Genomic DNA, 57098 nt, shown 5'->3' with positions numbered 1-57098 from the left:
CTTCTTTTTCGTCCGAAGCATCCACACCCTGCGCAATATGGGCGGATTGTTCGTGCAGCAGGTTCGTCACTTCGACGGTTTCGTGGTGGAACTTGTCCTGCTCGTAACCGATATCCTTGATACAGGCGCGCGCGATCTCATCAATGCGGCCCATATAATCGTGCAGCTTTTCCTGATCAGACAGACCTACTTCTCCACCAATGACGACGCGGTCAGTGGTTGCAAAGGTTTCGCACGCCACGCGTGCTTCGGGTTCTTCTTTCAGAAATGCATCAAGTACAGCATCCGAGATTCGGTCACAAACCTTATCCGGGTGCCCTTCGGATACGGACTCCGAAGTGAATGTGTAGTTCTGTCTGGACATGAAAGTGCTCCATTAAGATTTCCCCCATCACGCCAGGAAGCCGTTGTGACGGGCTTTCGAGGGGATACGCGCACTAAACCAAAGGGTCAATCGGTAATTAAGAATGATCCCGCCGCACGTTGCGCGAAAGCAGCGCGAACATAGCCGCCAGAAGGACAAATACGGGAACATCCCCAATCCGCGAGTATACAGTTGGGTCATGCGGTGCAGGCAGTTTTGCATCAATGAACCCTGCCTGCCCCAAAGGCAGCGCGTCCGTGATGCGCCCCAACGGGTCGATCATCGCCGACACGCCTGTATTGGCCGACCGCATCATGGGCAATCCTTGCTCAATCGCCCGCATCTGCGCCTGCGCCAGATGCTGATATGGGCCCGACCATGTACCGAACCAGGCATCATTGGTGACTTGCAGCAAAAAGTCCGCGCGCCCCGGTGCGGACAAGATATCCTGTGTAAAAACAGCCTCGTAACAAATCAGCGGCAACGCCTTGCCCAGTTTACCAGCATCTATCAAAGCCGCCCCGGGACCAGAGCTGAACCCATGCCCCGCTGTGGTCGCCATACCGTGAACCCCGAACTCTGCCATCAGGTTTCCCAACGGCACGTATTCTCCGAAGGGGGCAAGGTGGTGCTTGTCATACAGCCCTGTCTGCTGGCCGGTCTCATCCAAGTAGATCATCGAGTTGTATATGCGTGGCCCATCCCCCCGCTGAATTCCCAAAAACACCGGTGTTCCCTGCGCCGCATCGACAACCGCGTCGAGATAAGGTTGAGCGCTGCCCAACCATGCCGGGATCGAGGTTTCAGGCCAGACGATCAGGTCAGGCCGGGGGGCCGCCGCAGTGAACTCGATCTGACGCGCGAAGAACACGGGCGCATAATCCGGGTCCCATTTCTGATGCTGGGGTGCGTTGGGTTGAACAAGCCGTACGACATGATCAGTCTCTGTCACCTCTGGGCGCGAACTGGCAAAAACCAGTGCAAAACCAGCAACGCCGACTGTAAAGCCCAGCGGCAGGACAAATCCGCTGCGCTGCGTCAAGGCCGCACCCAAAGGCAGCGTCGCAAGCAGTGTCACTGCGCCCAGACCGTACGGTCCAAACAACGACAAAACCTGCGCCATTGGCGAGCCAACCCATACCTGCGCCAGCCCTGCCCATGGGAAACCGGTCAACACATAGCCGCGGGCGCATTCTGTCAATGATACCGCCAAGGCCAGAAAAACCGCCTGACGCACCGTGCGCGCGCCCGGGCGCCGCGCGATCCAAAAGGCAAGCGCCCAGAACAAGGCCAGCCCGCCCGCCAAGAAGACCAACGCAAACGGTGCCATCCAGGCGTGCCGCTCGGCATCAACGAAGAAAGGCTCGGTGATCCAACTGAGCCCATGGGCGAAGTAGCCGGTGGCAAAAAGCCAACCGATCCAAGCCGCCTGACCCCGAGTTTCAGTCGACAGAAACAAAGGGGACAGCAGCACCAACGTAACCAGCGTCGCGGCCCATATCCCGAAAGGTGCAAGACCAAACGCCGCCGCCACGCCAAGCAGTGACGCCAGAATCAGTCTCAGCCAAAACGGCCAACCCTTGGATGGGTTCATGCGGCGCGGCCCGGCAACATGACCCTCAAACGTTTGATCCGGCGCGCATCGGCATCAATCACTTCGAATTCCGGACCTTCGGGGTGCAGAACAACTTCGCCCCGCGCGGGCACGCGACCCGACAGCATGAAGACCAGCCCACCCAACGTGTCGATCTCTTCTTCATCCACGTCTTCGTGACTGGTTAGCGAGCGTCCGATTTCCGCTTCGAACTCTTCCAATGGAACACGCGCCTGCACGATATAGCAGCCGGGCTTTTCCTGAACCCAAAGCTGATCTTCATCCGCGTCATGCTCGTCAGCGATTTCACCTACGACCTGTTCAATCAGGTCTTCGATAGTCAGCAACCCGTCAACACCGCCATATTCATCGATCACCAGTGCCATGTGGCGACGCTCGGTCTGCATCTTGGTAAGCAGAACGCCAATCGGCATCGAGGGTGGAACAAACAGCAATGTCCGAAGCATTGACACCAGATCGAACTCGGTCGACCCGCCATTGAACCCGTGGGTCAGTGCAAAGTCCTTTAGGTGCACGAACCCCAACGGTGTATCCAGCGTACCCTCATAGACCGGTATCCGGGATAGGCCGCTGTCACGGAACACCTGCGCCAGTTCGTCTTTCGTGATGGTCGAGGGGACAGAGATGATCTCAGCCGTGGGGATAGCCACGTCCTCGACCCGCATCCGCCGCAGATTGATCATGCCACGCGGCTGGACCTTGTCGACATCTTGTCCGTTCGTCACTTGGACCTCATCCTCGCTCTGCGGCGAGAACGCATCCACTATTCTTGAAAAGATACCGGCTTTCTCTTTGCCGGCATCACCGCCGTTCGTAGGTTGCGCGCTCTGCGCCGCCATAGAACTGCCGTCTGTATCGCCCATAATCCTGTTCCAAAAAATCGGCCTTGGTGGCCCGTCTACATCCTATATGGGTCATTGACACCCATTTTGCCAAGTATAGCGACCTCAACCCTTTCCATCAAAGTGGCGTCGGGGTCACGAATGTGATCGTAGCCCAATAAATGTAACGTGCCGTGAACAATCAGATGCCTGACGTGATCATCCATCGGTTTTACGGCCTCTTCCGCTTCTCTTGCGCATGTCTCATAAGCAATCGCGATATCCCCCAGCGCGATTTCCCCTGTGAAATCCGCTACCGGAGGGGTCGGAGCCTGCCCCGGCTCCTCTGCCGCCAGATCCTCGGACGGCCAGCTGAGCACATTTGTCGGCACAGGCTTTTCCCGGAACTCCGCGTTCAGCTCAGCGATCCGTGCATCGTCACAGGCCAGCAGACTGATTTCGCACAGATCGCTGTCCAGGCCGCAATACTCCAGCACGGCCTGGATGGACTGCGTGGCCAAGGGTTCCAGCCCTTGCCAGCGCGGATCTTCAATGGTCAGTTCAAGGTTCATGTTGCAACGCCCAAAGCCTGCAGCCCCGGACGTTTAACCCGCCTCGCGGCCTGAGTCGGCCTCATACGCTTCGATGATGGCGGCCACAAGCGGATGACGCACCACGTCCTTCGAGGTGAAATAGTTGAAGCTGATATTGGGGATCGTTCTTAGCAGACGCTCGGCATCCGTCAGCCCAGACTGGACCCCGCGCGGCAAATCCACCTGCGACCTGTCACCGGTGATCACCATCCGGCTGCCTTCACCAAGACGCGTTAGAAACATCTTCATTTGCATGGTTGTGGCGTTCTGCGCCTCATCCAAAACCACAAACGCGTTGGCCAATGTCCGCCCTCGCATAAAGGCCAGCGGCGCGATTTCGATACGCTTTTCCTCGATCAATTTGGCCAGTTGCTTGCCGGGAAGAAAGTCGTTCAATGCATCATAGAGCGGCTGCATATACGGATCGACCTTGTCCTTCATGTCACCCGGTAGATAGCCTAGCTTTTCACCAGCTTCGACCGCGGGACGGCTGAGGATGATCCGATCTACATGCCCGCCAATAAACATCGAAACACCTACTGCGACGGCCAGATAAGTCTTGCCCGTACCGGCCGGGCCAATGCCAAACGCCAGTTCATTGGCGAACAGCGACTGAACATACGCCTTTTGCGCATCCGTGCGTGGTTCAACCAGTTTTTTCCTTGTCTTGATCTCGACTGTGCCGCCCCTGAACATCTCAAGCTGGTCACCGTCACGGCTGCCGGTTCCTTGTTCCGACACACCCATCCTCAGCTCACGGTCCACATCGGCGGCCTCTACGTCGCGACCGCCTTCCAGACGGGTATAGAGCGCCTGCAAAACCTCGATCGCCTGTTTCTGAGCGTCTTCATCGCCCATGACGGCCAACTGATTGCCGCGACGCACGATCTGGACAGACAGCTTTTGTTCGATGTCGGTTAGATTGCGGTCATACTCACCGCACAAATCAATCAACAACCGGTTGTCAGGGAATTCCACAAACGCCTCGCGCGGGGGCATGTCATCTTGCGGTGGGGTAAGGGCACCGATGGCCAATCCGTTCTCCTGTCTTGGCGTTAATACTCCAAGCGTAGACAACAATTCTCGGTGGGCGCAAGCCACAGTTTCAATTTTTCCGAAACGGATGGCAAAACCGCCGAAGTCAAGTCCACCCACAACAGTTGGCAGTCTCAGAACGTATAGTTCAATCCAAAGCGCAAACCGCGGTATTTAGGAGTTGATTTGGTCGAGAAGCCATTTCCGAATTCAACCTCACGCGAGTCGAACTGCACGTATTCAAACTCACCCGTGATGGACCAATTGTCATTCAGCCTGTGTTCTGCACCAACGCTGGCTGAGAGGCCATCGCGCGTGCCGCTGTCTGAAAAGGTTTGAATCGTCGGCCCCAATTCCAGACCGCTTGTGGTTGTCACGTCGCCCTGCACATAACCGACAGTAAAGAAATACAGAATCTTGCCGCTTTTGTTCGTTAAACCGTTGCGAAAGCGCAACGAGAGGATGTCCGAAACTTCGGACCCTCCAGAAACCGTAACAGAGCCAATATCTGTCGATGCGTTGTCTTCTATCTTGCCAAAATCGTATCCGATTTCAAATCCATAGACATAATCGCGCCCGCCGGTCACAGGTACACTGCCACGCCATCCCCCGCGGAGACCACCATAGCCGCCTTTCAAATCCAGCTCGCCTATCGCAAATAGATCTGCAGGGGTACGAAGACCAAACTGATCCGTTCCAGTGGACGCGTAGCCCGCGCTCAGCCCAAGATAGAACGCGCTTACATCAGCATCCAGGCGTTTCGGACTGGCAACCGGCGGATCAGTCAGCCCAGTATTCAGGTTGCCTGCAAACGTCGCACCGGAAAGAAATGAAAGCACCAGCATGATCGGGGCTAAGAATCGCATGTTGGGTGCAAAGCAACGCGTCAGGGTTTCCACTCGTCTCCTCCATCGACCCAACAAACAGGTCAGCACAGTACGTAGCTTTGGGAACCAATGACCCGGTTCAAAAAACTAATCTTTCTGGGAACATAGTTGCCAGCCATAAATCAAGGGTTAATGACTGGAATAAATCCTGACTATGGCTTTCAAACAGCACTTGTTTTCAGCTTCAGATCAGTTTTCCAGCCAGCGAATTCGCACCTGAGTTTGTGATCCGTACGTCCCTCAGTTCGCCCACTGCAACATCGGCATCGGATACGTGAACCGAATGTAAATACTCGGATTTTCCGACCATTTGCCCTGCTAGACGGCCGGGTTTTTCAAAAAGGACGCTGACCTTGCGCCCCACCATTGCATCCTGAATTTCGCGCTGATGCTGCGTAATCAAAGCCTGCAAACGCTGTAGGCGATCATCCGCTGCATCGGGGTCTACCTGGGGCCGCTCGGCTGCAGGTGTGCCCGGGCGGGTGGAGTATTTGAACGAGTAGGCATAGCCGTATTTGACCTCTTGCACGAGGTCCAAAGTCGCCTGAAAATCTTCTTCTGTTTCTTCAGGGAAGCCGACGATGAAATCGCCAGACATCACGATATCAGAACGTGCGGCGCGAATGCGTTCGATCAACCTAAGATAACTTTCTGCCGTATGGCTACGGTTCATGCGCTTTAGAATACGATCTGATCCCGACTGAACAGGCAGGTGCAAATACGGCATCAGCTTATCGCAGGTTCCATGCGCTTCGATCAGGTCATCTGCCATGTCGTTGGGGTGCGAAGTGGTAAAGCGGATTCGCTCCAAGCCATCAACTTTATTCAATTCCCAGATCAATCCCGCCAGGGTCATATCCCCGCTGGGTCCGGCCCCGTGATAGGCATTCACGTTCTGACCCAACAGAGTGATCTCGCGCACACCACGTTCAACCAGATCTTGCGCCTCACGAATGATGCGATCCGCTGGTCGGCTCACCTCGGCCCCGCGCGTATAGGGCACCACGCAGAACGCGCAGAATTTGTCGCAGCCTTCCTGAACGGTCAGAAACGCCGTCGGGCCGCGTTTTGCCTTTGGGCGGTTCTTGAGCTTTTCGAACTTGTCTTCCTCGGGGAAATCCGTGTCCAACGCCTTGGCGCCAGTCCGCGTCTTCGCCTCCATCTCGGGCAGTCGATGATAGCTTTGCGGCCCCACAACCAAGTCAACCAAAGGCTGTCGGCGCATGATCTCTTCGCCTTCGGCCTGCGCAACACATCCTGCCACGCCGATCTTGAGGTCGGGCTTTTCCGCCTTCAACCCTTTGAACCGGCCAAGCTCGGAATAGACCTTTTCAGCAGCCTTTTCCCGGATATGGCAGGTGTTCAGCAGGATCATATCCGCGTCTTCCGGGCTTTTGGTTTCAACATAGCCCTGCCCGCCCAGCGTCTCGGACATACGTTCGCTGTCGTAGACGTTCATCTGGCAACCATAGGTTTTGATGTACAGCTTTTTGGGTTCTGACATGGGTATGGCCTTTGCGTTCGCGGGATCGGCGTCGTCTATACCCGACGAACGCTGCTTGCAATGCCAAGGCGGATACCCGATTTTGAACGCAGATTCCAGCCAAGTGGAACCGGACAGGCAATGCAATACGACTCATTCGACGTTTTCCTGAACTCAGGCAGATCAGCCCTTGCAGAAGGTCCTGTTGCGCTCATTTTTGCCGAGGACAACATCGAGGTCGACAGCACCCTCCGGCATCATTTGCATCTTGGCTTCAAGTCCGTGATTGCCTTCATGCCGCAGGACTTTACGCTGGACCCCGCGCTTGTGGACCGTATCCACCGCGTCAACCTCACCTCTGTTCCCGGCGCGATCGTCTTCGACACCATCAACCGGATCATTCAGGCCGCTCCGAACATCTGGATGTACTACTGCTACAACGCCGAATACCTGTTCTTTCCGTTTTGTGAGACCCGCACGGTTGGCGAATTGCTGACCTTCCACGCCGAGGAACGCCGGGACGCGATGCTGAGCCACGTGATCGACCTGTATGCCGATGACCTAAACAGTTTTCCAAATGGCGTGTCCCCGGAACGCGCGATGTTGGACAGAACAGGATATTATGCCCACACGCGCCACGACGCAGAGGGGCACCCGGTTGAGCGGCAATTGGATATGTCGGGCGGTCTGCGCTGGCGATTCGAGGATCATATCCCGTATGAGCGCCGGCGGATTGACCGCATCGCTTTGTTCAAATCGCAAAATGGTCTGGAGCTCCGCCCCGATCACACGTTCAACGAGCCGGAATACAACACCTACTCGTGCCCCTGGCACCACAACCTGACCGCAGCCATATGTTCATTCCGCGCGGCGAAAGCGTTGAAAAGCAACGCAGGCTCAACCTTTGATATCCCAAGCTTTTGCTGGCAAAACTCGGTGCCCTTTCAGTGGACGTCAGGCCAATTGCTTGATCTTGGACTCATTGAGCCGGGGCAATGGTTCTGAGGTCAACGCCTGAGCAGCACTGGGAACCAATCTTCACGCAGGCGCTGGCCGGGGGTCATATCGTGTCCGGGAAACGGCGGCGAAGTCCGGCCCGGACGTTCGACATAGCGCGCGTCATCCCCGACCAAGCGCAGTGAAAACGCCCGGCGACGACTATCGGACCGGTTCCCGCGCGCGCCATGAAGCGTGCGGTAATTGAAAGCCACCGCGTCACCCGGCTCCATTTCGTACTCGACGACCGTCATCCCCTCGGCATCCGGGTCCGGAACGGGAATGTACTGACCCTCATCCGGAAAGAATCCCTCCTCCGACACCCAGCGGGTGGGTAAGACCTCTTTCTCCCACAGATGCGACCCAGCCACGCAACGCAGCGTGGCTTCTCGCACCGGGTCAAGTGGAGACCAAAAGCTGATCGTTTGCTGACCTTCCACAAAATAGTACGGCCCATCCTGATGCCATGGGGTGGCCATCGACGTGCCGGGCTCTTTCACCAGTACATGATCGTGGAATACCTGCACGGTTCGCGATTGCATCAAGTCCGCCGCGACTTCGGCGGCCGGAGAGTTCTCGATGACGTCTCGGAACTGGTCAATCCGCGACCAGTTGCAATAGTCATCAAAGAATAATCCCGTCTCGCCCTGTTTTCTGTTGTCTGACGCGTACGGGCCCGGATTCGCCATATTCTCGGCCACGCCGTCTCTGAGATCTTCAACATGATCAGAGAAAAGACCCTTGATCAGGACAACACCATCGCGCTGATAGGTATCGATCATCTCTTGCGTGACCAAAGGGTGCGTCATGCCTGTCTCCGTTCCGTGGGCCTGCGTGATCTGGGCATGAGACTGCCCTGCGTTCAACCCATATCTTCAAGGAAACGCGTGGTACTTGCTATCTGACTAAAGCCCCACAACTCCGCACCAAACGGCTAAGTGTTTTCAACGCTGGAGCTCCGGCGGCGCTAAAACAAAGTCACCTTTCTTCTGCGCACACATACTAAAACGCCGCAATTCAGAGTTTTCCAGATTACGCTCTGCCCACAAAGGAAACGTTACGTTATTTTTTCCGCAGACGGATCACGACGTCGACCGAGGCGATTTCAACCCCGTCTGGCGCTTCGGGCAGGCGTTGAATCACAAGCTGATCTGACGGCGCATCGCTCAGGCGGCCCTCATCCTCCCAAAAGAAATGGGGATGATCATGCGTGTTGGTATCAAAATAACTTTTCGACCCGTCCACGGTGATTTCCTGCAACACACCAGCGTCGCAAAACGCACGCAGAGTATTATAAACTGTCGCCAAGGACACGGCATCGCCGTTTTTTTTCGCCGCTTCAAAAAGGCTTTCTGCCGTGACGTGGCGGTGACGCCCGTCCCCAACCAGCAGCTCCGCCAGTGCAACGCGCTGACGCGTCGGACGCAACCCTGCGTCGACCAACCAGGTGGTGGCTATGTTCTGGCTCTGAGGTGTCATATATCCGATACCTATTCTTTGCTTGACTATATATAAGTGCTGTGGACGGGCAATTTCAAATGAAATTCAGTCGCAAAGAACCCTCGGAACATCTCATGGTACTGGCGACCGCTCTTGCAGGACCTTGCATACGGGTGCTAGACGAGGCCAGATAACACAAACAGACCCCTGGCAGGAGAGGCGGCATAATGGCCCAATTCCCGAGCAGCTTTGACAAGGACGATCTGCTGAAATGCGCCCGTGGCGAGTTATTCGGCCCCGGCAACGCGCAGCTGCCTGCCCCGCCAATGCTGATGATGGATCGTATTACCGAGATTTCCGGCGATGGTGGTGCGCATGGCAAGGGTCACGTGATAGCCGAATTCGACATAACTCCGGATCTTTGGTTCTTTGACTGTCATTTTCCCGGCAACCCGATCATGCCGGGCTGTCTGGGCCTGGATGGATTGTGGCAACTTACCGGTTTCAACCTGGGGTGGCGCGGCTGGCAAGGGCGCGGCTATGCGCTGGGTGTGGGTGAGGTCAAGCTGACCGGCATGGTCCGCCCGGATCGCAAGATGCTGAAGTATTTTGTCGATTTCACGAAGGCCGTTCAAACCCGACGCCTGACCATGGGTGTGGCTGACGGCCGGGTCGAAGCGGATGGCGAAGTCATCTATCAGGTCAAGGACATGAAAGTTGCATTGTCTGAGAGCTGACCCCAGCTTTCGTCAATGAAAAAGGGAACGGAACACAGGAGTACGCATATGCGTCGCGTCGTCGTCACCGGTATGGGGATCGTCTCCTCGATCGGGAACAATGTCGAAGAGGTCCTCGCCTCGCTCAAATCAGGCAAATCCGGCATTGAGGCCAACGAGCAGATGGTCGAACATGGCTTTCGCAGCCAGATCGCCGGATCTTTGAAAATTGACGTGGCTGAGCACGTGGACAAACGCACCTTGCGGTTCATGGGTCCTGGCGCAGCCTACTCGCATATCGCCATGACCCAGGCCATAGCGGACTCTGGCTTGACCGAAGAACAGGTGCAAAGCCCGCGCACGGGTGTTGTGGCAGGCTCAGGTGGCCCGTCGACGAGCGCGTTGCTAACGGCGCATCAGACCGTGATGAAAACCGGTGCCACCAAGCGGATTGGCCCGTTTGCGGTTCCGAAATGCATGTCCTCGACGATCTCGGCCAACCTGGCGACGGCCTTCAAGATCAAAGGCCTCAATTACTCGATCACCTCGGCCTGCTCGACCTCGCTGCATTGCATCGGCAACGCAGCCGAGCAGATCATGATGGGCAAGCAGGATATAGTATTCGCCGGCGGCGGAGAGGAGCTGGACTGGACGCTCTCCTGCCTGTTTGACGCCATGGGCGCGATGTCATCGAAATACAATGACACCCCAGAGAAAGCCTCGCGGACTTTCGACGCGAACCGCGACGGTTTCGTAATCTCCGGCGGCGGCGGCATCGTGGTGCTGGAAGATCTGGAACACGCGCTGGCTCGCGGCGCAAAGATTTATGCCGAAGTGACCGGCTTTGCAGCTACGTCGGACGGGCATGACATGGTTGCCCCCTCGGGTGAAGGTGGTGAGCGCGCGATGCGCTTGGCGATGGCCTCCTTGCCGGAAGGCCGCAAGATCAACTACATCAACGCCCACGGCACCTCGACCCCGGTCGGTGATGTGGGTGAGGTCGAAGCAGTCCGCCGCATCTTTGGTGAGGGCAACGTGCCGCCGATTTCATCGACCAAGTCGTTGACGGGCCACGCACAAGGCGCAGCCGGCGCGCTTGAAGCGGTTTTCTGCCTCTTGATGCTTGAGCATGACTTTATTGCGCCGTCGATTAACGTAGAAACACTTGCCGAAGGCATCCAGCCCGGTGAAATTGCAACTCAAGTGGTTGAAAACGCAGGTTTGGACAGTGTGATGACCAATAGCTTTGGCTTTGGCGGAACAAATGGGTCCATGGTTCTGTCAAAGTATAGCGGGTGACGATGATGTCGGATCTTTTAAGGGGTAAACGCGGCCTGATCATGGGCGTGGCAAATGACCGGTCAATTGCATGGGGCATTGCCAAAGCCATGCACGAAGCGGGCGCGGAGCTTGCCTTCACCTATCAGGGTGAGGCATTCGGCAAACGTCTGGAGCCATTGGCCGCAAGCATCGGCAGCGACTTCATGGTGGATACGGATGTCACCGATGACGCCTCGCTGGATCGCGCCTTTGGCGAGTTGGCCGCACGCTGGCCGACTATCGACTTTCTAGTCCACGCCATCGCTTATTCGGACAAGTCCGAACTGACGGGTCGGTTTCTGAACACCTCGCGTGCGAATTTCAAGAACTCGATGGATATCTCGGTTTATTCATTCATCGAGGTTGCCCGCCGGGCGCATCCGATGATGAAAGAAAATGGCGGCTCCCTGATCACATTGACCTATCAAGGCTCGAACCGTGTGGTTCCGAGTTACAACGTTATGGGTGTGGCAAAGGCGGCATTGGAATCGGCAACACGCTATCTGGCCAACGATCTGGGCCCCGACGGTATCCGCGTAAACGCAGTCTCACCCGGGCCGATGAAAACGCTCGCCGGGGCAGCCATCGGTGGCGCGCGCAAAACCTACAAGTTCTGTGACCAGAATGCGCCCATGCGGTCCAATGCAACGTTGGAGGCGGTGGGCGGCACGGCGGTCTACCTGGCCTCTGACGCCGGGGTATGCACAACAGGTGAAATCATTCGCGTCGATGGAGGCTTCCACGTTCTGGGTATGCCACAACCCGATCATATGTGACCTGAACTTTCCCTGCCCTTGCCAAGATTTAACCATCTTTCGTCGGCAAGGATAGCGGCATGAGCAAAGCAGACCAAATCATTGCAAACACCTCAAAGGTGTCCCGGCGCAAATCGGGTTTTCTGGGCCGACGTGGTCGAATCGCGTTGCTGGCCCTCACCACATTGCTGGTGCTTTTCGTGTTTCTCACACAGCCCAATACACGCGAAGCCCTTGCAAACTGGACCAGCCTGATTTCAGGCTGATCCTCAAACACCGACCCAAATCACCTAGTTGATTGAGACGACTTCGATATCGAAAATCAGATCCTGCCCTGCCAGCGGATGGTTGGCATCAAGGGTAACGGTCGCCTCGTCCACATCCACAACCGTCACAGGCAGGGCTTGCCCATCAGGCGCTTGCATCTGCAACTGCGTACCGAGGTCCAAAGGGATGTCATCCGGGATACCTTCACGTGGGATCTGCTGCCGCATCGCGGGATTGATCGGCCCGTAGGCGTCGACACAAGCAATTTCAACGCGTTTTTTCTCGCCTGTCGAAAGCCCCGGCATAGCCGTATCCAGTCCCGGAATGATCTGGCCTGACCCGACTACGAACTCCAACGGATCACGTCCTTCGGAACTGTCAAAGACGTTACCGTCCAGCAGTGTCCCTTTGTAGTGGATGCGAACTGTGTCGCCTTGCTTGATCTCGGTCATGGGTGGCCTCCGGCCTTTGGAAAATTGAACGGCGCAGCCTAGGGTCTGTCACGGCATTGTAAACCCTTCCCCCTTTTGCGCCCTGAACTCTTGTGACACCCTGCGCCAGACCAAGGGAGAAGATTTGATGCCTATCACAACCTGCGTATTCGACGCCTATGGTACGCTGTTCGACGTAGCCGCCGCCGCGCGACAGGCTGCAGCCGAACCTGGATTCGAGAAACTACAGCAGAAATGGCCCGAGTTGGCCAACCACTGGCGGCTAAAGCAACTGCAGTATACGTGGCTGCGCGCAATCACGGGTGCCCATGCCGATTTCTGGGACGTCACTCAAGATGGGCTGGATTGGGCGCTTGAGGCCTCAGGGCTGGACGGAGACGCGGCCTTGCGGCAGCGTCTGCTGGACCTGTACTGGCAATTGCAGGCCTACCCAGAAGTTCCCCAGATGCTGGCCGATCTGAAAGCCAGCGGCTTGCAAACCGCGATCCTGTCGAACGGTTCATTGCCGATGTTGGACGGCGCGGTTCAGTCGGCTGGTATCGGCGACGTGCTGGACGACGTACTTTCGGTCGAAAGCGTCGGCGTCTTCAAACCGCATTCCAGTGTCTACGATCTGGTGCAGAAACGCTTTGGTGGCGAACGGGATGACGTTTTGTTCGTCAGTTCAAACGGTTGGGATGCGGCAGGCGCCAGCGGGTACGGGTTCGTCACGGCATGGGTAAACAGAGCCAATGAGCCAACAGACCGCTTGCCTTGGAAACCAGCGCATGTACTGTACGACCTCACGACGATCCCTCAACTCGCTGGGCTTTAATGGCTTTTTTCACAACCTCCGATGACAGACGCCTGTTTTATTCGGATACCGGCGCAGGAACCCCGCTGCTGTGTCTTTCCGGTTTAACCCGTTGCAGCCGGGATTTCTCGTTTCTCGCACCGCATGTTTCTGATCTGCGAATGATCACGATGGACTACCGGGGGCGTGGCCAATCGGATCACGATCCGGATTTCATGAACTACAACATCTTTCGCGAATCCCATGACGTGATCGAGTTGTTGGATCATTTGGGCGTTGAGCGCGTGGTCGTTCTTGGCACCTCGCGCGGCGGTCTGATCGCCATGGCGCTGGCGGCCAGCCACCCCGAGTGTCTTTCGGCTGTCATTCTCAACGACGTAGGCCCGGTAATCGAACCCGTAGGCATCGCCAAGATCATGGACTATGTAGGCAAACAACCCGCCTCAAGAACCTATGATGAGGCCGCGAAGGCCTTACAGCATGCAATGGCGCAGCATTTCCCCGGTGTGTCGCTGGAACGTTGGCGGCAGCAGGCTGAAATACAGTACGAACAGACCGACACGGGGTTGACCCTGCGCTATGACCCCGCGTTGCGGACTGCACTTTTGGATCAGTCAGCGGCGGGAGCTACGCCGGATATGTGGATGTTCTTTGACGCGCTGCGCGACATCCCGACCGGAGTTATTCGTGGTGCGAACTCGGACGTTCTGGGCAAGAACACGCTTGATGAAATGCACAGACGCCATCCCGGCCTTATATCCGCCGACATCCCGGATCGCGGCCACGTGCCGTTTCTGGACGAACCGCAGTCTCTGGACCTTATCCGTAAGGTAATTGGCAAACTATGACGACATTGCAGATGATCGAAGCCGCCGCCGGGCGGTTACAGGGCCACATTCGGGAAACGCCTATGCTGACCTCGCCTTTTCTGGATGAAATGGCCGGGCGGCGTGTCTTGGTCAAGCCTGAATGCTTGCAACATACCGGCAGTTTCAAATTCCGTGGCGCTTGGTCGGCGATTTCCGCGCTCAGCGATGCGGAACGGCAGCGCGGCGTGATCGCGTATTCCTCGGGCAACCACGCGCAGGGAGTTGCCCATGCAGCGGCTTTGCACGGGATATCGTCGGTGATCGTCATGCCTTCGGATGCGCCGCGGCTTAAGATCAACAATACGCGTGAGCTGGGTGGTGAGGTTGTCTTGTACGACCGGTCAAACGAGAGCCGCGAAGAGATTGGCGAAGCACTGGCGGCTGAACGCGGACTAATCCTGATCCGCCCCTATGATGAGCCTCAGGTAATTGCCGGTCAGGGTACAACCGGGTTGGAGATCGCCAGGCAAGCGGCTGCCATGGGCGTTGAACAGGCCGATGTACTGGTGTGTTGCGGTGGTGGGGGCCTGACATCGGGGATCGCACTGGCACTTGAAGGCCACGCACCCGGCCTACGCACCCGCCCGTGTGAGCCTGAGGGCTTTGATGATGTCAAACGATCCTTGGCCACGGGGCAGATACAAGGCAACACCGCGACTGCGGGCAACATCTGCGACGCGATCCTGACCCCGCAGCCCGGGAACATCACCTTTCCGATCATGCACCGCCTGTGCGGTCCGGGTCTGACGATCACCGAGAAAGAAGCGATGCATGCAATGGCATTGGCGTTTCTGCGTTTGAAAATCGTGCTGGAACCCGGAGGTGCCGCATCGCTGGCTTCGGCACTGTTTCGAAAGGATGAAATCGAAGGTGACTCGGTGATTATCGTGGCGTCAGGGGGCAATGCAGACCCCGAAGTCTTTGGCAAAGCACTGAAATTCTTGACCTGACACAGGTCAATAGTCCAGTCTCTTTGCTACATCAACGTATGACGATAGGGGATTAAGTCATGCAAATCTTGGATACAGGAGAGGTGCGTCTGCACTATCGGGTCGATGGTGACCCGAACGGCGCACCAATCGTTTTTGCCAACTCGCTGGGTACCGATCTGCGTCTTTGGGACGCGGTGTTGCCTCATCTTCCCGCAGGTCTTCGCATCATCCGTTTTGACAAGCGCGGGCATGGCTTGTCGTCACAACCGCCAGCCCCTTATTCCATGGGTGCGCTGGTCCGCGATGCCGAAACCCTGCTGGATCATTTGGAAGTTCGGGAATGTGTCTTTGTCGGCCTTTCCATCGGTGGTTTGATCGCGCAGGGGCTGGCCGTAAAACGTCTGGATCAGGTACGTGCTTTGGTCCTGTCGAACACCGCCGCCAAGATCGGCACGCCTTCGATCTGGCAAGAGCGGATGGATGCGGTCCGCCAAAGTGGGGTCGAGGCGCTGGCCGATGCAACGATGGAGCGGTGGTTTTCCAGATCATTCCGCGCTTCGCCGGATCACCTGCTGTGGCGCAACATGATGGTGCGGCAGCCAGTAGACGGTTATCTTGGATGTTGCGCCGCAATTTCTGGCACCGATTTCTACACCCCCACCAGCGGCCTGCGCCTTCCCACACTGGGGATAGCGGGCAGTGAGGACGGATCGACTCCGCCCGACCTCGTGCGCGAAACGATCGACCTGATCCCGGGTTCCAAGTTCGAGCTGATGCGCCGGGCGGGTCACTTGCCCTGTGTTGAACAACCGGTGGAATACGCGGCGCTGCTGCGCAGTTTCCTGACCGACATCGGACATATTTGAAGGAGCACGATTGTGGCAGATTTTCTGTTGGTCCATGGATCTTGTCATGGCGCCTGGTGCTGGCGTGATCTGATTCCGGCATTAACCGCACTTGGGCATACTGTTCGCGCCATAGACTTGCCAAGCCACGGCTCGGACCCGACACCGATTGCAGATGTTACGTTGGACAGTTGCCGCGACGCGGTGTTGTCGGCCTCTGCCCCGCAGACAATTGTCGTTGGGCATTCTTGGGGCGGTTATCCTGTCAGCGCCGCTGCTGAGGCCGACCCCAAAGCCATGCGCGCGTTGATCTATCTGTGCGCCTATGTCCCGCAAGACGGCCTTTCCATGATCGAGATGCGCCGGCGGTCCCCGCGCCAGCTCATCACCGACGCGATTGAAAAGTCAACCGACGGTCAGTCGTACACTGTCAAGCCGGGCGCGGTGCGCGATATCTTCTACCATGACTGCCCGCCCGAAACGGTGCCCTATGCCCTTGCGCGCCTGTGTCCGCAGGCCATCGCGCCGCAAGATACGCCTTTGTCTTTGACCAACAAGTTTACGCATGTTCCCAAGGCCTATATCCGCGCCACGGATGACCGTACGATCCCACCGGAATACGAAGAACAGATGAGTCTCATCGCACCCGAAGGATTACGAAGGGCGATCGACAGCGCACATTCCCCGTTTTTCTCGCACCCCCGTCATCTGGCAGAAGTCCTGAATGATCTGGAACAAAGTCTGCCTGCGGCATAGCCAAGCGGCGCAAGTGCTTCACAGGTGAACAAGGCGTGATAGGGTCACGGTGAAACTCACGAGCGGTCACCATGCGTTTGCCCTTTCTCTTCGTTCTCGGCACAGTCGTGATTGATGCCATGGGCATCGGTTTGGTGTTGCCGATCATGCCCGAACTGATTGTCGAGGTTCACGGCGGCACCTTGGCCGACGCGGCGATTTGGGGCGGTGTTCTTAGCACGGCTTTTGCTGCGATGCAGTTTGTGTTCGGGCCAATCCTCGGCAATCTGTCTGATGCTTATGGACGACGCACGATTCTATTGGTTTCGCTGTTTGTCATGTCCCTTGATTATGTGGTGATGGCGCTGGCTGGCAGCATATGGCTGTTGCTGGCCGGGCGAATCGTGGGCGGAATCACGGCCGCCACCCATGCTACCGCGGCCGCCTTCATGGCAGACGTCTCAAAGCCCCATGAAAAGGCAGCAAACTTTGGCCTCTTGGGCGCGGCGTTCGGTGTTGGTTTCGTGCTGGGCCCAGTGATCGGCGGAGGGCTGAGCGAGTACGGTACCCGCGCGCCTTTCTGGGCGGCTGCCGTATTGTCAGCCCTGTCTTTTCTACTCGGCTTTATGGCGATGCCGGAAACGGTGACCGAAAAAACACGTCGTGCGTTCAGCTTGCGACGCGCCAATCCCGTAAACTCTTTGCGCGCCATCGCCGCGCTGCCAGGCATCCGCCCGATGCTGTGGGTTTATTTCCTCTATTCGGTGTCAATCTACGTCTACCCTGCAATATGGGCTTATTTCACCACTGAACGATTTGGCTGGTCACCCCAGATGATTGGCCTGTCGCTTGGCATCTACGGAATTGGCATGGCCGCTGTACAAGGTGGCCTGATCCGCCCCGCAACACGGTATCTGGGCGAGCGTGTCACAATAATCTACGGAATGATGTTCGAGATCGTCAGCTTTGTGCTATTGGCCTTTCTCACCAACGGGTTCATCGCGCTTATGCTGATCCCTATCACGGCAATCGGGGCGGTCGTAACTCCTGCACTCCAAGCGCTGACGTCCCGAGCGACCCCGGACTCCCAGCAAGGAGAGTTGCAGGGCGTTCTCACCTCGCTGCATGCTTTGTCGATGGTGATCTCCCCGCTGGTGATGACGACGGTCTTTGCGCAATTCATAAGACCGGACGCGACATTCTACCTGCCCGGCGCGCCTTTCCTGCTTGCCATGTTGCTGATGTGCGCGGGTTTCGCGATGTTTTTGCGCGCGCGCCCTGCCGTGGCGTAACAACGACGCATTGATGACGGTTTCTGTCTTGCGGCCTGCGGTTTCCCGCGCCACCGTGCCGAAAAGGGAGCGAGGACCAGCATGCAAAAAATAAAAGCCGCCGTATGTCGGGCATTCAACGAACCTTTGGTTATCGAGGATATTCTTATCGCGCCCCCTGCAACGGGTGAGGTTGAGGTAACTCTGGACGCGGTCGCGATCTGCCATTCCGACATCACCTTCGCCAGTGGCGCGTGGGGTGGCCATCTGCCCGCCGTATACGGGCATGAGGCTGCCGGAGTCATTACGGCAACCGGTGACGTCGTGGGCGACTTCAAGGTTGGAGATGCTGTTGTTGTCACGCTGATCCGTGCGTGCGGGACTTGCCAGTCCTGTGCGGGCGGGCAGCCAACCATATGCGAGACACCCTATGACACCGTGAAAGGTCCATTGCGGACCGCGGACAACGGGCCACTGGATCAGGCGATGGCCTGTGGTGCCTTTGCCGAAAAGGTCGTTGTAAGCCACCGGCAGATCGTCAAAATCCCATCGGACATGCCGAAAGATGTTGCCAGTCTGCTATCGTGCGGGGTTATCACCGGGGTCGGTGCTGCGGTGAATGCCGCCAAGCTTCGTCCGGGTCAGGACGTGGTTGTGATCGGTGCTGGCGGCGTGGGGTTGAACGCCATTCAGGGCGCACGCCTTGCCGGCGCACGGCGGATCGTGGCTGTCGACATGACTAAGGAAAAGCTGGAAATCGCAAAAGAGTTCGGGGCAACGCATGGTGTGTTGGCCAGCACTCAGCAACCCTGGAAAGCCGCCTTCAAGGCGCTGGGTGGTCGGGGCGCAGATGTGGTTCTGATCACTGTTGGCGCGATCCCGGCCTATGATCAAGCACCGAGATACTTGGGGCGGGGCGGCAAGGCGATCATGATCGGCATGCCGCATTCGGGTGATATGTCCACCTATGAGCCGGTCGTTCTGGCCGCGCTGGGCCAAGGAATCGTTGGCTCTAAAATGGGCGATGTGGTTATTCAGCGCGATATCCCGTGGATGATCGACCTCTATGAACAAGGGCGGTTGAAACTGGACGAGTTGATCTCGGGCCGATGGTCGCTGGATCAGATCAATGAGGCCATTGCGGACACCAAATCCGGATCGGCAAAGCGCAACGTGATCCTGTTCAACAGAGACTGACCAGAAGGGGCTTGAGATGAAACTGCAGGACCTCGACGTCATCGTAACCGCTCCGCCCGCGCCGGGTTGGGGCGGGCGGTATTGGATATTGGTGAAAGTCACAACCGATACCGGTATCACCGGCTGGGGCGAATGCTATGCCTCTTCGGTCGGACCAGAGGCGATGCTCCATGTGATCCGGGATGTCTTCGAACGGCACATGCTGGGTGAAAACCCCGAGAATATCGAACTGATGTTCCGCCGCGCCTATTCCAGCGGTTTTACACAGCGCCCGGACCTGACCGTGATGGGCGCTTTTTCGGGTTTGGAAATCGCCTGCTGGGACATTCTTGGCAAAGATCGCAACCGTCCCGTCTATGCTCTGCTGGGCGGTCTAATGAACGAACGGATTCGGGCTTACACCTACCTTTACCCCCTGCCCCAGCATAATCTGACCGATTTCTGGACCTCTCCTGAACAAGCCGGAGAATGCGCGGCAGAGATGGTGCGCCGCGGTTTTACTGCGGTCAAGTTCGATCCCGCTGGCCCCTACACGATCCGCGGCGGGCATATGCCTGCGATGTCCGATATCTCGATGTCGGTGGCCTTTTGCAAAGCAATCCGCGAGACCGTAGGGGACAAGGCCGATCTGCTGTTCGGCACCCATGGTCAGTTCAACACCGCAGGTGCCATTCGGCTGGGGCAGGCGTTGGAGCCCTATTCGCCGCTTTGGTTTGAAGAGCCGACCCCGCCCGACATGATCGAGGATATGGCTCGCGTCGCCCGCAACGTCCGCATCCCGGTCGCGACCGGGGAACGCATAACCACCAAAGCCGAATTCGGGGCCGTCCTGCGTGCAGGCGCCGCCGAGATTCTGCAGCCCGCCCTAGGCCGCGCCGGTGGCATTTGGGAGATGAAGAAGGTCGCAGCCATGGCCGAAGTTTATAACGCTCAGATGGCACCGCACCTCTATGCTGGACCCATTGAGTGGGCTGCCAATATCCATCTGGCCGCATCGATCCCAAACCTGCTTTTGCTGGAAACTATTGAAACCCCTTTCCACGATCAGCTGATCAAGGGCACGTTGCGCGTCGACCAAGGCTTTGTGACGGCCCCAACCGCACCGGGTCTTGGGATCGAAGTAGACGAAGATTTGGCTCGCGCAAACCCTTACACGGGCGACGACCTGCATCTGCAAATGCAGGAAGACCCTTGCGACTATGCCAACGGTAACGCCTTTCAGGGTGGCGCACCCGCGACCGAGGGGTAATAAACACCCCCGTTTCAAAGATTTTATGGAAAAAGCCACAGTAAACGCGCAGGTCACCAAGAGGATCTGTCATGTTCCATACCGCGCCGACGTTTAATTCGTGACGTATCCCGCGATCACCTGCATCAGCTTGAACGCGGTTGCGGCGTCATTTTCAACCACCGCGAGGAATTCTTCCTCACCGATCCGCAGGCAGGACAGTTCGGATTCGGCAATCATGGTTAGGGCTCGGGGTTCTTTGCGGATCAGTGCCAACTCTCCGACCAATGCCCCCGGTCCGACCTTGGTAATCAGTTGATCCGGGCCTTCCATCTGCGGCAGGTACAGCGCGGCCTCACCCTTGAGCACCACATAGGCGCCATCAGTGGGTTGGTCGTCTTTCAGGAACACAACCTCACCCGGCTTTGCGTCAAACCATTGCGCACCAAAGGCCAACAGGCGAATCTGTCTTCGGTCAAGACCTGAAAACAGCGGTGTCTGTTCCAATGCGCGCAGCTTTCGCGCCAAGTCTGCCGAGGCGGCGCTGTCCTCTTCCACGGTCGCATCCCCTTCATCCGAAACCACCCGACCCTGCCGGATTTCGACATAAATGTCGAATACATCGGGATTTTCGAAGTGATCGTTCAGATAAATCACCGTTGTATCGGGCAGCAATTCGCGCAGGTTTTTGTAGACAGAGACCTGAGTAGCCATGTCATAGCTGGCCAGCGCGTTTTCCAGTATCAGGATATCCGGCTTTTTTATCGTCGCACGAGTGAATGCCAGGGGTTCGGCAAGAACGGCTGGCAAGTTCTGACCACCGATGGCAACGGGCATGTCATAGATCAATTCGACCACGAGCGATCGCGCACTGTTTTCGTCCAGAACATCGACAATCAGCTTGCGCGCGTCATCCGAGCGTCCGCCCCCGATCTGGCTGACCTTGCCGAACAGCGCGTTTTCCATCACCGTCAGTCCGGGTGCAAATTCGTCTTTGTCCAGCGGCACAAAGACATCTTGCAGCCGCTCCAATAGTTTCTCCGAATGGCTGTGTCTTAACTCAAGAATACGATCTTTAAGCTCTTGCGTGAAGGCAGGCCCTATTTGTTCGGCTGAAATCACGAAGGGTACGGCCAGCAGATTGGCCAACTGCTCGTCATCAAGCCCGGATACACCTTCGTTCCGTGTCCGCTCGACCAGTTCTAACGCGGCCTCGTACGTGTGGGCCTGTAGTCCGAGTTTGCGGAACAGCGGGTGGTCGGTGCCATCAATGCCAAAGATCTGGCGCAGCATCTCGATCACGTCGCGGGTCAGGCCGACCAAAGTTTCATCCAGCCCCAACTCACGCAGTTGTCCAAGAAAAATCGTTTGGCTGGCCAACAGTTCTTGCGTGACCGGAACCCGCGGTGTTGCGAACAACAGGTTTTCCGCGACGGGCAAGGCCGGGTTGTAAATGCTGCGATCGAATATCAGTGCCTGTTGTTCCAGCCCGGCCTTTCGCACCGCCTGCTGAACCAGAGGCCGCACCTCAACCAGTTTGCGCGCCAATTCCGGGTGCTGGGTGGCATCAAAGATTTGCTCGGACCCACGCCGTAAAAGAGCAGCCCCCGACCCCATGCCATCAATCAGGCGTAACCACCAGTCACGCAGCTCTTTTGGGGTGCTCAAACCCGCCAGGGACGGGTCCAGCCATTCGACGTTGAACGGATCAGAGCTGTTGCCCGCGCGTTGAGTCTCGGCAAAGTCGGGATCATCGTTCCGCATCGTCACGGGCTTTTGCCGTATGGGCATCATGACGTTATCCCCCAAAGTGCCCTGGAACATAACGGGGCGCGACGAGGCATAGCCAATGCGCGCGGCCACCACGCTTTGATGCAGGGTCGAAAGGTTTTCGCCCCCAATCTCGACCCGGCCCGAACTGGGCAGAATTTCCCGCGTCAAAAGTTCTGCCAGCGCGCGCCTATCCTCTTCGCTTGGAGCGGCAATACCAACGGTTTTTCCGCCCGCAAAGCTAAGGTTCAGATCGTCAAGTACCTGATTGCCGTCCATATCCCGGACGGAAACGCCATCCAGAACGATATCTCCTTTCAGATGTGGTCGCGCCTCAGGCTCACCTTCAAACAGCTTTTCGTCGGGCATTCCCGGCGGGGCAAAGCGTTCAACGACCACGTCCCACCGCAAAGACATATCCTGCGTCTGGTTGTAATAGGTCAGCAGCTCTTTCCACGGCGCGCTCAGATCCTTGTACGCTGCCAGCGCCGCCACCAGGGCACCCAGCGAAACAGATCCTTGCAGTACCAGAATGCCGCCAACCAGATAAAACATGAAAGGCGTAAGTTGCGATATGAAGTTGTTTATGAACTTCATGAAGAATTTCTTCTGGTAAATCTGGAAGCGAATGCCAAACAACCGCCCAAGCTGCTCTGAGATCATGGCCCTGCGATAGCGCCAACCGCCATTTGCGCGCAGAGTCGAAGCCCCCGCGGCGTTCTCACCGATCTGTGCCGCCAAGACGCGGACTTCCTGTATACGTTTCTTGTTTAGAAGATTGATCTGGCGTTGTAGTTTGGGAATAAGCCAAGCCTGAAGCGGTATCAGCGCGACGGCGGCCAATCCAAACCAGACGCTTTGCAGGAACAGGAAGGACAGGATCGTAATCATTTGCCCGGCTTGCAGAACCGGCTGGCTGATTGCATCCCCCATCAGCCCGCCCATCGGCTCACTTTCCGCTGTGATCATCGAGACCATTTCGCCTTGGCTGACCCGTTCGAAATATGGCTGGGGGAACCTCAGCGCGCGATTGATCAACTGGTACCGCAGCCGGCGCAGCATCCGTTCGCTCAGCACACCTTTCATGGTGTTTATGCGCATCTTCATCAAGCCGTGGGCAAGCACAGCCGCCAGAAACGCGAAACACAGGATCACAAGAAACGTCGTCTGCGTCAGTTCATAACCCAGAAAATCCACGATCGGACTGGCGGCACCGATTGCGTCGTTGATGATCCGCTTTGGTAGTTCCAGTGTCAGATACAGCAGCGGAAATAGTGTAGCTGTCACGGCCAACAGAATTAGCTGATCGCGCTTTGAATACTTCCAAATAAACTGGAAAATTGAACGTTCTATATAACTTGCCCCTAGTTTGGATCACCGATCCGATCTTGGCGACAGCGCCGCAAATCCAACACCCTGATTTTATCGCAACCGCGACATAAGACGCAAATAATTTCCAGTTTGGTCATTTATTTGCCGTTTGTGAACTAGTTCATTTGCGCCGCACCTGTTTAGCGCCTAAACTTTCCAACGGACGATATCGGGAGGAACAATTTGACTGCCAGCCTGGGTGCAGTGCTATTGATGCTCTGCTTGTTGCAAATCAAGCATATGTTTGCGGATTTCTACCTCCAAACTCCTAAAATGTTGTCAGGCCGTGGCGAGTACTTTCATTGGGGCCGTGCGCAGCATGCTGGTGTGCACGTTATCGGGTCGGTCATCGTTTTCTTGCTGTTCGGCGCGCCATGGTCGTTTATCCTGATCATTGCAGGGCTGGAATGGATCGTGCATTTCAATATCGACTTTGCCAAGGCCAGCTATTCTGACAAGAAGCAGTTATCCCCAACGCAGGCCGCGTATTGGCGTGCTGCGGGGCTGGATCAGCTCATGCATAACCTGACCTATATTGCCATGGTCTGGGCGTGGGTGAAATTTACCACGTAATTGTCTAAGCAACATTCTCATACGCGGCCGGGCAATACGCTGCCAACCATTGCTGATCCAATGCATCCAGCTTGGCAGCGTCGAAGGTTTCCGCGGCCTCCCAATACCGCCCGGACGGCACAAAATATCCCAAATCTCGTTCCGCCTGAAGTATTCCGACCATCCCGTCCGCCTTTGGTAAATTGCACCCTGCGGGGGTATTCCGATTGACGGTTGGAAACAGCAACCGGCTTTCACCCTTTGACAGCCTGACAACCCGGCAGCCCTGAGCCGCGCCAAAAAGGGCAAGACGTGCTGATTTGGCCTCCAATGACCGCAAGGATATGTCCGCTCGCAACGGGTCCGCTGATCCGGTCCCGTAGAAATGCGTTTTTCCGGTTTCAGGATAGATCATGTCGCACCCGAAAAACGCCATGACCGAGGGGCGCAACGCTGCCAAAGCCCAGTAGCCAGCGGTAAATGCCATTGTTCCGCCAGCATAGACAAATCCGCCGAAGCTATTCTGTGCCGGAACATATTCCTTTGCCGTCACAACCCGCTTATGTGGTGCCAAGCGGCGCGGCTGATTTTGCGTTGGGAAATCCTCTGGGTGGATCAGCACGTCCCAATCTGGCCGGATGCGCCACGCGTTGTTGATTGCAACGATATGAGTAAAGGGGGCGCGCGCCCAAGATTTCGCCTCGGCTGCACTTGGCGCGCTTCCCAGTATCAGAACTCGGTTCATTGGCTCGGTCATTCTGGGCCCCTTTTTGGTTCCCAGAAATCTTAGAGCGTTTTCCAGGGGCGGCTAGCCCAGAACCGAAAAACTACTTTCTTCGTTTATCTGGCGTTTGCGGGAATAGAACCCGACATCAATCATCCGCTTGATATAAGGCAGTTCAAACTGCAACGGTTGCGCATCGTGATCCGCGCCGCCCTCGCAATAGTCGATCAGGGCCGCCATCATCTTGCCCGCAATGGGCGCGTTCTTGTACTGGTTCCCGCTGGTGCCGCAGGCCATGTAGAAGCCCGGCAGACTGGATTTATCGTAAATCGGGATCCAGTCGGTCGAGGCATCATACAGGTCCACCACACCGCGTGTTTTGGATGGGATGCCAAGGCTGGGAACGCGCTGAGCATAGCGCATCGCCTGTGTCGTCCACTGATCTGTGAAATCGTGATTGTAGTGGACGTCGTCCTCACACCACTGATGCGGGTCACATTCCGGGTCTTCTGAACCGACAAGGATGTGGTTGCCATGTTCGGGACGGCAGTAACATGCGATATCGCTGTCCGAGACGATGGTACCGTCATTCTCGAAATCGAAACCCTCGGGCGCGGGCACGTGCACAACCTCTTGCCGCAGCGGGCGTGTTTCGATGGTCATGTCATCCAGAACACCTGCCATCTTGTTTATGATCGCCGATCCCGGCCCGGCCACGTTCACAACAACCTTGGCCCGTATTTCTTCGCCCGAGGCCAGCTTAACGCCAGCCGCACGGCCTTCGTCGATCAATATTTCAACCACTTCGGCGCCGGTGCGAACTTCGGCCCCGTGCAGCTTTGCCGCGTCCATCAGGTTTTGCGCCGACAGGGCCGGATCAGTGACATAGCCCGCTTGCGGCCAGAACACGCCGCCTTGCATCTTTCGACCGTTGGGCTGGCCGAATTCCGGATCATCCATGCGTTTTGGCGGGGTGAAACTGTCCAGCGAATAGACCGGCAGACGTTCGGTGACCTTCTCTGGCGACCAGTCCTCGAACGGGCAATCCAGATCGGCGCTGTTCTGTTTGTGCTTTTCCAGCATCCCGTTGGCGTCGGTTTTCATAACCAGGCAACCCGTCTCGCGGAACTGCGCCAGATTGGCATCTGCGGGCAGCCCCAGATACTCGGCCCAATCCCGCCAATAGTGATAGCCCTCCCACGCGAAAGCGGTGCCGTCGAAAGTTGAATAATGCATGCGAATGATCGCACATGAACCAGCGGTCGAGCCGTGGCCGACCTGGCTGTTGCGGTCGAGCGATAGGGTCTTCCACCCGGCCTTGGCCATTTCGAACGCCACGGCGGCGCCAATGACACCGGTGCCGATGATGATTGCGTCTGGTTGGCTCATTCTGTATCTCCTTCCCAATAGCGCTTTGAATAGGCGCTGAATTCCTCGACTTCATCGGGCTTTGGCTCAACCCCAGTGAAGACGTATAAATAGTGCGGCACCATCGACAACCGCGTTTCCATCGGCTCGTTCAACTGGGCAAGATCGTAACCGATTTGCATGTAGTAGAGTACACGCGCGCGGGTCTCGGCCTCTACCTCGGAATAGCCGTACCGGGTGAACATTGCGTGCAGGGCCTGAAGACGCCGGGCGTCCGACTGATCCAGCGCACGCCGCACTTTACCCGATTTACGCGCCCAATCCCGCACGGCGAAATCCAGTGCCGTATCAAAGAGATCAGTGTTCACCACACAGCGATGAACATTGCAAACCGCCCCTGTGATCGTGTCTGCAGGGGATTCGGCCTGTGCGACAAGCGCAGCGGTGTTGGTCGCCTGCCACCGCGCCAGCAAGGCATCCAGCAACTCCTGCCGCGATTTGAAATACCAATAGAAAGACGATCGCGACACCGCCATCCGTTCGGCTAGGTTCAAAACCTTGATCTGGTCCACACCGTCCGAGATCAGCACATCCATCGCCACGTTCAGCCAGTCTTCACGTGTGACCTTGATGTTACCGACCAACGGCTCGGCTTCGGGGTCGTCCCGGTGCAGGATGGGTTTGGTGCTCATTCAACTCTCCGGCGGCGCGCCGCCTTCGGACGTGCGGCGTGCGATCAAGTCCTGCAAGGCTCCCATTCGGTCACTGTCTGTCGGCGGTGCCTTAAACTCATCCAGAATCTGTTTCCACACAGCCGTTGCGCGATGATTGGCGTCAACCGATCCGCGCTCGGCCCAGGTTCCGAAATTAGCATAGTCATGCACGTGTGGCTGGTAGAACTCGGTATCGTATCGCTCCATCGTCTGGCTGGACGCAAAGAAGTGACCGCTGGGCTCGACCTCTCGCAACGCAGTGTCAAAACCGATCTCGGCCGTGCCAGCCTGTGCCCCGGCGCAAAGCTCGGCGACCATGTTCAGCACCTCAGCGTCACAGATCAGTTTCTCGAAGGACACGGTCAGCCCGCCTTCAAGCCACCCGGCAGAGTGGATAACAACGGATGCCCCGGCCATCAGGCAACCCCACAGGCCGAATTGATTTTCATTTGCAGCCTGCACATCGTTGATGTTTGACGCCGACCCCGCTGCAGATCGCCAGGGCAAGCCCAAATGCCGTGCCAGTTGTCCCGCCGCAAGTGACGCCTGAAAATGCGACGGCGTCCCAAAGGCTGGCGCACCCGATTTCATGTCTACGTTGCTGGTGAAGGTTCCATAGCAAACAGGCGCGCCGGGGTTGGCCAGTTGGGTCAGTGTCAGCGCCGCCAAGGCCTCGGCATGGGACAGGGTAATTGCACCTGCCACGGTAATCGGAGCCATTGCACCCATCAGGGTGAATGGCGTGATAATCGACATCTGACCATGTCGGGCAAAATCGATCAGGCCCTGCGCCATCGGAATATCCAGCGTCCGCGGGCTGTTGGTATTAATGATCGTATAACAATGCGCGTTGCCGCGGAATTCGTCATCCGACAACCCCCGCGCCATTGAAAGCATCTCAAAGCAATCCATCACTTGCGCCGTCCCGCGCGAGAAGAAGAACGGGAACTTGTCGGTCAGCTCCATCTGCGCCCGTGTCGTGAAATAATGGCGCAGATGGGTCGGTACGTCCTGCGGCTCGACCTGAGGCGAGATCATCTGGAAGACGTCGAAGTGATGCGTCAGCTTCAGAAATTCCAGATAGTCCTGCCCGGTGGCGGGCCGGCGCCCCCGTTCCAGATCGGTGGCGTTCGGGGCGCCTGCACCCGGCTGAAACACAAGGCTGCCCAGTTCCAGAGTAAAGTCGCGATGGCGCGCACCCGCGCGGCACCAGATAGAATTGGGGGCTGACGCAACCGCCGCGTCGACAATCTCGCGCCCGATGAAGACCATTTCGCTATCCTCATCCACACGCGCCCCGCCCGCAGCAAACAACCGACGCGCTTCGGGCAACAATACCTTGACACCAAGTTCCTGAAGCGTCCGCAGAGCGGTTTCATGCATGTCCGCGACATGCTCTGCCGGAAAAACCTCCATCTGCGGGAAGGGGTTTTTCAATTGACGGTAATTCACATTGCGGCTGGGTGGAGGTGCTGCGTCAGCGCTGCGCCCACGCCGACGCCGACCACGCTCGGACGATTGTGAGATCACCATCAGCCCCTCATCGCCTTGCCCTGCGGATCGTATGGGGACGCAGCGATGACGCGCGCGGGGCGTTCAACACCGACCACATGCACGGTCAGCTCCGTACCCGGTTCGGCCTTGTCGCGATTTATCAGCGCCATCGCCAGCGACTTGCCGGTGTAATGCCCATAGCCGCCCGAAGTCACGAAACCTACGCGGTCTTCGCCCGACCAGATCGGTTCATACCCGCTGGCATCGGCGTCTAACGCGTCGACTTCCAGTGTCACCTGCACTTGCGCGGGGCCATTGCCGTCGCGCTCGGCCATGGCAGCCTCTTTACCAACAAAATCCTTGTCCCAGTCGATCCAGCGATCCATTCCGGTCATTCCCGGAGTGTAAAGCTGTGTGAATTCCGCGGACCAGATGCCGAAACTCTTTTCCAGCCGGGTTGAAAGCATCGCGTTGAAACCGCATTCTCGGATGCCTTGATCGGCCCCTGCTTCAAGCAGCATCCGGCGCAGCTTGATATGATCGCCATAGCGGCAGTTGATCTCATAGCCTTTTTCACCCGTCACCGACATGCGTGCAACACGGGCGCGGACCAGCCCGATATCGAACTCTCCACACCCCATGAATTTGAGGTTCGAAATGTCCTGTTCGGCCAGTTTCTCGACCACGGCCTGCGATTTCGGACCAACCACGGCAAAGCCGCAATATTCCTCACCCAGATCGCGGACGTTAACGCCCTTGATCATGTGATCTTCGAACCAACGCATGTGCCAGGCGCGCAGGTAGTAGCTGCCCATGATCCACCACGTACCGTCACCCCAGTTGAGCACGGTGAGATCACCCTTGAGACGTCCGTTCTCGCCCAGCATCGGGGCCAGCTTGGCCCGCCCCGACGCGGGCAGTTTTGAGGCCATCACTTTATCCAACCAGGCCTCGGCATTCGGGCCTGAAACCTCGAACCGCGAAAAGCCTGTGATATCCATCAGGCCCACGCCTTCGCGGATCACCTTGCATTCCTCGGCCACGATATCATGCGCGTTCGACCGCTTGAGCGTCGGCGTTTCCTCAAACCCTTTCGGCGCGAAATAAAGCGGCACTTCCAGATCCCAGCTTACGCCCCATTTGCAGCCTGCCTCGGTCATCGCGTCATGGGCCGGGGCCATTTTCAGCGGGCGGCCAGCGGGCAATTGCTCGTTTGGATAGGTCATCACGAAACGGCGGGAATAGAACTGACCGGTTGTTTCGCGGATATAGCGTTTATTCTGCGCAAAATCCCCATAGCGCGCTACATCCATGGGCCACGCGTCTGCCTCAGGCTCGCCATGGATCATCCATTCGGCCAACGTCTTGCCAACACCGCCGCCCTGCAAGAATCCAGCCATTACCGCACAGGCCGACCAGTAGCCACGCTTTCCCGGAACCGGGCCAACCAGAGGGTTCCCGTCGGGCGAGAAGGTAAACGCACCGTTCACCCATGTCTTGATGCCAACATTCTGGATCGATGGGTATCGCTCAAAGCCCAGCGTCAATTCGTTCTCGATGCGGTCGAGTTGCTCCTGAAACAGCTCCTCACCATAGTTCCACGGCGCCCCGTCCATGGCCCAGTGTTCATGGTCGACCTCGTAAATCCCGACCAGAACGCCCTTCTGATCCTGCCGCATATAGGTGAAGCCTTCCAGGTCAACGGTCATCGGCATCTCAAACTCTGCCTCGGCCACCTCGGGCACTGTATCCGTGATCAGATAGTGGTGCTTGAGCGGAGAGACCGGCAGCTCCACGCCGGCCATACGGCCCACCTGCTTGGCCCAGAGGCCCGCCGCGTTGACCACGTGTTCACAGGTGATCGTGCCTCGGTCGGTCACCACTTGCCACCCATCGGCCGTCTGGATCAATTCCTCGACCTTGGTTTCTTCAAAGTACTCAGCGCCCCGTTTCTTGGCCGCCGTGGCATAGGCCTGCACGGTACCCGTCGTGTCAATGTATCCTTCACGATCCGCCCACATGGCACCTAGAACGCCATCGGTGGACATGATCGGGCAGCGTTTCTGCGCCTCTTTCGGCGAAAGAAGCTCGCAATCATCAATGCCAATGGACTGGAAGATACGGTAATTGGCCTGTAGCCACTCCCACCGTTCTGGCGTACCGGCCAGGGTCAGGCCGCCGGTCATATGCAGGCCGATATTCTGGCCAGATTCCTTTTCAATCTCGCTGAGCAGGTCAATCGTATAGGCTTGCAACGACGCCATGTTCGGATCGGCGTTCAGCGCATGGATACCTCCGGCCGCGTGCCAGGATGAGCCGGACGCCAGACGCCGACGTTCCAGCATCACAACATCCGACCAGCCGAACTTGGCCAGATGATACAGAACCGAGGCGCCAACAACACCGCCCCCAATGACCACAACGCGATACTGAGATTTCATTCTGCCTTCTCCTGCGTGACTCGGGAAGGACGCTAGACCCACTGTTCACATCTGTCTAGACATTAATGTACAGTCCAGACCGCGCGTAATCTTTCCGTGAACGCAGCGTGTCTAGAGCTGGGCGCTGGGCCGTGCGCCAACCTTTTCAAACCACGCAAGCGAGGCTTTGTTTTCCTGCGGAATCCGCTTTTTTATGACGCGTGCGAAGTCGACAAAGACAAAGGCTGTAACATCGGCCAGCGTGAATTCAGACCCTGCCAAGTAGGTGCTTTGCGACAGTCGCGCCTCCAGCAAGTCAAAGAACTGGTCAACCCGCGCTGTTCCGCGCTGCGCCAGTTCGGGGATTTGCGCGTGATTTACGGGACCGGGAAGCGCCCGGTTGGCAAAGGCGGGGTGCGTGTTGCGAAGTGTCTCGGCTATTGGCAGGCCGCCCTGTTGCTCAACAATGCTGTTCCACATCAGCACCATCCCCTTTTCATCCGGGGTGCGCCCCATCAAGGGCGGTTCGGGAAAGCGCGCCTCAAGATAGGCCGCGATACCCAGGTTTTCCGTCAGCACGGTGCCGTCATCCGTGACCAGCACGGGTAGGGTTGCATTCGGATTGACCGCCTTAAACGCGTCGCTGAGTTGTTCACCCTTGGCGATCGAGATTTCGCGGGTTTCAATCTTCAACTCTTTTTCCGCGATGAACATACGCGCTCGACGTGGATTTGGAGCAGTTGAGCAATCATAGAACAGCATGGGACGCTCTTTCACGTCAGCGGCGGTAGACAAAACAACGACCCTGAACCGCATCGGGCGGCAAGGGCAATTCGGTCAGGTCATCGAAATACATCCGGTCACTGGACACCATCATACCGCCCTTCGCCAATAAGGGCTCAACAAGGGGTGAGATGAACCTGGCGAAGGCATCATTCTTTTCCCTGTTATGGCCACCAAGATCCGCGTGAATCAGGCTTGCAGTGTCTCCAAAGCGCGCCAAGGCGGCGGGCAACGTCTCGCGCACGTCGCCAAGAATCACCCGATCCTCGGGTGGCGTCGATTCTGGATGCGATGCCACCGCGCGTTCAAACACATAGACCGGGCGCTTGTTAATATACTGCAGCATATGGTGGTACGTACGCCCATTGCCCAATCCCAATTCAAACACCGGGCCAGCCGTACCGCGCGTTTCAGCGATGGCAAAATCCAGACAGGCGCGCTGAGACACCATTCGATCAATGAACAGATCCAGGCGGCTTTGGTCGTTGGGCACGGGAAATCTCTCCTTGATATCAATCGACTTGCCAGATGGGGTCGACAACGCATGTGATGGCAAATCTTCAAGTATTTGTGTAGTCAAATTGGTATCGTTTTCACGATTCCGCGACAATTCGGGTGAAGAACGGGTTTGACTAGCGTGCATCAACCGCGCGAAACTGACGGAAAAAACACAGGGAGTTGATCAAACCGATGCCGACATACGGCCGAACGGGTGGAATACCCGCATGACAGCGTTGTTGTCTGTACGTGATTTAAGCATCGGTTTTGGTGCGGGTGAATCCGTTGTCAAAGGCGTGAGCTTCGATGTGGCGGCAGGTCAAACACTGGCGCTGGTCGGAGAGTCCGGGTCGGGCAAGACCATATCATGCCGGGCGGCCCTTCGGATTTTGCCACGCACGGCACAGATTCGCAGCGGTACGATCACGTTGAACGATTCAAACGGTTCGGTCGATCTGACCAGGATCAGCGAACGCCAGATGCGGGATATCCGCGGAAACAGGGTCTCAATGATCTTTCAGGAGCCGATGCGGTCCCTGTCCCCCTTGCACAAGATCGGCAATCAGGTCAGCGAAGTCCTTTGGCTGCACCGTGGTGCGTCCGAGGCGCAGGCCCGCAAAGAGGTTCTGACTCAGTTCGATCGTGTCGGCTTCCCCGACCCGCAACGTGCTTACGACTCGTACCCGTTCGAATTGTCCGGCGGCATGCGGCAGCGTGCCATGATCGCGATGGCGATGGTCGCACGCCCTGAACTGCTGATCGCGGATGAGCCGACGACCGCGCTGGACGTGACAACGCAGGCGCAGGTGCTGGGCCTGATCAAAGAGTTGCAACGCGAAACCGGTATGGCTCTGATCCTCGTGACCCACGATCTAGGCGTCGTCGCCAACATGGCCGAAAAGGTGGTTGTCATGCACAAGGGGCGCGTCATGGAGTCCGGTGCCGCAGCCCCGATCCTTACCTCACCAGCCCACCCTTACACCCAACAACTGTTCAACGCGGCACCCTGTATTCCCGATGAGAACGCGGTTGGCATCCCCATGTCCGACGAGGACCTGATCCTGGAAATGAAAGATGTCTCCAAAACCTACACCATGCGCTCCAGCAGAGGCTGGCAGGGTGAGAGGTTGATCCATGCCTGCCGGGGTGTCGACCTGAAACTTGCCCGCGGCAAGACGCTTGCCATCGTGGGTGAAAGCGGATCTGGCAAGACAACGGCGGCCCGCATAGCACTTGGCGCCGAACTGCCCGACCCCGGAGGAGAGGTTCTTTTTCGGACCTCAGCGACCGAAGAGACGATCACGGTGCACCACATGACGCGCGCCCAGCGCACCGCCTTTCAACGTAAAGCTCAGATGGTTTTCCAAGACCCCTACAGCTCTCTCAGCCCGCGCATGCGCATTCAGGACGCCATGACCGAGCCGTTAGAGATTCACAATATCGGAACCGCGTCAGAACAGCGGGACAAAGCCGCCGATATGCTGAAGCGGGTTGGTCTGAACGCAGATATGCTGAAACGCTATCCACATGCATTCTCCGGCGGTCAGCGGCAGCGTCTTTCCATCGCGCGCGCAATGATGCTGGACCCGCAGCTTATTGTCTGCGACGAGCCGACCTCGGCCCTTGACGTATCAGTTCAGGAACAAATCCTGACGCTTCTGGAAAACCTGCAGGACAGTCTGAACCTGTCCTATCTGTTCATTTCTCACGACCTCGCCGTCGTGGCCCGCATCGCTGATGAGGTCGCCGTGATGCGCAGGGGACTGGTCGTTGAGCAAGCCCCACCCGAAACGCTATTCTACAACCCCCGCCATCCATACACCAAGGCGCTGATTGCAGCCCAACCGGAACCTGACATCAACCGACCCATCAACCTGAAACTGGTTGCGTTGGGCGCAGGTTCGCCAGACAGTTGGGATGACGCCTTCCGATTAACCGACTCCGTGATGCCCTCACTGGTAGAGATGGAGCCCGGCCATAAGGTAAGATGCCATGTTTAAGACCACTCGCCCCCTTTTTCTGGCTGCCGCACTGGCCGTTGCGGGGATGCTGCCCGCCACGGCAGACATTCCCACCCCGAAAGAAGGGCAATTCTGGTCCTCTGAAGTGAACGCTGGACATTTGCCGCCGGTCCGGGAACGGCTGCCCGCAGAACCGCTGGTTGTTGATCTGGCTGCGAAGGGTCGGGAATTCGGAACGCCGGGCGGCACTTTGCGAACGATGGTGACCCGGTCAAAGGACATCCGTCAGATGGTGGTGTATGGTTATGCGCGTCTCGTCGGTTTTAACGAGAAGTATGAGCTTGTGCCCGATCTGCTGGAATCGTTCGAAAACGAGGACAACCGCAAGTTCACCCTGAATCTGCGCGAAGGACACAAGTGGTCGGACGGATCGCCCTTCACCTCGGACGATTTCCGTTATTGGTGGGAAGATGTTGCCAATAACGAACTTCTCAGCCCCTCTGGTCCGCCGGATTTCCTTATCGTCGAAGGTAAATCTCCGACTGTTTCCTTTCCCGACGCCACCACCGTTGTTTTTGAGTGGGAAGATCCCAATCCCGACTTCCTTCAATCTCTGGCGCAGGCACGGCCGCCATTCATCTACCGCCCTGCCGAGTTTCTGAAGCAATACCACGAAAAATACGCAGACGCCGAAGAACTGGCCTTTCTGGTCGACGATGCGCGCGTCAAAAGCTGGGCGGCGCTGCACAACAAACTGGACAACCTGTACAAGTTCGACAACCACGAACTGCCCACGCTTCAACCTTGGCTGAACGCAAGCTCGGGCAAGAAAATCCGGCATAACTTTGTACGCAACCCGTACTACCACCGTATCGACAGCAATGGGGTGCAACTGCCTTATATCGACGTGGTCGAAATGGAAATCGTCGCTCCAGGTCTCGTTGCGGCGAAAGCAAACGCAGGTGAAACTGATCTCCAGGGACGTGGGCTGTCCTTCCGCGATGCGTCGATCCTTAAAAAAGGCGAAAAGGTTGGAAACTACAAAACGCTGCTGTGGAAAACTGGCGTCGCCTCGCAAATCGCGATCTATCCAAACCTGAACTTTGCAGATGAGGCGTGGCGCGAGGTTTTGCGCGACGTGCGTGTACGCCGCGCCCTGTCGCTGGCCATTGACCGCAACACGATCAATCAGGCGCTTTATTTCAAGCTGGCGCAACCTGGCGCCATGTCGGTGCTGCCTGCTTCTCCGTTCTACTCTGAAAAGAATGCCGAAGCTTGGGCGCAATACGATATCGAACAGGCCAACGCCCTGCTTGATGAGGCCGGCTTGGCCGAGCGTGACAAAAGCGGGATCCGCCTGCTTCCCGATGGACGACCGATGGAACTGATCATCGAAACCGCGGGTGAACGGCAAGAGGTTGAGAACGCCCTGCAAATCGTTACCGACACGTGGCGCGAGATTGGCGTTGATTTGGTGATGCGCCCGCTAGATCGGGATATCCTGCGCAATCGCGTTTTCGCGGGCAACACCATGGCCTCGGTTTGGTATGGCTGGGATGATGGAATTCCGCAGACCCACACCTCGCCCGCCTACCTCGCGCCGACAGATCAGGTCTTTCTGGCCTGGCCGAAATGGGGCCAGTATCACCAAACAGGCGGGGATGTTGGAGAAGCGCCCGACATGCCCGAAGCCGAGCGTTTGATGAAATTGGCCCATGACTGGGAAATTGCCACAACGAATGAAGAGCGCGAGGCCGTTTGGACGGAAATGCTGAACATTCACGCCGATCAGGTTTACGCGATCGGCATATTGAACGGCGCGCCTCAGCCAATCGTGGTGTCCAACCGCCTGCGCAACGTACCCGAACAGGCCATGTGGGCGTGGGAACCCGGCGCGCATTTCGGCATTCACCGACCGGACGAGTTTTTCTTCGCCGACTGATCAGGAGCAGCTAAATGGTTATGCTGCGTTATGCAGTCTATCGCTTTTTCACGATGCTGCTGACGCTGGTAGTAGTGTCGGTGCTGATCTTCGTGATCATCAACCTGCCGCCCGGCGACTATCTCAGCAATCAGATCGCTGAACTTCAGGCCTCGGGGCAATCTGCCGGCGTACAAAAGGCTGAATTTCTACGTAAGGAATACGCGCTGGACCGGCCTATTTGGGAACAATACCTGATCTGGATGGGTTTCTGGCCCGGTCCGCACGGGTTTGATGGTCTGTTGCAAGGCAACTATGGCTGGTCTTTTGAATTCGACCGCCCCGTGGCCGAGATCGTTGGCGATACGCTTTGGCTGACCGTAGTGGTCAATCTGGCAGCGATCCTTTTTGTCTATGCGGTTGCACTGCCCTTGGGTGTCATCGCTGCGGCGCGGTCACGGACGTGGATTGACTATACCTCAGCCTTTGTCGGCTATCTTGGCCTGGCCACGCCAAACTTCTTGCTGGCACTGATCCTGTTCTATTACGGCCACCAGTATTTCAACCTCCCCATTGGCGGCCTGATGGACCCATCATTCGAAGGCCAGCCGATGAGCTGGGACAAGCTGAAATCCATCCTGGTCCACCTGATCGTCCCGACCTTTGTGATCGGCACATCGGGCGCATCGGCCATGATGCAGCGCCTGCGCGCCAATATGCTGGACGAACTGGGCAAACCGTATGTAGAAACCGCAATTGCCAAAGGTATGTCACCCTCTCGGATGTTGACGAAATACCCGCTGCGCGTGGCTTTCAACCCGTTCGTGGCCGATATCGGCAACCTGCTGCCGTCGATGGTATCCGGCTCAGTTCTTGTCTCGGTCGTCCTGGGCCTGCAAACCATCGGCCCAACCCTGCTGACGGCGCTGAAAACGCAAGATCAGTTCCTGTCTGCCTTCATCCTTATGTTCGTGGCGCTGCTGACTCTGATCGGTACCATGATCTCTGACATCCTGCTGGTCATGCTCGACCCGCGCATCCGATACGAGGGGCGAGACGCATGACCCAACGTCCAGATGGTCGCTTTGTCGACGATGCCCCATTCGACCCGGAAGCCGCCCTGCAACAGCTTGAACGCGCCGATCTGGACGCGCCGAACTGGGTGCTGGTCTGGCGCAAGTTCAAAACCCACAAGCTGGGCTTGATCTCAGGCATCTTTCTGCTGCTTTGCTATCTGATGCTGCCCTTTGCCGGCTTCATCGCGCCCTACGGGCCGAATGAACGCAACGGTGAGCATCTCTATGCTCCACCGCAAAGCGTAAATTGGTTCTACGAGGGTAAGTTCATCGGTCCCCATGTTTTCCCCATCGTGGCCGAGGCGGATTTGGAAACCTTTCAATGGAAATTCGTCCCCGACCTTGAAGACCCGCGTCCGATCAAATTCTTTTGTGAGGGGACAGAATACAAACTAGCCGGGCTGATCAGATCGGACACTCACCTGTTCTGTCCTCCGGAAGGCGCGACACTGTTCCTCTGGGGCTCTGACCGTCTTGGCCGGGACATTTTCAGCCGCATCCTCTACGGGGCGCAACTGTCCCTAACCGTTGGCCTGATCGGTATCTCGGTGTCTTTCTTTCTGGGCATCATATTCGGCTCAATGGCGGGATATTTCGGTGGCAAGATCGATTGGGTCATCAACCGCGTGATCGAGATTCTCCGCTCGTTGCCGGAATTGCCACTTTGGCTGGCCCTGTCCGCTGCGGTGCCTTCGAACTGGAGCCCTGTCGCAGTGTTCTTCATTATCTCGATCATCCTCGGCATTCTCGACTGGCCCGGTCTGGCCCGCTCTGTCCGCGCCAAATTCCTGTCCCTGCGCGAGGAGGAATATGTGCGCGCGGCCGAGATGATGGGCGCAAGCTCAGGGCGCGTCATTCGCAAGCACCTGCTGCCGAACTTCATGTCGCATCTCATCGCGTCGGCCACCCTGTCGATTCCCGCAATGATTCTTGGGGAAACGGCGCTCAGCTTTCTTGGCCTTGGCCTCAGGGCGCCGGCCGTCAGTTGGGGCGTAATGTTGAACGACGCACAGAACCTTGCTTCGATCGAGATCTATCCGTGGACGGCAATCCCAATGCTGCCGATCATCGTCATCGTCTTGGCCTTCAATTTCCTCGGCGACGGTCTGCGCGACAGTTTGGACCCATATCAACAATGACCTTGATGTCCGCCCTTCCCGCATCAGACAGCTACAAGTCGATTGGCAAGGGCGCACGACCCAGCGTTTTTGCTGTAAGTGAGCTGGCAACCGCGAGCTTCGCCGCCGTAGGACAGGAACTGGCGCGTCTTGTCAGCGCGTTGAACCTTGCGCCCAAGGCACCAGAGGTTTCCGTCGATCACCGATTGGCCTCACTGTGGTATGGGTTTTCTTTCAAGCCGGACGGGTGGGAGATGCCAAGCCTTTGGGATGCTGTAGCCGGAGATTATCAGGCGTCCGACGGCTGGATCAGGCTGCATACCAATCTGCCGCGCCACAAGGCAGCCGCTCTGAAAGTGCTTGGTGTTCCGGGCAATCGCGATGCTGTGTCCCAAGCTTTGAAAGAGTGGTCTGTCGTGGACCTGGAAACCGCGATCGTGGCCGAGGGCGGGGTGGCTGCAGCCATGCGCAGCCGTGCGGAGTGGCTTGAGCATCCGCAGGGTCGGGCAGTCTCCCGCGACCCGCTGATTGGCTGGCACAGCCCACGTCGGATCGTTGTACGAGACCGGCCGGAAGCGACCGCCCAACGACCACTGTCAGGCTTGCGGGTTCTGGACCTCACCCGCGTTCTGGCGGGTCCGGTCTCGACCCGAACGCTTGCTGGTTTCGGGGCCGAAGTTCTGCGCGTTGATCCCCCCGGATGGGATGAACCCGGCGTGATCCCGGATATCTCATTGGGCAAACACTGTACGTATTTGGACCTAAAATCGCCTTTCGGCATGAAAAAGCTGGAACACTTGTTGTCACAGGCGGATGTATTCGTACACGGCTACCGGCCGGGCGCTTTGGATGCGCTTGGTCTGCCAAGGACCAAACGGGATGATCTGGCACCGAACCGGATTGAAGTCACGCTGAACGCCTACGGCTGGCAGGGGCCGTGGTCGTCCAGACGCGGCTTTGACAGTCTTGTGCAGATGAGCGCAGGCATCGCCGATTCTGGCCGCGCCTGGGCGAAGGCAGATAAGCCAACACCGCTGCCGGTTCAGGCGTTGGACCACGCGACAGGCTACCTTATGGCCGCCGCGGTCCTGTCTGCGCTAGCTGAGGCCGCATCTGGCAACTCCATAATGCTCGCACAATTGTCTCTGGCCCGGACCGCAGATCTATTGGCCGCGCTGGCGAAATCCGACACCTCAGAAGAGATCACAGGCGCGACGCCCGCAGACTATAATCAAAAGCCCGAAGCGTCGGGCTGGGGGGCTGGCCATCGCCTGAAACCGGCATTGACCGTCGGGGCCGCAAATATGCGTTGGGCTTTGCCCGCCGAAAAACTAGGCACATCTCAACCCGTCTGGTCATCGCTTTCCGGCTAGCGCAACCGCCGCGCGGTACGCGCGGCGCGGCCCAACGCTTTGCGGGGCGTCTCGCCAGAGACGCACACCAAAGGGGCGGGAGAGCCCCGCTAGCGGTCGTCCCCTCCGGGTCCGATATCGTCCAGATAGTCTTCATCGATGGCGGCCTGCACCGCGCCCGTGACCGCTTCGCGTTGCTTGGGTGACAGATTTTCGGCTTCTTTGCCTTCAGCGAGCCGAACGGTGACTTCGCGGTGGGCAAAATTGATACCTTCCCGGGCAAAAAGCTCGCGGATTTCCTGATAGACCTTCTTGCGCACCAGCCACTGATCCCCCGGCTTGGTCATGAATTTGACCCGAATGATCATCGCCGAGTCCTGCATCTCGATCACGCCCTGCGACTTCAACGGCTGGATAAAATTCTCACCGATCACCGGGTCGCTCAGCAACTCCTGACCCAGTTTCTTGATCAGCTTCCGCACCTTTTCGACATCCGTGTCATAAGTCACCCGTAGCGGCAGCTTCATGATCACCCAATCGCGGGAATAGTTGGTCAGCACCTTGATCTCACCAAAAGGTATCGTGTTCAGCGCGCCCAGATGATGCCGCAACTGGAACGACCGGACCGAGATTTTTTCAACCGTTCCTTTGACATCGCCAATGTCGATGTATTCCCCTTTCCGAAACGCATCGTCCAACAGGAAGAACGCCCCCGAAAAAATGTCCCGCACCAGCGTTTGCGAACCGAACCCCACTGCCAGTCCGACCACACCGGCGCCTGCGAATAATGGGCTAACATTTATACCCAATTCCATCAGCACAATCAGAACGATGGTAACCACAACAACAGCAAGGATCGCGCCGCGGAACAACGGCAGCAGCGTTGCCAAACGGCTTTGCCCCCCCTCACCGCCCTCATCACCCAATTCGGCCTCTTCACTGCCGTCATCAATCTCTTCCGCGATTTTCGAGTCGATCCAGATGCGGAAGAAGTGGAACAGGATATAACCGATGAACAAGATCGTCATCACATCCAGCGCCCGGTCAATCGGCAGGTCTTCGGTCCAGTCAATTCCGGGATTCCAGATCACGACCAACGCATAGAGGCCGACAACGAAGGCCAGAATTCCCGCCACACGACGGGCGAGGTCCTCATATGTCAGGATCGATTGTTGCTGCCTGTCTGACTTTGGTTTCTCGACGGGTTCGTTGATGTCCTCGTCCGCATCGGCGTTTTTGTCTTCAATCTGACGATTGCGATCAAAGTACCGCTCGAGCAGGTAGTTCATCGCCCCGTATGCAACGACCACGGACATGAAGATCGCATAGCTGCTGGCGACGATCGGCAGCGAGTGCTCATGCTCCAGAACCAGATCAACCGCCAGTTTGAACCAACTAAAGACAATATAGACGATCACAACCGGCGCCCACGCGAATGAAACAAAGCGCAATAACCACGAAACCCGATCCGGTGACCGACCCCCCCTAATGGCATTGGAAATCGCCCGTGCGTTGAACAAGATCATCAAAACGTTGCCCAGCGCGCCGACCATGGTCAGGCTGCCATAGACCATCGCGTAGATGTTGTAGTTCAATCCAAAGTCAGCAACCCAGGTCGAAAACAGCACAACCGAGATATCATAGGTCGCAATCACCGACGCCCATATATACAGGCGCTTCGCGTCGCGATCCGAAAACGGTGGCAGCCGGTATTGGCTGAGATAGGGCGACAACACCATCCGCCACAGGTCGGACACGGTGCGCGACAGGAAAAACGCGGTAAAGATCGCCGTGACCGTGAACTGGATCGAGATGTCTTCGGCCTCACCAAAGATCAAGTACCCCACGATCAGCGCCATCACCATCGCAAAGACAGTGGCACCTATGCCCATGAAGAAACGGAACACCAGGAAGGGCATTTTTTCGCGATAGCCTTTCGGGTCTTCCTTGGTGCGCGCCACTACGAACCGACGCGCGATGCGCTTGCCGTAGATTTCGGCAGACAACCAGCGCCCCAGCAGCAGGAACAGAATGTTCCAGAACAAGACTTCAAGATATGTCTGAATCCGGCCATCCGGGCTGGTTTGGCGCAAAATATACTGCACTTCGAAAATTGAATAAGGCAAAGCCTGCAAGCGCGCATGCATGGATGCGCGAAAATCCGACAACCTCTCCTGCGCTTTCATCAGCTGCGACCCGCCCCCCATCGGGTCGAGTGTGTCGGACTCAAGAGCCTCGTCTTGAGTCCCCGAAGATACGACCTGCCCGGTGCTGTCTATAACAATCACGCTGGCGCCAGATTCGGTCGCGGCTCGGATCGCGGCGGCCAGATCGCTATCCGTGTTCGCATCTGACCCAGTGGCAGACCCCGACCCATATCCCGGGATCAAGGATGTCTGTGCCGCTGCCGTTGTAACGAGGGCGGCTGCGACTGCCCAAACAAGAATGGCTATCACAGCACTGAGTGTAAGTTTCATCAAGCAGCCTATCCAATTCGCGTATTATCCAAAAGACTACAGAAGCACCTGAGCGTATTCAAATATTCAGCCTTTTTCTTCTCGTGATCGTGTCATTTCGTGTTCCTGCTGCACTGCGAACAACAAGAGTGTTTTCAACCTAGGAAAAACTGAATATGACCGGCCCTGCAATTGCGTGGAACAGCAAGTCCGATGTCAGGCTGATGGGGGTGATTTCCCCTGACTTAGCCGCGTATCGAATGTTGCTATTTCGCCATGGTTGACGAATTTGCCCTGTCTTGGGAACCCCTTTGGCAAGCGGCGTCAAAAAATATACGGTAACGGGGGCAAACGCGCGGAGTTGAACCCAAAAACACGATAGGCGAAAGCATGAGCCTGGGAATACAAGACAAAACGACCGGCCGGGCGCCGCGCATTCTGCTCTACAGCCACGATACCTTCGGGCTGGGCCATCTGCGTCGGTCGCGCGCCCTTGCAGCGGCTATCACGCAAGCCAACCCGGACGCATCCGCCCTGATCCTCACGGGATCGCCGGTGGCGGGGCGATTCACCTTTCCGCGCCGGGTTGATCACGTCCGACTGCCGGGTGTCACCAAACGCGCCGATGGCTCTTACGCGGCGCGGACGATCGGAATGGGCATAGAAGAAGTGACCGAGCTGCGCGCGGGCCTTATCCAGACCTCTGTACAGCAATTCGATCCCGATATGCTGATCGTTGACAAGGAACCCACCGGATTTCGCGGTGAGCTTCTGCCTACGCTGGAAACTCTTCTGCAGTCGCAGCGCACGAAACTGGTTCTTGGGCTACGCGACGTGCTTGATGAACCCGAAGTGCTGGCCGCTGAATGGGAGAGGAAAGAAGCCATCACCGCGACCGAGCGGTTCTACCATGAGATTTGGATATACGGGCTGCGCTCGATCTATGACCCGACCCAAGGCCTGCCACTGAGCAGAGCAGCGCAGTCGCGCATTCACTGGACCGGGTACTTACGCCGAGACCTCAACCCCGTGGGTGAGCCGCCCGAGAAACCTTATATTCTGATCACTCCGGGTGGCGGCGGCGATGGCAAGGCGATGGTGAACCTTGTTTTGTCAGCATATGAAAAAGACCCTACCCTGTCACCGCGTGCCGTACTGGTATACGGCCCCTTTCTGTCTGGCGAATTGCGGGACGAATTTGAGACCCGCGTTGCCGCGCTAAACGGTCGGGTAACCGCCGTTGGGTTCGAATCCCAGATCGAAACCCTTTTTGCCGGTGCCTCGGGTGTTGTCTGCATGGGCGGCTACAACACCTTTTGCGAGGTACTCTCGTTCGATAAACGCGCCGTCATCGTGCCACGCTCAACACCCCGGCTCGAGCAATGGATCCGAGCGTCGCGCGCCGAAAGTCTGGGGCTTGTCCGCATGCTGGACGAAAATCGGGACGGCTTGACGCCAGAGGCGATGATACAGGCAATTCGCAACCTGCCCGAACAACCGCTTCCATCGCAGGCTATTCAGGACGGGCTACTGGACGGGCTGGACTATGTCGTCGATCGCGTAGACGCGCTGTTGGGTCAGGAACAGAAACGGGCCACCGGATGACAGCAATACAGCCGAAACTGGCGGTGCTGGTCAAAGGTTGGCCGCGCCTGTCCGAGACGTTCATCGCCCAGGAACTTGTCGCCCTGCAGGATGCCGGGCACAGCTTTGATATCTGGTCCTTGCGCTATCCAACTGACATAAAGCGCCACCCGTTGCACGATCGGTTCCAGGGTCATGTGCATTACTTGCCTGAATATCTGTACGATGAGCCGCAGCGCGTCTGGGCCGCACGTGAAAAGGCGAAAACTCTGCCCGGCTACGCCGAGGCCTACCAGATTTGGCGTACGGACTTGCGCCGCGATCCCACCCATAACCGCATCCGCAGGTTCGGACAGGCCTGTGTTCTAGCCGCCGAATTGCCCAATGCGACAAAAGTGATGTATGCCCATTTCATGCACACTCCATCCTCGGTCGCCCGTTATGCTGCGATCATGCGCGCCCTGCCATGGAGCTTTTCCGCCCATGCAAAGGACATCTGGACCTCGCCAGAGTGGGAAAAACGGGAAAAATTGCAAGAAGTGACACATGGTGCGGCCTTTGGCGCGACCTGCACTTCCATCGGTGCCGAACATCTGCGTGGCCTTGCTGATGATCCGTCGCGGGTTGACCTGATCTATCACGGACTGGACCTTGACCGCTTTCCCGACCCCCCAAACCGTGTGCCGCGCACCCCGAGCGGGCCGTTTCACATGCTGTCCGTCGGCCGATTGGTCGAGAAAAAGGGTTTTGATCGCCTGATCGACGCTTTTGCGCTGTTGCCTGAAACACTCGACTGGCACTGGACGCATATCGGAGGCGGAACGTTGAGCGATGCGCTCCAAAACCGGGCCGAGGCCGCAGGTCTGGCGCATCGGATCACTTGGAAGGGCGCCTGCGATCAGCCTGAAGTCATCGCAGCAATGCGAGCTGCCGACCTGTTCGTACTACCCAGTCGGATTGCAGCGGACGGAGACCGCGATGGGCTGCCCAACGTTTTGATGGAGGCTGCGTCCCAGCTGTTACCAATTCTTTCGGCGCCCGTGTCGGCCATCCCAGAATTCATTGAAACCGGAACCCACGGGGTGCTGTCCGACGACGATCCTAGCGCGCTGGCCTCGGCTATTGTCCGCCTGGCCGATGATCCCCGGAAAACCGCCTCGATGGCTGCTGCTGCCTATGACCGTCTGATCTCTGACTTCCGCATGGACCCGGGTATCGCCCGTCTTTCCAAACGGCTGCGCGCATTGGGTGCGGACACAAACTGATGACTCGGGTCGCCTTTTACTGTCCGATGAAGGCACCCGACAGCCCGGTCCCATCTGGGGATCGCGAAATGGCGCGCAACCTTATGCAGGCGATTGCCGCGCAGGGGGACACCGTCGAGCTGGCCTCACGACTGCGTATCTACGACAAATCCGGTGATGCGCAGGTTCATACGGCGTTGCGCGCCGAGGCACAGGCAGAGGTGCAGCGCCTTGTCGCTGAGATGCCCTTGGACACGTCCCTTTGGGTGACGTATCACAACTACTACAAAGCGCCCGACCTTGTAGGCCCGCGTGTTTGCAAGGCGCGGAATATCCCTTATGTCCAGATCGAAAGCACCCGTGCGACCAGCCGATTAGATGGTCCTTGGGCCAGTTTTGCCCAAGCCGCGCATGATGCCTGCGACGCGGCGCGAGTGATTTTCTACCATACGGCCAATGACCTGATTGCGCTTGAACGGGACAGGTGCGGGGATCAAAGCCTTGTCGAACTGCCGCCGTTTCTTCCCTTGTCGGACTTACCGCCTGCATCCAAGTGCGAAGGTCCGATGCTGAGCGTTGGTATGATGCGTCAGGGTGACAAACTGGCGTCTTACGACCTTATTGCCCAAACTTTGGCCCTTCTGGATGGGGTTTGGAGCCTGAATATTGCGGGCGATGGTCCGGCCCGTCGCGAAGTTGAAAATCTGATGGCTCCGTTCGGATCAAAGGTACGGTTTCTGGGGCAGTGCGACCGCCAAGCGCTGCAAGATCTGTACCGTGAGGCGTCGGTCTTGGTTTGGCCCGGTGTGAACGAAGCTTTTGGGATGGTCTATCTTGAAGCACAAGCCAGCGGTGTGCCTATTGTTGCGCAGGATAGGCCCGGTGTGCGGGATGTGCTGACCCCGTCGTACTACCCGCAGGTCAGCACCGGCGCCAAGGGTCTGGCCGCCCGATTGCGCAGGTTACTGGATGACCTGTCGCTTCGTCTGTCACTGGGGGCCGAGGCCCGCACTCGGATGGCCGAGCGTCACTTACTGCCTGCGGCCACCGAGCGGTTCTGGCGATCCGCACGACCATTGGTGGAGGCCCAAAGATGACGCGTTTAGCCCTGCTCAGACATGGCCACACGCACTGGAACCGCGCAGGCCGCATTCAAGGACGCAGCGACATTCCGCTGGATGCGGATGCCCGGGCTGAACTTGCAAACACACGCCTGCCTGACACGTGGAAGGACGCGACCCTTTGGTCCAGTCCGCTGCTAAGGGCCAGCGAGACCGCGCGACTTGTTGCCGGGCGCGACCCACGGACCTCGGATGCACTGACCGAGATGAACTGGGGTGATTGGGAAGGGTTGCGCGGTGCCGATCTGATAGCAGACCCCAAAAGTGGATACCGCCATATAGAGGATTGGAGCTGGGAATTCCGCCCACCAAATGGTGAAAGCCCGACCGAAGTCTGGTCACGGCTAATGCCCTGGCTGGACGGGCTATCCGGCGACACGGTTGCGGTCTGCCATATCGGCATCATGCGGGTTATTCTGGCGCGTGCCTGGGGTTGGGATTTCGACGGCCCCGCCCCATTCAAAATCAAGCGCAATCGGCTATATATCGTTGATATGCCATCCCTCACGCCTCTGCCAGAACCCGTCCGCCTGATCCGGCCCGAGGCCAACCTATGAAGGTAATGATCATTGTCACGCACCTGCTGGGCACCGGGCACCTGAGTCGGGCGTTGACGCTGGGCAAGGCATTTGAACGCGCGGGGCACGAGACCTTTGTCGTTTCGGGTGGAATGCCTGCGCCGCAATTGGACAGTGCGGGTGTCAGCCTTTTGGGGTTGCCGCCACTTCGCTCGGACGGAACCGACTTTACTCGGCTTTTAACCGCAAACGGTGAAATCGCCGACGCGGCCTACCTAAAAGCGCGTGAAACTGCACTGGTGAAAGCCGTTGTAAGTTTCGTGCCGGATGTTCTGATCACTGAGCTGTTTCCCCTTGGCCGCCGGTCACTGGCGACCGAGTTCATCGCGGCGCTTGAGGCTGCCCGGACCCTGCCGCACCGCCCGACCATTTTGGGCTCGATCCGGGATATTCTGGCCCCACCGTCGAAAGAGTCCAAAGCGCAACGTGCGGAAGAGATCGTGCTCCGGTACTACGACGGTATCCTCGTCCATGCAGATCAAGATGTTGTTCCGCTGGATGTCAGCTGGCCGGTTACCGATCGCTTGCGCAAGCGGTTGTTCTATACCGGTTTCGTCGCACCCAAAGCCCCCGTGCCGCACCCGGATGCCGTTGGCAAAGGCGAGGTGTTGGTCAGCGCCGGCGGTGGATCCGTGGGCCAGCCGATCTTTCGCGCGGCCATCGAGGCCGCCCGCAAGATGCCCAACAGGCGCTGGCGCCTGTTGGTGGGCGGTCAAGACGCACGGCAACGCATTGCCGACTTGCAAAACGATGTGGGTGATGCCCCGGTAACGTTGGAACCTGTTCGTCCGGATTTCCGCCAGATGCTGCCACTGGCCGCAGCGTCCGTCAGCATGTGCGGCTACAATACCGCGCTGGACATTCTGCAATCCGGCACGCCAGCTGTGTTCATTCCGTTTGACGATGGCAAAGAGGTCGAACAGACACTACGTGGGACAAGTCTTTCTGAGATATCTGGCATCGAACTGCTACCCAGCAAGGAGCTTGGTGGGCCTGCTTTGGCGCGGGCTGTTGAGGCTGTTATCCTGAATGGTCCGCGCCCCGTTTCAACCAAGGGCTTTGACGGGGCCGATAGATCCGTCGAAATTGCGGTTAAAATAAGGGCGCAAGCATGACAATTGACTGGCAGCCCCTAGAGTCCGAGCTGCACCGCTGGCGTGTGCAGAACCTTTCCCTTCCGCTGTGGTGGCGGGACGACGACGCCGTCTCGGGAACGCCGCAGCTGAAGACGCTGGCAGGCTTGTCCCAATCTCTTGGCCTGCCCGTTCATTTGGCGGTCATTCCGCGCAACGCCGATAGTCGGCTGGTAGATTACGTGGAACGGCATCGGATGCTGGTCCCGGTGGTGCATGGCTGGGCTCATCAGAACCACGCACCAGTGGATGAGAAGAAATCCGAGTTCCGACTGCATCGGCCTGTCGAAGACATTACTGCGGATGCGCAAGCTGGGTTGGATCGCTTGCGTACATTGTTCGGAGACCGGCTATACCCGATGTTCGTGCCCCCTTGGAACCGCATTGCGCCCGAGGTGGTCGAACACCTGCCCGGACTTGGGTTCCGCATCATCTCAACCGCAACGCCACGCAAGACACGCTGGTCTGCGCCCGGGATGGAACAGATCAACACCCATCTGGACCCGATCGACTGGCGCGGAACGCGCGGGTTGACCGCAGCGGACAAGCTGATTGCCCAAACAGTCAAACTGCTGCGTGACCGGCGTGAGGGGCGCACCGACAACGCCGAACCATTCGGAGTGTTGACGCATCATCTGGTTCATGATCAAGACATCTGGACCTTTACAGAAGGGTTGCTGCGCAGACTTCTGGACGGTCCCGGCCTCACCTGGGTCGCACCATCTGAGAAACAACCCATGGAGACCTGAATGAGCCGACTAGATTCCATGCTGCGCCGGTTAACGGCACAACGCGACGGGCTGAACTGGGCGGTCGCACAAGTCAGCGACATGGATGGCGACGTTCTGGACATGGGGTTGGGCAACGGGCGCACCTATGACCACCTGCGGGAAATCATGCCCGATCGGCGCATCTGGGTTATGGATCGGGTACTGCAATGCCACCCATCCAGCACCCCTCCCGCCCAAGATTTCTTGCAGGGCGAGGCTGAGCCAATGCTCGAAAAGCTGGCTGCTGGCGGCCCAAAGATCGTGTTGGCGCATTATGATTTTGGGCGTGGAATCAAGGAAGAAGATATCGCAGAAGCAGCCCGCCTGAGCCCTTTGATCGCGCAAGTGATGCGGCCCGGGGGATTGTTGATATCGGGGCAGCCTTTGGTGGGGTTCAAACAGATCAGCGGCCCGGATACAATCGCGCCGGACAGGTATTTGTTCTACAGGGCCTGATCAGGCAACGCGCCGTCCGCGTGACCAGACACCATTCAGAGCAGGTGCACCTTCCCGCAATCGAAACCGGATCACATCCGCCCTTGCACCGATGCGCAGCTCGCCGCGATCCTCCAGACCAACGGCCTGTGCAGGGGCTTGGGTCACAGTCCGCAAACCGCGGGACATATCGCCCCACTGCTCACCCAGACGCGCCGCTGACAGCAGCAAGGCGGCGGGCACATAGTCCGAAGATAAAATGTCGAGATAACCAAGATCAGCCAACTCTTGCGCGGCGACATTGCCGGAATGCGACCCGCCCCGGATTACGTTGGGCGCACCCATCATGACCTTGATACCGTGATCATGGCAGGCCTGCGCGGCCTCTACGGTTGTCGGAAACTCGGCCAGCCGAATGCCGTGACCGGCGGATACAGCCACCTGTTCCTGCGTGGTATCATCGTGACTGGCCAGGATCGCGCCAAAGCGTTTTGCTGCTTTCACGGTTTCAACCTCGTGCCGGTCACCATTCCGGTCGCGCAGCGCCTTGAGCTGGGCCACATGCTGCAGAAAGTCGTCGTCTGACATGCTGTGCTTGCCCTTCATATAGGCTTCTAGCTGCGACATATTCCGGAACTGCCGCTGCCCCGGCGTATGATCCATAAGAGACACCAGCCCCACACGATCTTCGGCGCTGAACTCATCCAACTCATCCACCAGCGTTTCCGAGCACACCTCGGCCCTGAGGTGCAAAAAGTGGCTGATCTTCAAGGCGTCCTGCTCGCGCAGCTGCCATAGCTCGCGGGACAGATCGCGCGCATATTTTTTGTAGCGGTTGCCACTTGGGATCGAGCCGATGCGCATCGCATCAAACACGGTGGTAATCCCGGTGCTGGCCAGTTCGGCATCATGGGCCAGAATGGCTGCTGCATGGGGCCAGTCGACCTTGGGCCGCGGCTGGATGTGGCGTTCAAGGTTGTCGGTATGCAACTCAACCAGACCGGGGCTGACATAGTCGCCTTCGCAGTCAACGGCACCGACCGGAACGGTCGGGCCGGTTGCGATGTCTGCAATCGTCTCGCCCACGATACGGACGCTGCCTGTAACCGTCTCATTCGGAAGGACAAGCGTGGCATTGGCAAGGATCATTTCTTCTGTCATCTGAACTTCACACGGTCTGAGCTATTGAGAAGGCCACGCATAGGAGGCCAATGTGACATTCACGCGATACGCGATCTATTTTGCGCCACCAGCCACGGCTGAATGGACGAAATTCGCCAGCAGCTGGCTGGGTTGGGACATCGAGGCCGGCGCCGCCCTTGTCCATCCCGTGATCGACAGCGTTGATGTTGCAGCCGTGACCGAAGGGCCGCGCAAGTACGGTCTGCATGCGACAATCAAGCCCCCGTTTCGGCTGCGGGATGGGCAAACGGTTGAGGCGTTGCAAGACGCCTGCGCGCGGGTCGCGGCCACGCAGCCCGCTATTGTCCAGGACGGGCTGGCGATCGCCCGACTTGGCCGGTTCCTGGCCCTGCGCCCGCTGGGGGATGAGGCCGCGCTGAACGCTTTGGCCGCCGCTTGCGTGCGCGAGCTGGACAGCTTTCGTGCGCCGCCTGCCCAGTCCGAGCTTGATCGGCGCCGCGCAAGTGGCCTGACCACCCAGCAGGACGCCAACTTGGTGCAATGGGGTTATCCTTACGTGATGGATGCGTTTCGCTTTCACATCACGCTCAGCGGTAAATTCGACAAAGCCACGCTGACAACGGTTGAAGCGGCGCTGCAATCGCGGCTTGCCCCGTTGCTGCCTCAGCCGTTTCAGATCAATGATCTGGCGTTGGTGGGTGAGGCCGAGGATGGGCGGTTTCACTTGCTGCATCGCTATGCCCTTTCCGGTTGAAGGTGGTCGAGGATCGTATCGATTGTAGACTCCAGCGACCCGGAATTGTCGATTTCGATAACCCGCACCAGCCCCTCGGGCAAACTCGCCTTGGCACGTGTCATCCGCCGCGCTTGCTCGGCCGTGCTTTCGCGTCCGCGTGCTGACAAGCGGTGCGCCAGAACCTCGGGGGCTGCCGTCAGCGAGATTACAACCAGATCGCCGAACACCTCTTGCGCCCGCAGCAAAACAGACCGGGATAGATTCACCAACACCCCATCCGCTTGCCTTCTAAGCTCCTCAACAGTCTTGGGTACACCGTAGAACAGGCCATGCGCAGGCCAATGCAAAGCAAATGCACCCTGTGCAACCATCTGCCGAAAGCGGTCAACAGACACACGGTCAAAGTCTTCGCCTTGTTCGCCTTCGGGCCGCGTGATGACCCGTCGCACCCGGTGAATACCGGGAACACGCGCATCTAGCGCTTCGATCACGCTGTCCTTGCCAACGCCAGACGGACCAACAATTGCTATGACCGGAGCAAGGCTCATACCAGCACTCCGGGCGTGAAGTCAGAAACGTTGACCTCGCGATCACAAACCCGGTCTCGCGCGCCGACATCGTGGAAAATCCCGACAATTGCGGCACCACGCGCCTTGGCCTCTTCGATCAATGACAGCACCGTCTCACGGTTCTGTACATCCAGCGAGGCGGTGGGTTCATCCAGTAGCATCGCGGGATAGTCATGCGCGAAACCGCGGGCTATGTTCACCCGCTGCTGCTCCCCACCCGAAAAGGTCGTTGGACTCAGGCCCCACAGGTGTTCAGGAATGTTCAGCCGCGCCAACAGCGCTGCCGCTTTTTCCAGCGCCGCCTGCCGCTCGCAACCGAATGCCAGTAACGGGTCAGCCACCACCTCGAGCGTCGGTACGCGCGGGACAACACGCAGGAACTGGCTGACATATCCAAGCGTTTCGCGCCGCAGGGCCAGAATCTGGCGCGGCTCGGCTTGCGCCACGTCAAGCCCGCCCACCAGAACCTGCCCGGACGCCGCCAAGTAGTTCCCATAGATCACCCGCATCAGGGTCGACTTGCCCGCCCCGGACGCTCCGGTCAGGGCAATGCACTCTCCTGGCGCGACGGTCAGCGACGCGCTTTCCATCACAGGGATCACCGCACTGCCCTGATTGTGCAGGGTAAAGCTTTTGCTCACATCTTTCAGTTCGATCATCGCTGCCATCTTCACACCTGCAACACGCTTGAGACCAACAGCTGCGTATAAGCATGCTGCGGATCGTCCAGAACCTGATCGGTCAGTCCGCTTTCGACCACGTGGCCGTCTTTCATCACCATCAAACGATCCGCCAACAGGCGCACTACGGCCAGATCATGAGTGACGATAATCGCGCTCAGCCCCATCTCGCGCACCAGCCCGCGCAACAGGTCCAGCAACCGCGCCTGTACCGAGACATCCAGCCCGCCGGTCGGTTCGTCCATGAAAACCAGCCGAGGTCCCGTGACCAGATTACGCGCGATCTGCAGGCGCTGCTGCATTCCGCCTGAAAATGCGGCCGGGCGATCATCGACGCGAGTCCCGTCAATCTCGACGCGTCCCAGCCAGTCGATGGCCTTGTCGCGGATATCGCCATAGTGGCGGTCACCCACGGCCATAAGACGCTCACCGATATTGCCACCTGCACTGACCGACATGCGCAACCCGTCCCGTGCATGTTGATGCACAAATGCCCAATCTGTTCGCCGCAGCATCCGGCGTTCAGGCTCAGACATGGTGACCGTGTCCACTGGCCCATCAGCACGGGTGCCAAAAATCACCTGCCCCGCATCCGGTTCCAGATGGCGAGCCAGGCAATTCAAAAGGGTCGACTTGCCAGACCCGCTTTCACCAACGATCCCCATCACCTCGCCGGGGTAAAGATCGAAACCAACCCCCGTGCATCCGATGCGCGTGCCATAGCGCTTTGCAATGCCTTTAACCTGCAGCAAGGGCGTCATGCCGCGCCCTCCGTTGCCATGCGTCCCTGATGGCCCGCCTGACGGCGCGAACGGCAATAATCGGTGTCAGAGCAAACGAACATCCGGTTTCCGGCGTCATCCATGATCACCTTGTCCAGGTAGCTGTCCTCAGCCCCGCACAGATCGCAGAGATGGTTGGCCTTGGTTGCTTCGAACGGATAATCGTCGAAATCAAGGCTCACCACCTTGGTATGGGGCGGCACCGCGTATATCCGTTGTTCCCGCCCTGCCCCGAACAGCTGAATAGCATCCATTTCCAGTTTGGGGTTGTCGAATTTCGGGATCGGCGACGGGTCCATCATATAGTGCCCCGACACCTTCACCGGGTAGGCGTAGGCGGTCGAAATCGCCCCGTGCTGGCAGATGTCTTCGTAAAGTTTCACATGCATCAGACCATATTCCTCAAGACTGTGCATCTTTCGAGTTTCAGTCTCACGCGGTTCTAGAAAGCGCAAAGGTTCAGGGATCGGCACCTGGTAAACGAGGATCTGATCCTCGCGCAGCTTAACCTCGGGGATGCGGTGGCGCGTTTGAATGACGGTGGCCTTTTCGGTTTCCTCGGTGGTCGCGACCCCTGCGGTCTTTTCAAAAAACTTGCGGATCGAAACTGCATTCGTGGTGTCATCCGCGCCCTGGTCGATCACCTTGAACGTGTCATCCAGTGTCAGCGTCGCCGCCGAGACCTGAACGCCGCCAGTTCCCCAGCCATAAGGCATCGGCATTTCCCGGCTGGCGAAAGGCACCTGATAGCCCGGAACATCCAGACCTTTCAGTATGGCCCGACGGATCATCCGCTTGGTCTGTTCATCCAGATAGGCGAAGTTATACGCGCTCATTCCGCGGCCTCCTTGGGTGAGAGACGGTCTTCGGCCTCGCGCCGCAGCTTGCGCAACGATGGTCTGTTCATGAACGCCGGTGAACTTTACCTCACCGAAATAGTCGCCTGACTCCATAGTTGCGCCGGTCGCCTGCGGGATTTCAATCGACGGGATCAAGTAGCCTGAGGTTGAGTTCGGATCGCCAAAGCCGAAGGTCTTGTCCTTCATATCTTCCAGCGAGGTGATGCCGCTATCCTTGCGTGCGAAACCGATGGAGTAACAACCGTATCCGCCATCCAGGTTTACCTTGACCAGAACAGGCTCAACAGCTTCGGGGTCGCTCAGATAGGTTTTCGCGTAACCCGACGCGCCCAGCCAAGCCATGTCGATAGTGCCGCCCAGCAAGCCCTGGATCACACCGTTATCGTCGGTCGGAGCAAACAGCTTGGTTTCAACCCCCAGTTCTTCCTCGGTATATTGACGCAGGCATTCATTGTTGTTCAGACGGTTCTGAGCGTTCTCACCGCCAAGAATGCCAATACGGAACTCGCTGATATCTTCGGCCAAGGCCGGTGCGGCCGGTGCTGTGGTCGCCACAAGGGCAGCAATCAGTTTTTTTCATTTGTCTCTCTCCAGGTTGATGTGCCGGCCTCTCATCGGGCCGGGCGATGTAAGGGGTGAGTGGGCTTAGATGGTGGCTTCAGCTTCCATCAGCGCTTTCTGGGTGGCGTCCAGCGTGCCAATCTCGGTTGATGTCGCCGCTTCCGAAAAGCTGGTATCGGCCCCATAGATTTCGCGCGCAACGCCAGTGGTCAGCTGTTCGGGAATGCCGTCAAAGACGATACACCCGTCGCGCAAACCAACCACACAGTCACAGTAGCGTCGTACCGCATCCAAATTATGCACGTTGGCAATGACTGTGCAGCCATCCTTTTCATGGATGCGACGCAAGGCCTCCATCACCACCTGCGCATTTATCGGATCCAACGAGGCAATGGGTTCGTCGGCCAGAATGATCCTGGGATTCTGCATCAACGCACGCCCAATCGCGACGCGTTGCTGTTGACCGCCTGACAAGGCTTCTGCCCGCTTTGGCGCATGTTCAGCGATCCCGAGGCGATTGAGAATGTCGATGGCGCGGTGAATTTCTTCCATCGGGAACAGGTTGAACATGGTCGCCAGCGTCGAGTGTCGGTTCAACGTGCCATGCAGCACGTTCGAGACCACATCCAGTCGTGGCACAAGGTTGAACTGCTGGAAGATCATCGCGCAGTCCGCTTGCCACACGCGCTTATCACGGCCCTTCAGCCGAGTGACATCGCGGCCATCACACAGAATCTGCCCATCGCTGGAGTCCGTGAGACGGTTGATCATCCGCAACAGCGTCGATTTGCCGGCACCCGATCGGCCGATGATCCCGATCATGCAGGGATTGTCTACATCCAGTGACGCGGCGTCTACGGCCGCATTGTCCCCGAAGCGTTTGGTTAGTTTTCGATGCGCAGCACGTGCCACCCCCACGTCGTGTTGGCGGTGAATTACAGACACTGCTCAACGGCTATGTGTCAGAGCAGTGAAAGTTTTGTAACGGAGCCCGCGTTACGGGGGCTACCCTTCGCAGCGCGGCGCAGGTATACGCAGGCCTGTCCCGCCATCAGACCTGAGGCCGCAATGAGCTTTGACCGCACCATCAAGATCGCTCCGTCGATCCTATCCGCCGATTTTGCCAATTTCGGAGCCGAGATTCAGGCCATCGAAGCCCAGGGCGCCGATTGGGTCCATGTCGACGTGATGGATGGCCATTTCGTTCCAAACCTGACCTTCGGCCCGCCCGCTGTGAAAGCGTTCCGTCCGCATGTGAAAACGGTCATGGACGTGCACCTGATGATCACCCCGGTCGATCCCTACATTCAGGCATACGCAGACGCCGGCGCGGACATTCTGACGGCACATATCGAGGCCGGGCCGCACACACACCGAACGCTTCAAGCCATCCGCGCCGCTGGCATGAAAGCGGGTGTTGCGCTGAACCCCGGCACCCCTGCCGAGGCGGTTGAACACCTGCTTGATCTGACCGATCTGATCTGTGTCATGACCGTGAACCCAGGCTTTGGCGGTCAAAAGTTCATCGACCTGACAAGCAAGGTGCGTAAACTGCGCCACATGATCGGCGACCGTCCGGTGCATATCGAAATCGACGGTGGTGTCGATCCGCAAACCGCTCCGCTTGTCGCTGCTGCGGGTGCCGATGTGCTGGTTGCGGGTTCTGCGGTGTTCAAGGGCGGGTCGGTGGATAATCCCGAAGTGTATGGCGAGAATATCCGTGCCGTGCGGGCGGCGGCTGAGTCAGGACTGTCCTGAAACTAAAACGCCAAGCACCTTGTCCAAAGCTTGCTATTAAGAATTCGCGTTCAACTGTCGTCTGGCGCGAATAAAAGAAACTTGGTGCAATGGCCGCTTAGCTGTCAGAGCGCGCTTAACCTTTAAACATCCAACCCGTTGGCGCGACCGAAGTCAGTGTAGAACGTCTCGCTGCGAAACTTGGCAAGCGTTTGTTCATCAACGTCATTGGGATCATTGCCAACTCTGCTGATGCCTGTTCCCTCAACCAGTCTGTTCACCAAATTGAACACTCCGCAAACCTGTATCGCATCGAAAAGCGCATCTTCAGACCATCCCGCCTTGTATACTGCGTCTGCATCCTCTTCGGTCATTCGGGAAGGTGACAGTGTAAGTTTTGCGACATAGGCGAGGATTGGCTTGAACCTTTGATCGACAGGCGCTGAATTGAGATCCTCCATAAGCGATTCAATCAGTTCCGGATCAATGCCATACGCACGGGCGAACATGGTATGGGCACCGTGGCAATAGGAACATGCGTTCAGTCCCGAAACGTAGGCCGCGATCAACTCACGCTCAGAAAAAGAAAGGTCGCTCTTGCCACGCATGACGAGGCTTTCATATTCGCACCACGGGGAAAGCTTACCCGGAAACAAGCTGAATACACTGCCCAGCGTCGCGTCTTTGGATAGAGATGGGAACAACTTCTTCATCATTACCCCGTCAATCGAGGGAACGTTGACTCTCCTCCGATCCCGCCGCCATTTATTGTGTGCAGAGTAACAGCATTTCCCTTGTAGGAAAACGGGTGCCTATTCCCAAGACGAGGCATACGAAAAAGGGCGCCCCTAGGGACGCCCTTTCCGTTCGATCATTCGCTAGCGCGAATCACTCAATAATCTTCGACACGACGCCGGCGCCGACGGTGCGGCCGCCTTCGCGGATGGCGAAGCGGAGGCCCTGCTCCATCGCGA

At 57.7% G+C, this 57098-nt stretch carries 55 protein-coding genes, 1 pseudogene and 1 riboswitch (1 of these 57 running past the window's edge); of the genes and pseudogenes, 28 read left to right on the top strand and 28 right to left on the bottom strand.

From position 1 onward, the window contains the following. From metK to miaB, 7 genes are all read right to left on the bottom strand, one after another. Window positions 1-364, bottom strand: the beginning of a protein-coding gene (metK, locus tag AC2FIT_RS10965; RefSeq protein WP_068337762.1) for a methionine adenosyltransferase. It extends 818 nt beyond the left edge of the window; only the first 364 of its 1182 coding nucleotides appear in the window; its start codon is at window positions 362-364; its stop codon lies off the left edge, out of view. Between the two features lie 5 nt (window positions 365-369). Continuing rightward, window positions 370-419: riboswitch (SAM-SAH riboswitch) on the bottom strand. Between the two features lie 42 nt (window positions 420-461). After that, a complete protein-coding gene (gene lnt / locus AC2FIT_RS10960) occupies window positions 462-1958 on the bottom strand; it encodes an apolipoprotein N-acyltransferase (protein ID WP_496829362.1) in 1497 nt (498 codons plus the stop codon). Then, window positions 1955-2842 (bottom strand): hemolysin family protein, encoded by an 888-nt coding sequence (locus AC2FIT_RS10955; protein ID WP_496829360.1) that lies wholly within the window; start codon window positions 2840-2842, stop codon window positions 1955-1957. The genes lnt and AC2FIT_RS10955 overlap by 4 nt, the downstream gene beginning before the upstream one ends. Before the next feature lie 35 nt (window positions 2843-2877). Next, entirely contained in the window at window positions 2878-3372 is a 495-nt protein-coding gene (gene ybeY / locus AC2FIT_RS10950; RefSeq protein ID WP_496829358.1) for an rRNA maturation RNase YbeY, read from the bottom strand. Between the two features lie 33 nt (window positions 3373-3405). Beyond that, a complete protein-coding gene (locus AC2FIT_RS10945) occupies window positions 3406-4428 on the bottom strand; it encodes a PhoH family protein (RefSeq protein WP_496829356.1) in 1023 nt (340 codons plus the stop codon). A 134-nt stretch (window positions 4429-4562) separates the two neighbouring features. Then, window positions 4563-5294 carry an outer membrane protein gene (locus AC2FIT_RS10940; protein ID WP_496829354.1) on the bottom strand — a complete coding sequence of 244 codons (732 nt, stop codon included), beginning with the start codon at window positions 5292-5294 and terminating at the stop codon, window positions 4563-4565. Window positions 5295-5499: 205 nt separating this feature from the next. Continuing rightward, window positions 5500-6819, bottom strand: coding sequence for a tRNA (N6-isopentenyl adenosine(37)-C2)-methylthiotransferase MiaB (miaB, locus tag AC2FIT_RS10935; RefSeq protein ID WP_496829352.1), 1320 nt, complete (start codon window positions 6817-6819; stop codon window positions 5500-5502). A 120-nt stretch (window positions 6820-6939) separates the two neighbouring features. On the opposite strand from miaB, the gene AC2FIT_RS10930 reads away from it, so the two are divergent. Further along, window positions 6940-7803, top strand: coding sequence for a glycosyltransferase family protein (locus AC2FIT_RS10930; protein ID WP_496829351.1), 864 nt, complete (start codon window positions 6940-6942; stop codon window positions 7801-7803). 2 nt (window positions 7804-7805) lie between these two features. Here AC2FIT_RS10930 and AC2FIT_RS10925 read toward each other — a convergent pair whose 3' ends face one another. Both AC2FIT_RS10925 and irrA read right to left on the bottom strand, forming a co-directional pair. Beyond that, a complete protein-coding gene (locus AC2FIT_RS10925) occupies window positions 7806-8603 on the bottom strand; it encodes a phytanoyl-CoA dioxygenase family protein (RefSeq protein ID WP_496829349.1) in 798 nt (265 codons plus the stop codon). Between the two features lie 253 nt (window positions 8604-8856). After that, window positions 8857-9273 (bottom strand): iron response transcriptional regulator IrrA, encoded by a 417-nt coding sequence (irrA, locus tag AC2FIT_RS10920; RefSeq protein ID WP_496829347.1) that lies wholly within the window; start codon window positions 9271-9273, stop codon window positions 8857-8859. 188 nt (window positions 9274-9461) lie between these two features. Between irrA and fabA the strand changes: the two genes are divergently transcribed. The 4 genes from fabA to AC2FIT_RS10900 are packed head-to-tail and all read left to right on the top strand — an operon-like array spanning window position 9462 to window position 12291. Then, window positions 9462-9971, top strand: a complete 510-nt coding sequence (fabA, locus tag AC2FIT_RS10915; RefSeq protein ID WP_068337774.1) for a bifunctional 3-hydroxydecanoyl-ACP dehydratase/trans-2-decenoyl-ACP isomerase — start codon at window positions 9462-9464, stop codon at window positions 9969-9971. Between the two features lie 48 nt (window positions 9972-10019). Then, the gene (gene fabB / locus AC2FIT_RS10910; RefSeq protein WP_068337775.1) at window positions 10020-11249 is read left to right on the top strand and encodes a beta-ketoacyl-ACP synthase I; all 1230 of its coding nucleotides are present in this window, start codon (window positions 10020-10022) and stop codon (window positions 11247-11249) included. 5 nt (window positions 11250-11254) lie between these two features. After that, window positions 11255-12046 (top strand): enoyl-ACP reductase FabI, encoded by a 792-nt coding sequence (locus AC2FIT_RS10905; protein ID WP_496829344.1) that lies wholly within the window; start codon window positions 11255-11257, stop codon window positions 12044-12046. A gap of 59 nt (window positions 12047-12105) precedes the next feature. Then, window positions 12106-12291, top strand: coding sequence for a hypothetical protein (locus tag AC2FIT_RS10900; RefSeq protein WP_068337776.1), 186 nt, complete (start codon window positions 12106-12108; stop codon window positions 12289-12291). 24 nt (window positions 12292-12315) lie between these two features. Here the strand turns inward: AC2FIT_RS10900 and AC2FIT_RS10895 are convergent, their stop codons facing one another. After that, complete coding sequence (locus tag AC2FIT_RS10895) at window positions 12316-12744, bottom strand: FKBP-type peptidyl-prolyl cis-trans isomerase (protein ID WP_496829342.1); 429 nt, start codon at window positions 12742-12744, stop codon at window positions 12316-12318. A gap of 127 nt (window positions 12745-12871) precedes the next feature. Between AC2FIT_RS10895 and AC2FIT_RS10890 the strand changes: the two genes are divergently transcribed. From AC2FIT_RS10890 to AC2FIT_RS10855, 8 genes are all read left to right on the top strand, one after another. Beyond that, the gene (locus AC2FIT_RS10890) at window positions 12872-13558 is read left to right on the top strand and encodes a haloacid dehalogenase type II (protein WP_496829340.1); all 687 of its coding nucleotides are present in this window, start codon (window positions 12872-12874) and stop codon (window positions 13556-13558) included. Then, window positions 13558-14385: an alpha/beta fold hydrolase gene (locus AC2FIT_RS10885; protein ID WP_496829339.1), complete on the top strand. Its 828-nt coding sequence runs from the start codon at window positions 13558-13560 to the stop codon at window positions 14383-14385. The genes AC2FIT_RS10890 and AC2FIT_RS10885 overlap by 1 nt, the downstream gene beginning before the upstream one ends. Beyond that, on the top strand, window positions 14382-15356 hold the full coding sequence (locus AC2FIT_RS10880; RefSeq protein WP_496829337.1) for a threonine ammonia-lyase: 975 nt from the start codon (window positions 14382-14384) through the stop codon (window positions 15354-15356). The genes AC2FIT_RS10885 and AC2FIT_RS10880 overlap by 4 nt, the downstream gene beginning before the upstream one ends. A gap of 59 nt (window positions 15357-15415) precedes the next feature. After that, window positions 15416-16204: a 3-oxoadipate enol-lactonase gene (pcaD, locus tag AC2FIT_RS10875; protein ID WP_496829335.1), complete on the top strand. Its 789-nt coding sequence runs from the start codon at window positions 15416-15418 to the stop codon at window positions 16202-16204. 12 nt (window positions 16205-16216) lie between these two features. Beyond that, window positions 16217-16939 carry an alpha/beta fold hydrolase gene (locus AC2FIT_RS10870; RefSeq protein ID WP_496829333.1) on the top strand — a complete coding sequence of 241 codons (723 nt, stop codon included), beginning with the start codon at window positions 16217-16219 and terminating at the stop codon, window positions 16937-16939. Window positions 16940-17010: 71 nt separating this feature from the next. Then, window positions 17011-18210 (top strand): TCR/Tet family MFS transporter, encoded by a 1200-nt coding sequence (locus AC2FIT_RS10865; RefSeq protein WP_496829331.1) that lies wholly within the window; start codon window positions 17011-17013, stop codon window positions 18208-18210. A gap of 81 nt (window positions 18211-18291) precedes the next feature. Further along, the gene (locus AC2FIT_RS10860) at window positions 18292-19386 is read left to right on the top strand and encodes a Zn-dependent alcohol dehydrogenase (protein WP_496829329.1); all 1095 of its coding nucleotides are present in this window, start codon (window positions 18292-18294) and stop codon (window positions 19384-19386) included. Window positions 19387-19402: 16 nt separating this feature from the next. After that, complete coding sequence (locus AC2FIT_RS10855; RefSeq protein WP_496829327.1) at window positions 19403-20635, top strand: mandelate racemase/muconate lactonizing enzyme family protein; 1233 nt, start codon at window positions 19403-19405, stop codon at window positions 20633-20635. 93 nt (window positions 20636-20728) lie between these two features. Here AC2FIT_RS10855 and AC2FIT_RS10850 read toward each other — a convergent pair whose 3' ends face one another. Continuing rightward, window positions 20729-23725, bottom strand: coding sequence for an ABC transporter transmembrane domain-containing protein (locus tag AC2FIT_RS10850; protein ID WP_496829674.1), 2997 nt, complete (start codon window positions 23723-23725; stop codon window positions 20729-20731). Between the two features lie 243 nt (window positions 23726-23968). Between AC2FIT_RS10850 and AC2FIT_RS10845 the strand changes: the two genes are divergently transcribed. Beyond that, window positions 23969-24328 (top strand): DUF3307 domain-containing protein, encoded by a 360-nt coding sequence (locus AC2FIT_RS10845; RefSeq protein WP_496829672.1) that lies wholly within the window; start codon window positions 23969-23971, stop codon window positions 24326-24328. A 4-nt stretch (window positions 24329-24332) separates the two neighbouring features. Here the strand turns inward: AC2FIT_RS10845 and AC2FIT_RS10840 are convergent, their stop codons facing one another. From AC2FIT_RS10840 to AC2FIT_RS10810, 7 genes are all read right to left on the bottom strand, one after another. Next, window positions 24333-25064, bottom strand: coding sequence for a hypothetical protein (locus tag AC2FIT_RS10840; protein WP_496829325.1), 732 nt, complete (start codon window positions 25062-25064; stop codon window positions 24333-24335). A gap of 51 nt (window positions 25065-25115) precedes the next feature. Beyond that, the gene (locus AC2FIT_RS10835) at window positions 25116-26420 is read right to left on the bottom strand and encodes an NAD(P)/FAD-dependent oxidoreductase (protein WP_496829323.1); all 1305 of its coding nucleotides are present in this window, start codon (window positions 26418-26420) and stop codon (window positions 25116-25118) included. After that, complete coding sequence (locus AC2FIT_RS10830; protein WP_224889662.1) at window positions 26417-27091, bottom strand: TetR/AcrR family transcriptional regulator; 675 nt, start codon at window positions 27089-27091, stop codon at window positions 26417-26419. The genes AC2FIT_RS10835 and AC2FIT_RS10830 overlap by 4 nt, the downstream gene beginning before the upstream one ends. Then, window positions 27092-28645, bottom strand: a complete 1554-nt coding sequence (locus AC2FIT_RS10825) for a trimethylamine methyltransferase family protein (RefSeq protein ID WP_496829321.1) — start codon at window positions 28643-28645, stop codon at window positions 27092-27094. Beyond that, on the bottom strand, window positions 28645-31047 hold the full coding sequence (locus tag AC2FIT_RS10820; protein ID WP_496829319.1) for a GcvT family protein: 2403 nt from the start codon (window positions 31045-31047) through the stop codon (window positions 28645-28647). Before AC2FIT_RS10820 ends, AC2FIT_RS10825 begins: the two co-directional genes overlap by 1 nt. Window positions 31048-31158: 111 nt before the next feature. After that, complete coding sequence (locus AC2FIT_RS10815) at window positions 31159-31788, bottom strand: glutathione S-transferase family protein (RefSeq protein WP_496829318.1); 630 nt, start codon at window positions 31786-31788, stop codon at window positions 31159-31161. Between the two features lie 16 nt (window positions 31789-31804). Next, window positions 31805-32302: a class I SAM-dependent methyltransferase gene (locus AC2FIT_RS10810; RefSeq protein ID WP_496829316.1), complete on the bottom strand. Its 498-nt coding sequence runs from the start codon at window positions 32300-32302 to the stop codon at window positions 31805-31807. Window positions 32303-32534: 232 nt separating this feature from the next. On the opposite strand from AC2FIT_RS10810, the gene AC2FIT_RS10805 reads away from it, so the two are divergent. Genes AC2FIT_RS10805 through AC2FIT_RS10785 form a run of 5 tightly spaced genes read left to right on the top strand, consistent with a single transcriptional unit; the run spans window position 32535 to window position 39756 of the window. Then, window positions 32535-34307 carry an ABC transporter ATP-binding protein gene (locus AC2FIT_RS10805; protein ID WP_496829314.1) on the top strand — a complete coding sequence of 591 codons (1773 nt, stop codon included), beginning with the start codon at window positions 32535-32537 and terminating at the stop codon, window positions 34305-34307. Then, window positions 34300-36210 carry an ABC transporter substrate-binding protein gene (locus AC2FIT_RS10800; protein ID WP_496829312.1) on the top strand — a complete coding sequence of 637 codons (1911 nt, stop codon included), beginning with the start codon at window positions 34300-34302 and terminating at the stop codon, window positions 36208-36210. Before AC2FIT_RS10805 ends, AC2FIT_RS10800 begins: the two co-directional genes overlap by 8 nt. Window positions 36211-36224: 14 nt before the next feature. Then, entirely contained in the window at window positions 36225-37253 is a 1029-nt protein-coding gene (locus AC2FIT_RS10795; RefSeq protein WP_068337813.1) for an ABC transporter permease, read from the top strand. Beyond that, window positions 37250-38404, top strand: coding sequence for an ABC transporter permease (locus AC2FIT_RS10790; protein ID WP_068337815.1), 1155 nt, complete (start codon window positions 37250-37252; stop codon window positions 38402-38404). The genes AC2FIT_RS10795 and AC2FIT_RS10790 overlap by 4 nt, the downstream gene beginning before the upstream one ends. Further along, window positions 38401-39756, top strand: coding sequence for a CoA transferase (locus tag AC2FIT_RS10785; RefSeq protein WP_496829309.1), 1356 nt, complete (start codon window positions 38401-38403; stop codon window positions 39754-39756). Before AC2FIT_RS10790 ends, AC2FIT_RS10785 begins: the two co-directional genes overlap by 4 nt. A gap of 89 nt (window positions 39757-39845) precedes the next feature. Here AC2FIT_RS10785 and AC2FIT_RS10780 read toward each other — a convergent pair whose 3' ends face one another. Then, the gene (locus AC2FIT_RS10780; protein ID WP_496829307.1) at window positions 39846-42212 is read right to left on the bottom strand and encodes a mechanosensitive ion channel family protein; all 2367 of its coding nucleotides are present in this window, start codon (window positions 42210-42212) and stop codon (window positions 39846-39848) included. A gap of 369 nt (window positions 42213-42581) precedes the next feature. Here AC2FIT_RS10780 and AC2FIT_RS10775 point away from each other — a divergent pair, with 369 nt between their 5' ends. From AC2FIT_RS10775 to AC2FIT_RS10745, 7 genes are read left to right on the top strand one after another with little or no spacing between them, the layout of a single operon-like run. Further along, the gene (locus tag AC2FIT_RS10775) at window positions 42582-43796 is read left to right on the top strand and encodes a glycosyltransferase family protein (RefSeq protein ID WP_496829305.1); all 1215 of its coding nucleotides are present in this window, start codon (window positions 42582-42584) and stop codon (window positions 43794-43796) included. Beyond that, the gene (locus AC2FIT_RS10770) at window positions 43793-45040 is read left to right on the top strand and encodes a glycosyltransferase family 4 protein (protein ID WP_496829303.1); all 1248 of its coding nucleotides are present in this window, start codon (window positions 43793-43795) and stop codon (window positions 45038-45040) included. Before AC2FIT_RS10775 ends, AC2FIT_RS10770 begins: the two co-directional genes overlap by 4 nt. Further along, entirely contained in the window at window positions 45040-46116 is a 1077-nt protein-coding gene (locus AC2FIT_RS10765) for a glycosyltransferase family 4 protein (RefSeq protein ID WP_496829301.1), read from the top strand. The genes AC2FIT_RS10770 and AC2FIT_RS10765 overlap by 1 nt, the downstream gene beginning before the upstream one ends. Further along, on the top strand, window positions 46113-46697 hold the full coding sequence (locus AC2FIT_RS10760) for a histidine phosphatase family protein (protein ID WP_496829299.1): 585 nt from the start codon (window positions 46113-46115) through the stop codon (window positions 46695-46697). Before AC2FIT_RS10765 ends, AC2FIT_RS10760 begins: the two co-directional genes overlap by 4 nt. Then, window positions 46694-47833, top strand: coding sequence for a glycosyltransferase family protein (locus AC2FIT_RS10755; RefSeq protein ID WP_496829297.1), 1140 nt, complete (start codon window positions 46694-46696; stop codon window positions 47831-47833). The genes AC2FIT_RS10760 and AC2FIT_RS10755 overlap by 4 nt, the downstream gene beginning before the upstream one ends. Then, a complete protein-coding gene (locus AC2FIT_RS10750) occupies window positions 47830-48600 on the top strand; it encodes a polysaccharide deacetylase family protein (RefSeq protein WP_496829295.1) in 771 nt (256 codons plus the stop codon). The genes AC2FIT_RS10755 and AC2FIT_RS10750 overlap by 4 nt, the downstream gene beginning before the upstream one ends. Then, on the top strand, window positions 48601-49077 hold the full coding sequence (locus AC2FIT_RS10745) for a class I SAM-dependent methyltransferase (protein WP_496829293.1): 477 nt from the start codon (window positions 48601-48603) through the stop codon (window positions 49075-49077). Here AC2FIT_RS10745 and AC2FIT_RS10740 read toward each other — a convergent pair whose 3' ends face one another. Then, complete coding sequence (locus tag AC2FIT_RS10740; RefSeq protein WP_496829291.1) at window positions 49078-50217, bottom strand: alpha-D-ribose 1-methylphosphonate 5-triphosphate diphosphatase; 1140 nt, start codon at window positions 50215-50217, stop codon at window positions 49078-49080. It lies immediately after the preceding gene. 52 nt (window positions 50218-50269) lie between these two features. Between AC2FIT_RS10740 and AC2FIT_RS10735 the strand changes: the two genes are divergently transcribed. Further along, window positions 50270-50953, top strand: a complete 684-nt coding sequence (locus tag AC2FIT_RS10735; RefSeq protein ID WP_496829289.1) for a DUF1045 domain-containing protein — start codon at window positions 50270-50272, stop codon at window positions 50951-50953. Here the strand turns inward: AC2FIT_RS10735 and phnN are convergent. From phnN to phnC, 6 genes and pseudogenes are all read right to left on the bottom strand, one after another. Next, entirely contained in the window at window positions 50935-51483 is a 549-nt protein-coding gene (gene phnN / locus AC2FIT_RS10730) for a phosphonate metabolism protein/1,5-bisphosphokinase (PRPP-forming) PhnN (RefSeq protein WP_496829287.1), read from the bottom strand. The two genes, AC2FIT_RS10735 and phnN, sit on opposite strands and share 19 nt — an antisense overlap. After that, window positions 51480-52163: a phosphonate C-P lyase system protein PhnL gene (gene phnL / locus AC2FIT_RS10725; RefSeq protein WP_496829285.1), complete on the bottom strand. Its 684-nt coding sequence runs from the start codon at window positions 52161-52163 to the stop codon at window positions 51480-51482. Before phnL ends, phnN begins: the two co-directional genes overlap by 4 nt. A gap of 11 nt (window positions 52164-52174) precedes the next feature. Continuing rightward, window positions 52175-52945, bottom strand: a complete 771-nt coding sequence (gene phnK, locus AC2FIT_RS10720) for a phosphonate C-P lyase system protein PhnK (protein WP_496829283.1) — start codon at window positions 52943-52945, stop codon at window positions 52175-52177. Then, on the bottom strand, window positions 52942-53802 hold the full coding sequence (locus tag AC2FIT_RS10715) for an alpha-D-ribose 1-methylphosphonate 5-phosphate C-P-lyase PhnJ (RefSeq protein WP_496829670.1): 861 nt from the start codon (window positions 53800-53802) through the stop codon (window positions 52942-52944). Before AC2FIT_RS10715 ends, phnK begins: the two co-directional genes overlap by 4 nt. Before the next feature lie 63 nt (window positions 53803-53865). Next, window positions 53866-54381 (bottom strand): annotated as a pseudogene (phnD, locus tag AC2FIT_RS10710) (phosphate/phosphite/phosphonate ABC transporter substrate-binding protein); the annotation flags it as partial. A gap of 90 nt (window positions 54382-54471) precedes the next feature. Continuing rightward, window positions 54472-55299: a phosphonate ABC transporter ATP-binding protein gene (phnC, locus tag AC2FIT_RS10705; RefSeq protein ID WP_496829668.1), complete on the bottom strand. Its 828-nt coding sequence runs from the start codon at window positions 55297-55299 to the stop codon at window positions 54472-54474. Between the two features lie 156 nt (window positions 55300-55455). On the opposite strand from phnC, the gene rpe reads away from it, so the two are divergent. Continuing rightward, on the top strand, window positions 55456-56145 hold the full coding sequence (gene rpe, locus AC2FIT_RS10700; RefSeq protein WP_496829281.1) for a ribulose-phosphate 3-epimerase: 690 nt from the start codon (window positions 55456-55458) through the stop codon (window positions 56143-56145). Window positions 56146-56267: 122 nt separating this feature from the next. Here rpe and AC2FIT_RS10695 read toward each other — a convergent pair whose 3' ends face one another. Then, complete coding sequence (locus AC2FIT_RS10695; protein WP_496829279.1) at window positions 56268-56840, bottom strand: carboxymuconolactone decarboxylase family protein; 573 nt, start codon at window positions 56838-56840, stop codon at window positions 56268-56270. 172 nt (window positions 56841-57012) lie between these two features. Beyond that, a partial coding sequence (locus AC2FIT_RS10690; protein WP_496829666.1) for an EF-Tu C-terminal domain-related protein occupies window positions 57013-57098 on the bottom strand: 86 nt, incomplete at its 5' end.

It is taken from the genome of Ruegeria sp. YTSA135 (genome assembly GCF_059610165.1).
This window is presented reverse-complemented; position numbering and strand designations above follow the sequence as displayed.

Bases quoted from the DNA above. Each gene is read 5' to 3' on its own strand.
- AC2FIT_RS10695 (WP_496829279.1), bottom strand. From the start codon at position 56,840: ATGATGAAGAAGTTGTTCCCATCTCTATCCAAAGACGCGACGCTGGGC.
- AC2FIT_RS10765 (WP_496829301.1), top strand. From the start codon at position 45,040: ATGACTCGGGTCGCCTTTTACTGTCCGATGAAGGCACCCGACAGCCCG.
- rpe (WP_496829281.1), top strand. From the start codon at position 55,456: ATGAGCTTTGACCGCACCATCAAGATCGCTCCGTCGATCCTATCCGCC.
- AC2FIT_RS10955 (WP_496829360.1), bottom strand. From the start codon at position 2,842: ATGGGCGATACAGACGGCAGTTCTATGGCGGCGCAGAGCGCGCAACCT.
- AC2FIT_RS10805 (WP_496829314.1), top strand. From the start codon at position 32,535: ATGACAGCGTTGTTGTCTGTACGTGATTTAAGCATCGGTTTTGGTGCG.
- AC2FIT_RS10840 (WP_496829325.1), bottom strand. From the start codon at position 25,064: ATGACCGAGCCAATGAACCGAGTTCTGATACTGGGAAGCGCGCCAAGT.
- phnN (WP_496829287.1), bottom strand. From the start codon at position 51,483: ATGAGCCTTGCTCCGGTCATAGCAATTGTTGGTCCGTCTGGCGTTGGC.
- AC2FIT_RS10860 (WP_496829329.1), top strand. From the start codon at position 18,292: ATGCAAAAAATAAAAGCCGCCGTATGTCGGGCATTCAACGAACCTTTG.
- AC2FIT_RS10930 (WP_496829351.1), top strand. From the start codon at position 6,940: ATGCAATACGACTCATTCGACGTTTTCCTGAACTCAGGCAGATCAGCC.
- AC2FIT_RS10890 (WP_496829340.1), top strand. From the start codon at position 12,872: ATGCCTATCACAACCTGCGTATTCGACGCCTATGGTACGCTGTTCGAC.
- miaB (WP_496829352.1), bottom strand. From the start codon at position 6,819: ATGTCAGAACCCAAAAAGCTGTACATCAAAACCTATGGTTGCCAGATG.
- AC2FIT_RS10760 (WP_496829299.1), top strand. From the start codon at position 46,113: ATGACGCGTTTAGCCCTGCTCAGACATGGCCACACGCACTGGAACCGC.
- ybeY (WP_496829358.1), bottom strand. From the start codon at position 3,372: ATGAACCTTGAACTGACCATTGAAGATCCGCGCTGGCAAGGGCTGGAA.
- AC2FIT_RS10865 (WP_496829331.1), top strand. From the start codon at position 17,011: ATGCGTTTGCCCTTTCTCTTCGTTCTCGGCACAGTCGTGATTGATGCC.
- AC2FIT_RS10750 (WP_496829295.1), top strand. From the start codon at position 47,830: ATGACAATTGACTGGCAGCCCCTAGAGTCCGAGCTGCACCGCTGGCGT.
- AC2FIT_RS10785 (WP_496829309.1), top strand. From the start codon at position 38,401: ATGACCTTGATGTCCGCCCTTCCCGCATCAGACAGCTACAAGTCGATT.
- AC2FIT_RS10820 (WP_496829319.1), bottom strand. From the start codon at position 31,047: ATGAAATCTCAGTATCGCGTTGTGGTCATTGGGGGCGGTGTTGTTGGC.
- lnt (WP_496829362.1), bottom strand. From the start codon at position 1,958: ATGAACCCATCCAAGGGTTGGCCGTTTTGGCTGAGACTGATTCTGGCG.
- AC2FIT_RS10885 (WP_496829339.1), top strand. From the start codon at position 13,558: ATGGCTTTTTTCACAACCTCCGATGACAGACGCCTGTTTTATTCGGAT.
- AC2FIT_RS10795 (WP_068337813.1), top strand. From the start codon at position 36,225: ATGGTTATGCTGCGTTATGCAGTCTATCGCTTTTTCACGATGCTGCTG.
- AC2FIT_RS10755 (WP_496829297.1), top strand. From the start codon at position 46,694: ATGAAGGTAATGATCATTGTCACGCACCTGCTGGGCACCGGGCACCTG.
- AC2FIT_RS10825 (WP_496829321.1), bottom strand. From the start codon at position 28,645: ATGGTGATCTCACAATCGTCCGAGCGTGGTCGGCGTCGGCGTGGGCGC.
- AC2FIT_RS10925 (WP_496829349.1), bottom strand. From the start codon at position 8,603: ATGACGCACCCTTTGGTCACGCAAGAGATGATCGATACCTATCAGCGC.
- AC2FIT_RS10815 (WP_496829318.1), bottom strand. From the start codon at position 31,788: ATGCTGTTCTATGATTGCTCAACTGCTCCAAATCCACGTCGAGCGCGT.
- AC2FIT_RS10740 (WP_496829291.1), bottom strand. From the start codon at position 50,217: ATGACAGAAGAAATGATCCTTGCCAATGCCACGCTTGTCCTTCCGAAT.
- irrA (WP_496829347.1), bottom strand. From the start codon at position 9,273: ATGACACCTCAGAGCCAGAACATAGCCACCACCTGGTTGGTCGACGCA.
- AC2FIT_RS10835 (WP_496829323.1), bottom strand. From the start codon at position 26,420: ATGAGCCAACCAGACGCAATCATCATCGGCACCGGTGTCATTGGCGCC.
- pcaD (WP_496829335.1), top strand. From the start codon at position 15,416: ATGCAAATCTTGGATACAGGAGAGGTGCGTCTGCACTATCGGGTCGAT.
- AC2FIT_RS10900 (WP_068337776.1), top strand. From the start codon at position 12,106: ATGAGCAAAGCAGACCAAATCATTGCAAACACCTCAAAGGTGTCCCGG.
- phnK (WP_496829283.1), bottom strand. From the start codon at position 52,945: ATGACGCCCTTGCTGCAGGTTAAAGGCATTGCAAAGCGCTATGGCACG.
- AC2FIT_RS10770 (WP_496829303.1), top strand. From the start codon at position 43,793: ATGACAGCAATACAGCCGAAACTGGCGGTGCTGGTCAAAGGTTGGCCG.
- AC2FIT_RS10940 (WP_496829354.1), bottom strand. From the start codon at position 5,294: ATGCGATTCTTAGCCCCGATCATGCTGGTGCTTTCATTTCTTTCCGGT.
- AC2FIT_RS10790 (WP_068337815.1), top strand. From the start codon at position 37,250: ATGACCCAACGTCCAGATGGTCGCTTTGTCGACGATGCCCCATTCGAC.
- AC2FIT_RS10830 (WP_224889662.1), bottom strand. From the start codon at position 27,091: ATGAGCACCAAACCCATCCTGCACCGGGACGACCCCGAAGCCGAGCCG.
- AC2FIT_RS10800 (WP_496829312.1), top strand. From the start codon at position 34,300: ATGTTTAAGACCACTCGCCCCCTTTTTCTGGCTGCCGCACTGGCCGTT.
- AC2FIT_RS10780 (WP_496829307.1), bottom strand. From the start codon at position 42,212: ATGAAACTTACACTCAGTGCTGTGATAGCCATTCTTGTTTGGGCAGTC.
- phnL (WP_496829285.1), bottom strand. From the start codon at position 52,163: ATGATCGAACTGAAAGATGTGAGCAAAAGCTTTACCCTGCACAATCAG.
- AC2FIT_RS10745 (WP_496829293.1), top strand. From the start codon at position 48,601: ATGAGCCGACTAGATTCCATGCTGCGCCGGTTAACGGCACAACGCGAC.
- AC2FIT_RS10905 (WP_496829344.1), top strand. From the start codon at position 11,255: ATGTCGGATCTTTTAAGGGGTAAACGCGGCCTGATCATGGGCGTGGCA.
- fabB (WP_068337775.1), top strand. From the start codon at position 10,020: ATGCGTCGCGTCGTCGTCACCGGTATGGGGATCGTCTCCTCGATCGGG.
- AC2FIT_RS10775 (WP_496829305.1), top strand. From the start codon at position 42,582: ATGAGCCTGGGAATACAAGACAAAACGACCGGCCGGGCGCCGCGCATT.
- AC2FIT_RS10715 (WP_496829670.1), bottom strand. From the start codon at position 53,802: ATGAGCGCGTATAACTTCGCCTATCTGGATGAACAGACCAAGCGGATG.
- AC2FIT_RS10855 (WP_496829327.1), top strand. From the start codon at position 19,403: ATGAAACTGCAGGACCTCGACGTCATCGTAACCGCTCCGCCCGCGCCG.
- AC2FIT_RS10880 (WP_496829337.1), top strand. From the start codon at position 14,382: ATGACGACATTGCAGATGATCGAAGCCGCCGCCGGGCGGTTACAGGGC.
- AC2FIT_RS10895 (WP_496829342.1), bottom strand. From the start codon at position 12,744: ATGACCGAGATCAAGCAAGGCGACACAGTTCGCATCCACTACAAAGGG.
- AC2FIT_RS10845 (WP_496829672.1), top strand. From the start codon at position 23,969: ATGCTCTGCTTGTTGCAAATCAAGCATATGTTTGCGGATTTCTACCTC.
- fabA (WP_068337774.1), top strand. From the start codon at position 9,462: ATGGCCCAATTCCCGAGCAGCTTTGACAAGGACGATCTGCTGAAATGC.